The following is a 57,671-nucleotide window of genomic DNA, read 5'->3' as shown; positions in this document are numbered from 1 at the left end:
CCCGTATAGCTATACTGCCATCAGCAGCTATTATTGAAGGTGAAACATTTTTAGCACCCGGCATTACCAGGGTTAAAGGGTTTTCGGCATATTCAATTAAGTCATAAGCCAAAGGGTTTACTTCCTGTACATAGCTTTCCAGTTTGTTTTCGGTATCAATCAGTATCACCATGCTTTTAGCTTCATCGCGCTGTTTAAGGCGAAATATCTTTTTTATAGCTTCGGCATTGGTGGCATCGCAGCCTATTCCCCATATGGTATCTGTAGGGTACAATATAATACCGCCTTCCTGTAGTACTTTAAAAGCGTTGGCAACTTCATCTCTAAGCATGGTTCAATGTGTTTTGGTATAGCTGCTGCAATTGCAGGGCCAGTTTATCATCATAAAAATTAGCAGCATATTCAAGTCCTTTGGTTATCATAGCTTGCCTTAATTTATCATCAGCAAAAATAAGATTAACTTTTTCTGCCAGTGCCATTGCATCATCCGGATTGATGTAAATACTATCTGGTCCCCCTGCTTCTTCAAGGCATGAGCCTGTTGCTGCTATAACAGGCGTTCCTGAATTTAGGGCCTCCAATATAGGAATACCAAAGCCTTCATACCGGGAAGGATAAATAAATATGGATGCCAGTTGATAAATAGCCGGCAGTTCATCAAAGGTAACATCTTTTAAAAAGATAACTCTGTTGGTTAAATTGTTGGCAGCTAAATACGCGTTAACCTCCTCAGCGTATTTGGTTGTTTTACCAATTACCACTAAAGGGATATCGTTTTGAATATTTTTTAACGCTTTTGCAATTAATAGTAAGTTCTTTCTTTCCTCTATAGTACCCACGCTAAGCAGGAATTTAGCCGGGAGGTTATATTTTGATTGTACAGTGGTTTTTTGTTCTGGTGTTTGTGTAATACCAAAAGCCAGATCACATCCCTGGTATATTACTTCAATTTTATTTGCATCAATATTTAATAACTCTATCAAGTCGCTTTTTGTTTTTTCACTTATAGCGATGATCTTGTTGGCAACTTTGCAGGCGTGTTTTATTTTGGCCAGGTAAATTTGACAATTAAACCATCCAAACTGTTTTGGAAAACGGATGAAGATGAGATCGTGAATTGTAACAACAGAGGGGATGCCACTTTGCCCGATACCAGAAGGTAGTTCATGGCTAAGGCCATGATATAATTCAATACAATCGCGCTTCAAATCGTTCACAATACCTTTGCTGCGCCATAAGGAGGTGAAGAATTTACTCTTAGGGGTTATTGTGTAAACGTTGCTATGATCGCCCAAAAAGCTAAGCCGGCTGTTTGGTTTGTTTTTGGGTGTATATAAAAAATAGGAGTTCTCGTGATGAGAGCAAGCCATAGCCTTAACAAGCCAACGACTGTAGTTGCCCAAGCCCGTATTATTAAAAAAAGCCCGCTTGGCATCGTATCCTATTTTCATATGTTAAGATATAAGATATGGGATGGGAGATATAAGATTAATTAACTATAAAGATATAGTCTCAAATCTCGTATCTCCCATCTCAAATCTAACTTAAACCGCTACGTTATTTTCACGCAGCGCATCGTTCAGCGATGTTTTTTTATCGGTTGATTCCTTGCGGGTACCAATAATCAAAGCACATGGAACCTGGTATTCGCCGGCAGCAAATTTTTTGGTATATGATCCCGGTATAACTACAGAGCGTGCCGGTACGCGGCCTTTATACTCAATTGGTGTTGAGTGGGTAACATCAATAATTTTTGTTGATGCGGTTAAAACCACATTTGCGCCTAAAACGGCTTCATGTTCAACATGCACACCTTCTACAACAATAGCCCTTGAGCCAATAAAGCAATTATCTTCAATAATAACTGGGGCAGCCTGCAATGGCTCAAGTACACCGCCGATGCCAACACCACCGCTTAAATGCACATGTTTGCCAATTTGCGCGCATGAACCTACAGTAGCCCAGGTATCAACCATAGTGCCTTCATCAACATAAGCGCCTATGTTTACATATGATGGCATCATGATAACACCTTTAGCAAGGTAAGCGCCATAACGTGCAATACCGTGAGGCACTACGCGAACGCCGTTTGCTTTATAGTCGGTTTTTAGTTTCATTTTATCATGAAAAACAAAAGGGCCAACCTTTATTTCTTCCATACTGCGGGTAGGGAAATATAGTATTACAGCTTTTTTTATCCACTCGTTTACATGCCAGCGTGTTCCAATCGGTTCGGCTACGCGGATTTGGCCTTTGTCTAAACGTTCAATAACCGCTTCAATGGCATTGGTATAGTCATTATAATTTAGCAGATTCCTGTCTTCCCAGGCGTCTTCAATAAGTTTTTTAAGATCTTGCATTGGCGAAATTAACTTTTGGCAAATTAAAGGAATTTTAGGGAGAATTGATTGAATTTAGGTGAATGTGTTTTAGTAAAAGCCCGGCAATTTGGTGTTCGTTAGTTTTCACTGTAACGGCAATCTAAATATGTTATAATTGATTACGGTTACAAACGTGCTGGATTATTGTAATAACGATAACTTCTTTTAATCTGATTATATTGGTTTTTAGTAATATAGGTTATATAATATAAAAAAATATCTTATAATTGTTTTACAGATCATTTAAATTATCACAACCTAATCTCCTCTTTGATTATGAATTCTATGGCCATTTTCTGCATTGTTTTACTGGCGATATCATCCCTGCTGATTTTTGGGATTATATTTTTCAGCATTTTGAAATACATTAAAAAGCGCTATTATCCTACCTGGAAATTTCCAGACTATGTTAGTGTTGGATATGCAGAATACCTTTACCACAAATTTATAAAAAAAGACCTTCAGGACTGGTTAAACCAGCAACGCTAATTTTTAGGATATTGATTAGTTTTGTGCCGTGCTGATTGCGGTTATAACCTATTATAACGTGAACGGGATTAAACAGAGCTAATGGCTAAAAATTGTAATTTTTATAAAGACATATTATTAGGAGTTGCTGTTGGCGATGCGCTTGGGGTTCCTTTTGAGTTTAAATCAAGAGAGGAAGTTATGAAAAAGCCCGCTGCCGACATGGTTGGTTTTGGAACTTACGGCCTGCCGCCCGGCACATGGTCTGATGATAGTTCTCTTGCATTTTGCCTTGCTGAATCTTTAACAATTGGTTATAACCTGCAGGATATAGCAAATAACTTTGTAAAATGGCGCTATGATAATTTCTGGACCGCCCGGGGTGAGGTATTTGATGTTGGTACGGGCACACAACAGGCTATTGAGCGGGTTGCAAAGGGAGTAAGGCCTGATTTGGCTGGTGGGTTTGATTCATGGTCAAATGGGAATGGGGCCCTTATGAGGATTTTGCCTCTACTTTCATATGTTAAAGGTTTGCCTGTAAACCAGCGGTTTGCAATCGCGAAGGACGTTTCATCAATTACTCACGGCCATATTCGCTCTGCAATTGCCTGTTTTTATTATCTTGAATTTGCGCGAAAACTGTTAACCGGTGATGATATTCAAGGTGTTTATCATGAAATAAAAGGAGAGGTGGCAGCATTTCTTGATTCAACAGGAATAAACAAGGATGAGATAAAACTGTTCGATAGTTTATTAGTAGATAATATTTATGATCGTTTACCTGCTGATATAAAAAGTAGCGGTTACGTTCTGCATACACTTGAAGCGAGCATATGGTGCCTGCTCACTACTTCAAACTATAAGGAAGCTGTGTTAAAAGCGGTAAATTTGGGTGAAGATACTGATACTACTGCGGCAGTAACCGGTGGCCTGGCAGGATTGTGTTATGGACATGAAAGTATCCCGGAAAGTTGGATTCTTAAACTTGCCCGCAAAGAAGATATAGAGGATTTAGCTGATAAATTGGCTAAAAGATTTGAGAGTAATTAATTAAACAATGCCCGAAAAAGAAAAATTAAGAATAGATAAGTACCTATGGGCTATAAGGCTTTTTAAAACCCGTACCCTGGCCTCTGATGCCTGTAAAGCCGGGCGTGTAAAACTGGATAGCAAGAATATTAAAGCATCCTACGAAGTGAAAATTGGCGATACTTACCAGGTATCAAAAGGACCGGATCGTAAAATAATCAGAGTAACTGGTCTGCTCGAAAGTAGGGTAGATGCTAAAAAAGCTGTTGACTACTACATGGATATTACCCCTGTTGAGCAAACCCCGGCTTTTAAATCCATGTTCCAGGCCCCTATCCTTAAACGCGATCGTGGTACAGGCCGCCCAACTAAATTAGACAGAAGGGAAATTGATGACCTGAAGGATAATTTTTTTGAGGGTAAAGAGGACGAAGAGGATTAACCTTATTTAATGTCAAAATAAATAAGCGGCGGGGCTGCTATGTCTGTTTAGTTTGGTAATAATAATAAAATCTTAAGTGCCTGCCTGCAATTAAATGCCTGGCTGTTGCATGGGTGTTTTTTTAAATCTCTTATATTTATCAACTGAAAATATTTGAGGTACTAATCCACTCCGGCCATTTACAATTGTTTTAATGAGTAATGAAAATTAAAAAGCATTTTTTTATAGTACTGCTTTTATTAAACATTTGTATCGGCTTTGGCTGCGCATTGCCTGTTGACAGGCAGCCTGTTGCATTAAATGCACAGATAGATCTTCGGCAACAATCTTTAAACAGCGAAATTCCGTTAAATGGCAATTGGGCCTTTTTTTGGCAGCAATTAATTCCCCCGCAAAAAATCAATATTAACAGAGGCATATTGGTGGATTTTCCATTTACCTGGGTGGGGTATAAGTTAAAAGGTAAAACCTTGCCTGCTTTTGGCTATGCAACTTACCACCTTACCGTGCTATTGCCTAAAACCAACAAGCCACTAAGCCTTGCCATGCCCGATGTTTACTCGGCGTACCGTTTGTATATAAATAATAGGCTGGCTGCTGTAAATGGAGAAGTGAGCACAAGTGAGCATGGTTTTATCCCCCATTGGGAGTTTCATGCAGTTGAATTACCAGCCCATACTGATACTATTAAAATTACCTTACAGATATCCAATTTTGCGCACAGTAAAGGGGGGATAAGTAAACAAATATTTATTGGGTATAAAGATATCATTGAATTAAAACGACTGCGCATTACAAGCATTGACATGGTGCTTACCGGTTGCCTGCTCATGGGCGGTTTTTTCTTTCTCGGTCTGTATCTTTTTGGAAGCAGGGACAAAGCAATTATGCTTTTTTCGTTATACTGTATCATTTATAGTTATCGGATCATAGGCACTGATAATTATGAACTAAATACACTTTTGCCCAACATCAGCTGGTATGTAACCACCCGATTAGAGTATATAAGTTTATTTGCGGGCATAGGCATATTTGGCTTATATACTTTAGCCTTATATCCCGCAAATGTTAACAAGCGCATTGTTAATAGCATTATTGTAGTATGTTTCTCTTTTGCCGCCGCTTCACTCTTTTTGCCTCCCATATATTTTACCAAATTGGTAAATCCTTTTTTAATGGTGACGCTTTTTTGCCTGGTGTATGTGCCTTATGTGTACCTGGATGCCTGGCGTAATAAACAGCCCGGCTCGTTGTATGCATTGATAAGTACTGTTGCCCTCATGTCGGTTTTTGCTATTTCATTGTTTCATTACTGGGGAATGATACCGCCTTTGCAGTTGTTGAGTTTCTGCGGATATGTTAGCTTTTTCTTTTTACAATCGCTGGTATTATCGCACCGGGTTTCTTTTGTATTGAAAAAGGCGCATGAACAGGCAGAGCAGGGGCTTATAGCCAAAAGTGAATTTTTGAGTACCATGAGCCACGAAATTCGGACGCCGCTTAATGCTGTTATAGGGATGAGTCATTTATTGTTGAAAAACACTCCCCGTAAAGACCAGGAAGAGCATTTAAATGTGATGCTTTTTTCTGCAAATAATTTACTGTCAATTGTAAACGATGTACTTGATTATAATAAAATTGATGCCGGTAAAGTATCATTTGAACATATTGAGATGGATGTGGCTGCTATAGCCAGGAATGTAGTTACCGGCTTGCAGTTTGCCGCCCAGGATAAGGGTATATACCTGAAATTGCACATAGATGAAGCGTTAAAATACAAACTTTTGGGCGACCCAACAAGGCTTACACAGGTGTTAACTAACCTGGTACACAATGCCATAAAATTTACATCAAATGGTGGTGTGCTGGTAGGTGTTGATGTTATAGAGGAAACTCCTGTTAGTATAATGCTGAGAATGGAGGTGAAAGACACCGGCATTGGTATTCCCAAAGCCAAACAGAAACTGATATTTGAAAGATTTACGCAGGCAGATTCATCGGTATCCAGGAGTTTTGGAGGTACAGGTTTGGGACTGGCCATCACTAAAAGGATTCTTGAACTTCAAAACTCATCACTTAGACTGGTAAGTGATGAAGGGGAGGGCGCTATATTTTATTTTGAACAAACGTTTGAAAAAAGCACCAATACGCTTAATGAGGTAAGCGCTGATGTTCGTCCGCAAGAAGCTGATAACCTGCTTAGTGGCATAGCCATTTTATTGGTTGATGATAATCCTATTAATTTATTGGTTGCTCAAACCTACTTAAAGCGTTGGGGGGCAGTTATTGATGTTGCTGCAAACGGGCAGGAAGCATTGGATACGCTTGATGCAGGCCGGCATAAGCTGATACTAATGGATTTACATATGCCGGTGATGGATGGTTATGAAGCCACCAGTAAAATGCGTGCCATTGGCATTACCATACCTATTATAGCCTTCACTGCCCATCTTCCAACGGAGATAGAAGAGGAGATAAGGCAAACCGGGTTTAATGATGTGATGGTGAAACCCTTTTTACCCGATGAGTTGTACCGCAAGGTATTGCATTACGTATTTAAATACCAGCATGGCAATTAAATGGCTAACCTTTGTTAAGGTTAGTAAATGTTTTTATTTTCGGCAATTTCCCAAAGTTTAAAAGCTGGAAGGGCCTCATCACGCAATAGCTGTACAAAGGGAATCTTACGCTTAGCCATAGGGCTTTCCAGCTCATCATAAATGGCATGGTCATCAAAGCCAATGGTGGCTGCATCTGCTTTGGTATTGGCATAGTAAACTTTATCAATACGCGCCCAGTAAATAGCGCCCAGGCACATAGGGCAGGGTTCGCAGCTGGTATAAATTTCGCAGCCCGACAAGTTATAGGTACCAAGCTCCTGGCAAGCCAGGCGAATCACCGAAATTTCGGCATGTGCAGTTGGGTCATTGGTAGGCACTACACGGTTAGCGCTACGAGCCAGTATCATACCATCTTTTACAATAACGGCACCAAAGGGGCCCCCCATGCCTTGATTTACATTGTATTCTGATAGCTCGATAGCTATCCGCATAAATTTTTCGTGCGCCTTGTTTTCCATATAGTACTAAATTAAAAAACCTCAACCGAAGTTGAGGTTTTTTTCTGTCTGAATCAGAATTTTAAAATTAGCAAAATTTCAATCTGCATATCCACACATTTGAAATCTGCACATCTGCAATATTATTTTTTCTCTTTAGTGTAAGCTTCGTTCAGTTTTTTAACTACATCGCTGGTAACATCTAATGATGGATCGCCATATAGTACAACCGGGCTTGCTTTCGAAAATAGTAACACTAATTTATAGCCTTTTTCTTTAGCGTAAGCCTTGGTGAAATCAGCAATCTTATCGTATTGTTTAGAGTTTTCAGTTGCCTGTACATTCTGGAATTCAGCAGTGGCATTTTGCTGGTAGCCTTGTAATTCCTGTTGCTTGCGTTGTAAACGTTGCTCAGTTGCCTGGCGCTGATCTGCTGGTAAAGTAGCTGCACTTTTTTGGTAATCAGCAACTTCACGCTGAAAAGCCTGGCCTTTTGCCTGCAAATCGCTTTGTGAAGCTTTTCCTTTTTCTTCAAGGCGTTTGTTCATATCCTTGGTATACTCATATTTACTTAATAAAGTATCAGAGTTGATATAAACGATGGTTTCTTTACTGTCGCCTACAGCAGAAGTGGCAGCAGCCGGTTTATCGGCAGTTTTATTTTGATTACAGGCGGCTATGCTCCCTGCAATTAATATTCCGAATGTAAATTTTGTTAAAATTGAAGCCGTTGTTTTCATTATGCTCAGTAAAATATTAAAAAAGTTTGACAAAGATAATCTTTCATTGCAAGTATCCTAATTTGATGTGCAGATTTCCGGATGTGCAGTTACAGATTTCAGATGTGCAGATAAAGCGCGCCGATGTGTAGATTATTTTCCTGAATCTATTTAATTAAGAATTTAAAAAAACCGAATGATTTCGTTTCCAACGATAAAAAAGCATCTGCACATCTGAAATCTGTAATCGACACATCATACTTACTCCCTCGCTTTTTATCCACAATTATTCGTTAATGCCAGCTAATTTTCGTACTTTTGAAGGTTGTTGTACTAAATAAATATGAGCGAAGAAAATCAGGACAAATCCAATTATTCAGCAGATAATATACAGGTATTAGAAGGTTTAGAGGCGGTACGTAAGCGTCCGTCCATGTACATTGGTGATACAGGCGTTAAAGGTTTGCACCATTTAGTATATGAGGTAGTTGATAACTCTATTGACGAAGCTCTTGCCGGCCACTGCGACACAATTAAGGTTTTTATATTAAAAGATAACTCGATAAGAGTTGAAGATAATGGTCGTGGTATTCCAACCGCGATGCACACTAAGGAACAAAAATCGGCTTTAGAGGTAGTAATGACCGTACTGCACGCCGGTGGTAAATTTGATAAGGATACTTATAAGGTATCGGGCGGTTTACATGGTGTAGGTGTTAGTTGCGTTAACGCGTTATCTATCCACCTTACAGCATTGGTTTACCGTGAAGGTAAAATTTGGACTCAGGAGTACTCAGAAGGAAAGCCTTTATTTGATGTTAAAACTATTGGCGAAACAGATAAAAGAGGTACTACGATCATTTTTAGACCGGATGCCACCATTTTTACCCTTACCACCGAATATAAATATGATACACTTGCCGGTCGTTTACGCGAGCTTTCATTTTTAAATAAAGGTATCCGCTTAACTTTAACTGATGAGCGTATCCCTAATGAAGATGGTTCTTTCCCAACAGAAGAATTTTACTCACAAGGTGGTTTACGTGAGTTTGTTAAATTTTTGGATGGAACACGTACATCTATCATCCCGGAACCTATATATCTTGATGGTATTAAAAATGGTATCCCGGTAGAGCTTTCCTTTCAGTATAATGATACTTACTCCGAGAATGTTTTTTCGTACGTAAATAACATCAATACCATTGAAGGTGGAACACACGTTGCCGGTTTTCGCCGTGGCTTAACCCGTACTTTAAAGGCTTATGCTGATAAATCGGGCTTGTTGAAAAACTTGAAGATGGAAATTACCGGTGATGACTTCCGCGAGGGGTTAACCGCTGTAATTTCGGTAAAAGTTCAGGAGCCTCAGTTTGAAGGGCAAACTAAAACCAAGTTGGGTAACAACGAGGTTATGGGTGCTGTAGATATGGCTGTAGGTGAAATTTTAGGTAATTTCCTGGAAGAGAATCCGAAAGAAGCCAGGCTGATTGTTAATAAGGTAATACTTGCTGCAACTGCCCGCGCTGCTGCCCGTAAGGCGCGCGAATTGGTTCAGCGTAAAAGTGTAATGACAGGATCAGGCTTACCGGGTAAATTATCCGATTGCGCTAATAATGATCCTTCACTTTGCGAACTCTACCTGGTAGAGGGTGACTCGGCGGGTGGTACCGCCAAACAAGGCCGCGACCGCGAATACCAGGCTATTTTACCTTTACGTGGTAAAATCCTGAACGTAGAGAAGGCCATGGAGCACAAAATTTACGAAAACGAGGAGATAAAGAACATGTTCACTGGTCTGGGCGTAAGCCGAGGTACACCAGAGGATGATAAGGCGCTTAATATCACCAAACTGCGTTACCATAAAATCATCATCATGACGGATGCTGACGTGGATGGATCGCACATTACAACGTTGATCTTAACTTTCTTCTTCCGTTATATGAAGGAATTGGTAGAAGCCGGCTATGTATACATTGCCTCGCCACCACTATACCAGGTTAAAAAAGGTAAAGAGTTTGAATACTGCTGGAATGACGTTCAGCGTGATGCTGCCGTGCAGCGCTTAAAAGGTGCCGGTAAAGAAGATAGTGTTCACATACAACGTTACAAAGGTTTGGGCGAGATGAATGATATCCAACTTTGGGATACCACCATGAACCCTGCCACCCGTACCCTAAAACGTGCTACTATTGAAAACGCTGCCGAGTGTGATCATACCTTCAGTATGCTGATGGGTGATGAAGTTGCCCCTCGCCGCGAGTTTATTGAGCGTAATGCTAAATACGCTAAGATAGATACATAGGAGGCCCCCCGGCCGCCTGAAAGGGGAGTTAATGGGTAGTCTTTACAAATATTCAGCCTCGCTTTTTAAGCGGGGCTTTTTTTTGTGCTTTGAATTTTTCTTTTAGCGCGGGGCTTTTTTAGTTTAATAACCTGCTTGCCATAATCTATCACCGCTTTATATTTCATCAATATATCACCACCCAAAACACCCAATACCTGTGGATGCCCCATCTGGCTATAGGCTATATTGATGGTGGATAAATCTAATACCGCAACTTCAAAGTCATCAACTAACAAACTGCCGATGTTCATACCACTGATGAGCGCGGTAAATGATTGCATGGTATTGGTACCAAGCCCTGTTGATAAGCGGTCACTTTCTAATATAGACGTGGCCTCACTGGCTTCGGCCAGCATAGTTTGGTCAAAGGCAGTTTTTGAGGCGCCGGTGTCCAATACCATAATAAAGGACTTACCAAAAAGGATTACTTCGACCAAGGGGTGAAAGCCGTCGTCATGAAGGTCGATAATCTGGAGGGGGATAGATATGGTCATCTGATAATGATAGTAATTTTATTAAATAATCCGGAAATTGATAGCGCAATAATTAAAATTTATTCAACGGAATAGAAAATTAGTAGCTCAATAATTAAAGCTAATAACTAAAAGTGTAAAAATTATACAATAAATGTAAAGTATATTGAGCAGGCTTGCACATATGCTATATCTATTATATATCTATATTTATTTTTTTAGATCAGATGCTTCTTTATTAGCCTTCAAATTCACTTATAAATCTGTTTACCTAAGATAAATATTATGAAAAGCGAAATTATTAAAGATATTGTAGTTTGGGATATTGTAAACTGGTCAAATGCAATAAAATACTGGGGTGATCATGCTCAGGTTATGAATAAAAATTATGAGTGTTTGGAGTTAGGTTCAAGTAAAGGGGGACTATCTTTATGGCTTGCATTAATTGGTAACAATGTGTTATGTACAGACCTTAACGGCCCTGAAGAAGATGCCTATCGTTTACATGAAAAATATAAATGTACTTCCAGAATTACCTATGCCTCAATGGATGCCACCAATATTCCGTATGAAAATCATTTTGATGTGATCATATTTAAGTCTATAGTAGGAGGCATCAGTAGCGGTAATCAGCAAAACAAAGCAAAAACGCTGAATGAGATCCACAAAGCCCTTAAACCGGGCGGAAAGTTGCTATTTGCTGAAAATTTAGAAGCTACTGCTTTTCATAAAATATTGAGGAGAAATTTTGGCACCAAAGGATGGAACTATTTAAGGATGAATGAAATAAAGCATGTGTTTGCGCCATTCAAAAAAATAAAGTATTCAACAATCGGCTTTTTTGGGTGCTTAGGCAGAAATGAATGGCAGCAAAACTTTTTAGGAAAGATAGATAGTATGTTGAGCTCGTTTATTCCACACAAGAGTAAGTATATATTAATAGGCGTAGCTGAGAAATAATTCCATCGCTGAGCTATTGGTTTTAACAATTTACTACTAAGTAACTCCTGAAATGTTGATTTGCCAACAAATTAACATTTCAGGAGTTACTAATTCGGGAATTAAAAACCAGTTAAAATGGATAACCTATAGCGAGGTTAAATACGCTTCGGCTGAAATTCAGGTCCCAGCGTTGTTGCCCCGAATATACATAGGGCACCCTAAGTGGTACACCAAGATCGGTACGTAGTACTAAAACCGAAAGGTCAAATCGTAAGCCAAACCCAGCATCTACAGCTATATCATTCATAAAGTTTTTGCCAAAGGCTGCTCCCGCCCGCCCGCCCGAGTGCAGTAGCCATATATTACCCGCATCAACAAATAATGCACCACGTACAATGCTGAATAGCTTGGGGCGATATTCCAGGTTGGCTTCTATCTTTATATCGCCGGATTCATCGGGTAAAAAATCACCGGCGCTAACTGTTTTAATTGGATTATACGAGCCAGGGCCAATGGACCGTGCCTGGAAACCACGCAAACTGTTGGGTCCGCCTATAAAAAACTGCTGGCTGTATGGAAGCTGTGTCGAGTTGCCATAAGGCAAACCCACACCAACAATTAAACGACTCGCAAAAGTGCTGTTTGGACTGGTTTTATGGAAAAACCTTATTTCGTTTTCCAGTTTTACATACTGGTTAAAAACGGCGCCAAAAAGCTTACGTACTTTGCCCGCCGTGGTATCGGCACCCGTAATTAAACCATATACATTATTTGATAAGCTAACCTTGCCATTATAATAAAATGTATTGGTGCGGTAGTCGTCTGTAGTGTTGGTAAAAGTATAGCCATAGCTTGGCCCAAGGGTAAACTGCTTATCAATAACGTGTTGCAGGGCCGGGTTTCGGGGTTTACCCGGGTGGTTTTTATTGCTTATGCTATCCAAATAAAGCTGCGATACACTTTGGGGATTCAAAAAGGTCAAATTCAATATATTCAACTCGTGGCTGCGGTGAGCATTTTCTTTCCATTGGTAACCAAACGATGCGTTGAACGAATTTAGCGTATATAGCTTTTGCCGGTTAACCAACGTATACCCCAACGTTAAGTTGGTATGGGGGATATAGGCATTATCGGCTTTTGGATATATAGGGCTAATAAACCTCGGCCATGATAGCGTGGTTGTAATACCGGCCTGGTAAACGTTATAGCCGTTATTGTTACCACCAAGCTGCACATCTGTACTACCAAACAGGGTTACCGTTAAAGCCTCGGCACCTTTAAATGCGTTTCGGTGTTTCCAGTTGAGGTTTACCTGCGTACCGGTATAATTAGCAGATGTTGTACGACCAAGTATTTCCAGCTGTAATGATTTTCTTTGGTAGGGTGTTAAAAAGTAATAGATATCCAGTTTTGGCGAATCTGGCGTTACATCTTCAAATCTGTTTTTTACAAATTTGTAGGGACCCAGGTTAACAAACCTATTTAGCGAGTTATTGTGTGCGGTGCGGTTATATGCATCATTGGGATGCAGTAAAACAGTATTGGCAAAAGCAAAGCTGCTGATGGTTTTTCTTCGCTCAACCATGTTGTACCAACGGTATGGTACAGCTTTATCAAGCATCAGTGAAGTATCCCTCAATGAATAACTGGGATATACATAAATATTCCTGATGGTATAAATTTCCCTGGCTCTTTCTGATATCGAATTTTTAACTGCTACAAAAATGTCAACCTGGTGCCCTGCAACAGTACTATCTACCCGCATGATCAGGTCTTCGGGTGCAAAAAAGTAAAAGCCTTCTTCCTTTAACCGGGCATCAATACGTATTCGTTCGTTTTTTATAATATCCAGATTATAGTTTTCACCGGGCTTTAACAAGGTTTTAGCAAATGTGGCTGCTATAGCAGTATCAATATTTTCGTTACCCTGCGGAAAGGTCACTTTCCTGATCTTATACGCTGGTCCTGCCTGGGCGGTATAAATAGCCTTAGCTGTTTTGCCCTTACTTACGGTATCGCCCGTAACCTGCGCCTGGAAATAACTTACATTCTGTAACCTGTTTTGCAGTATGCTGCTGTTCTTTTCAAGGTTTACAGCGCTCACCAACACAGGTGGCTCACCAAATTTGGTGTTTAGCCAATGGGCCAGGCCTTTTGTTTTTTTGGTTTTTGTAATGTTGTAGATATACAATTTTACGCGCAAACCTAATATTGATCCATTAGGATAGGGTCTTAATAATGCTCCCAGCTCATCGCTCAATGCGTTGGCATCGCTTTTTTTAATATCCTTATCTGCAATTTTTACCTTGCCACCGGTATACAGTTTTTGCCCCGGCGCCAGGTAGCGGGTATTGCTGCAGGCATTTAGCAAAACAGTCAGTATCAATATATATCTTAAATGCTTAATCATTGGCTTAGCTTGTAGGTGTGTTTAATGCTTTTTGTTGAGCCGCCTTATCCGCCTCTTCTTTAGCTTTGTCCTTTTCTTTTTGTTCCTGCCTGTATTTGCGGCGCATTTCTTTTTCTTCTTCGGTGCGTTTGCGGAAGATCTCTTTAAAGCGGTTATAATCAACAGTAAGGGTAAAGCCTAAGCCCGTTTCAACTACCTGGCCCTGTATCACAATAAATTCATCCCGGCGGTAGGCGCGCAGGGTATACCGGCCATCTTTGCTCAGTTTGTAACCTACAGATACGTCACCCGCTATGTTTGTAGCTTTTTGTCCCTGCTGGTTACCTTCCAGGTTAAAGTTATTACCAACACTTACGGTAAGCCTGTCATTCAGGAAGCGTTTGGATAAACCTATGTTAAGATCTGTTCTGTTGGTTGCAGTGCCCGATGAGTAATCTTCGCCGGATGTTAGGCCGAAATTAAGGTCGACCCCTTCAATGAGGTTGCCTGCCAGTTTATTCAACTGGTCTGACAACAGGCTACTCACACTGCTGCGGATAGCGCCTTCAACACCGCCGCCGCCCTGGCTTTGCAGTGGGTTATCGCCAATAAAATGCCCTAATACCAATACCCCAAGCACTTGCTTATTCAGCTCGTTAGGATCCTGCCGTACCTGCCCAAGGCGTGTATTTACCAAATTTACCACATCGGTTGATACCGTATAAGAGCTATCAGGAAGTACAATATCAAAGCTGATATCCGGCGTAAGCAGCTGATTTTTTAAGTTAAGATTAACGTTAAATGGCAGCTTCTGCTTATACATGGTGGAGTTATCTGTACCCGACAACTGGTTTTCAACGAGGTCGATTGGCGGCACGTTGGCCACGTAAGTAGCGGTCAGGTCAATATTAGCACTGGTGGGGTCACCTGTCCAAACAATGGTGCTTCCTTTTTTAAAGTTAAATTTACGTTTTACAGTGGCATAAGCCAGGTTATAGGAACCAGAGTTAACTACATAGGTACCGGTTAGGTTTGTTTTTCCGCTTGGGTCTATACCGCCATTTAAGTTGGCTTCGCCTTTCAGGTGAACCACGTCCCCGTTTCGCTCATCAACCACAATGGTAAAGGCGGCATCTTTATCAATAATTATATTTGCCGATACATCAAGCCCGGTAATATCTGATTTTTTGAGCGAGTCCAACTGCCGGGCCAGCAATATAGAATCCATTTTGGGCGCGTTTTGGTCTATAAATTCAACTACTCCTTTCCTGTCTTCAATACCCGGATCAGAAGTTGGCAGTACAAAGGTCATATCGGTTTTCGGGTTTACAGTAAGGTTGGCATCCACAACAGGTTTAGCCATGTTACCACGGATTTTGATGCGGCTATCTATATACAGCTTACCATAAAACAGCTTGTTATCGGCCTGGGTAGAGTTTACGGCTCTGAAATTATTACTGTTGATATCAAGCCCGAAAGCAAAATCAGAATATGTTTTGGTGTACACGCTGCCGCTGATAATAGCCTTGTTCCCGGTTGAATCAACCAAAGTAAAATCATTAAAACGGATGCCCTCATCATTAAAGGTAATACTCTCCTTAGGCATACTGAAGTAGGAGTTAAGCATAGTTACGTTGAAGCCTACCTTGTTAAAGTTTACATCGCCCCTTATAGATGGTGCAGTAGTAGTGCCCGTTATTTTTAGCTGCCCGGTAATATTACCTGATGCATTGCGCAAACTGCCAAAGCTGAACCCTTCGATGCTTTTCATGCTTAGGCTAACAATATTCAGGTTCATATCAAACCGGCTTTCGGGGGTTGTATAATACATGCCATTCAAGTCAACCTGGTTGCCTTTGCCGGTTATGCTCACATTTGCAGCATAGGCATTATCGGTTTGGTTATTTACTTTTAAGGCGATGTTGCCCAGGGTATCGCCCTTGAAATTAAAATCGTTCACGTTAATTGCAGCTGTAAATGTGGGCGAAGCCTGGAGGTTACCTACTACTGCATCACCATTAATAGTGCCGCCAACCTGCAAACTGTCCTGTTTGGCTATTTTTGCAAGTGCTTCTATTTTAAAGTTGTTGAATTTAATATTAAGCGGACTGTTGAATTCCTGTGTAGTACTGTTAACACTTAGCACCTGGTTATTGTTGGTGATGGTAAAGTTATGCGCAAGAATTCCTTTTGGTCCATATTGGAAAAAATTGTCGCCACTAACTGCCCATGGCAAATAATCAAGCAACAAGCCATCCTGGTTAAAACTAAACTGGTATTCGTTTGGCAATAAGCTAAATGTACCAGCTACCCGATATCGTTCTTTCTTTTTAGCATCGCGTACCTGTAGACTTATTCCCAGTTTGTTGTTTTGGGCGCTGCCCGATATGCTGGTATAAAGCAGATCAACAGATGAGCCAATCTTTACCTCATCAACTGATAAGTTATAATTAAGCGCATTGTTGCCCGTGTTGATATTTAGCGTTGCCCGATTAATGGTATTGGTGCCGTACACAACTTTTGGTATTGAACCATTAACTATTAACTCGCCGGTTGAACTGTTGAAACTGCCCTTAAGTAATACAGGATCCAGCTGTTTTAAATCCGGGGCAAATTGGGTGAGTAAAGGTGTTTTAACTAAATGTGCATCAAACACGAATTGCTGCGGTGAGTATTTGGTTTTAACAGCAGGTACTGTTTTAACCGTCTTTCCATTTTTAGTTTTTACAGCAACCTGTTGCCCGCCGGCAATGGCAGTATTAAAATATTTATTGATCACATCCTGTACCGCATCGCCAATTTGGGTAAGCTTGTATTTCCCGGCAACATGGGCATTCATGATGGGCGTTTTTAAACGCAGCGTGCTGCTATCGGCATTGGCTGTAGAGATCAGGCTTACCGTATCCAGTTTAATGCGCTGGCCCTTGTTTACCACCAAAAGATCAGTTGCTTCAATATTGGCGTTTAGGTAATCAGGGTCGGCAGTAGGCACGTTGGCTACTATCTTGCCATGAAAACGCATGTCGTCCTTTACAAAATTGAGCTTTTGCAAATTAATGCTATCTACAGTTAAAGTACCAGTTACTGACGGATATTTTTTATTTAAATTGGCTTTGGCATCAAGACCGAAATTGATGTTTGGATCCTTCATTCGTGCAACTACCGTATAAGCCCCATTGCTCGAGCTGCCTTTCAAAGCCAGGTTTTGATAGGTATAGCCTTTAACATAAGCCTTAACCAAATTACCGTTGAATGAAATACTTGCCTTTTTAGGATCAAGACCTGTGCCTTTCAAATTAGCGGTCATTGTTATTTTGCCAACCATTTGTGGCTGTTTAGTTAAAGCGCCAACATTAAGTTCATTTACTTTTACGCTTGCGGTATAGGCTGCCCCGGCTTTGTTCGTGCCATTTTTCATGGCGGCTACCAAATCGATAGCGCCATAGCTGGAGCGCAGGCCCATTTTGGTATTAAAGTTGGCCATGCTGCCCTTGAAGTTACCTTTTAGGTTAAGCTTTTCGGGGATGCTCACGTTTGCAGGGATGCTACCCGCCGGAGCAAGTTTGTCAATATCGGTTCGGCTGGTGTTAAAATCGTTTATAGTGACATCGAAGTATGATTTATTTATATCGGGCAGTCCTTTTAATTTAGCAGATGCTTTGATATGAGTGCTGCTTAAACCGGTTATCTCCAGGTTAGGAATCTCCAGATTGTTTACCTGCCCTTTTACTTTACCGTTTATTTTGAATACTGTGTTTGGGGATGATTTAAAGGGCTCCATAGTAGCCATGGTTGGCATTAACAGCAATACGTCCTTCAACCCTAAACGACTGCCATCCAGATCGGCATTGATACCCAGCGAACCAATGTTTTTGGTAATAGCTGCTATCGACGGATACCTTACCTGTACCGATTTTTGCAGGGTGGTTTGTGGTGTTACCAATAGCAGATTATTCATGTAAGCATTGGTAGGCCCGTAAAAGAATGCGGTGTGGAACTTGTTGATTTTCAACCCGCTTTTTTCATTGAACGAGAAGGAGTTGATCTTGCCCGAAATAGTATCCGGATTGTAGGAAATATCCCCGGCCTCGGCATTCAGGTTTCTGATCTCCATGTGCCCAAAATCAATTCCTTTGGTTATTGCTTTTTGGGCATCATTATCAAACTTAATGTTGTCATTACTAAAGCTGATTTTTTCCATTGTTACTGCCCAGCGCGATGATTGCGGTGCTGCCACCAACGTGTCGAGCTTCTTGGCTACCTTAACAATGGCTTTGGTAACGGTTTGTGGCTTAGCTAAACTTATAGCTGCTTTAGTATCATTTAGTTCGATGTTTTTAATCGCAACCTTTTGGTGTTTCAGGTCTATTTTATCCATCTCAACTAAAAACTTATTCAGATCAACGTTAGCGGTCATTTCGCTGCTCCGGTAGTCAACTTTTATTTTCGATAGATCAATCACTCCTAAATTTAAATCAAGATTCATTGGCTGTACGGCTGTATCAACCTTGGCTGCCTGGGCAATTGATGATCCGGCTGGGGTTTGAATAATACGCGCGTTAACACCAGACAGGGTAATTTTGGGTATGGTAAATTTCATTTTATCCATATCAAAATCTTTTATCCGGGTATCAAAATGGCCCAGCAGAAACTTTACATCGTTTCCGGTTGTGAGATCCTTGTATCTAATATTGATCCTGTCAAGGTTGATCTTATCGACAGAGAATTTCATAGTGGAAGTAGTGTCAGTAGGCTTCACCTCTTTTTTTTGCTCACCGGCAAAGGCTTTCATAATATAGTCGAAATTGAAAACGCTATCGGCCCCGCGGCTTACATTGGCTGTAATGCCCTGCAGGTTAATTTCATTTATCTCTACCTTGTGGTGCAATAGTTTAAACAGGCTGATATCAACTTTTAGCTTATCGCCGGCGATAAGGGTGTCTTTCTTCTGATCCTCGAAGTACACATCTTCCAAAACCAATAGTTTAGGTAAGCCAAGGCTTATGTGACCAATTTTAACCTTAGTATGGATTTTTCCCTGTAAAAAAGTTACTGCTTTATCTTTTGCGAAGTTTTGTACAGCAGGAATTTGTATTAAAATTACTACAAGGATAACCAGTAAAACTACACTCACCAGTATCCACAGTATCGTTTTGAGGGTTATGCGTAGAATTTTTTTCAATTGTATTATTTTTTCAAAGGTGAAGATCAACTTGTTTAATATAATCAAATAGTATGCTAAAACATTGACCTGGTTTAAATTTCATTCAAAAATGGAAATTCAAAAAAGAAACTTAATCCTGTCTTTTTGGAAAGGATTGTACGTGGCGGCTATTTGTTTTTGTTAACACCCAACATCGTGAACTTGTTTTTTAATAACTTTGTATTTCTACAGGATTATTGTTGAAACGGATTTACTATGCCAGATTTTTCTCACTTACACGTACATACCCAGTTCTCGTTACTTGATGGTGCTGCCGATATATCAAAACTTTATAAAAAGGCTGCAGCTGATGGAATGAAAGCACTGGCCATAACCGATCACGGCAACATGTTTGGTGTGTTTAAGTTTGTTGCCGAAGCGGGGAAGCACAATGTAAAACCCATTGTAGGCTGCGAATTTTATGTGGTTGAAGACAGGCATAAAAAGCAATTTACCAAGGAGAAAAAGGATATACGCCGCCACCAGCTGATGCTGGCCAAAAACCCCGAAGGTTATAAAAACCTGGTGAAGCTATGCTCATATGGCTATATGGAAGGCCTGTACAGTAAATGGCCGCGTATTGATAAAGAGCTGATATTAAAACACCATAAAGGTATTATCGCGACAACCTGTTGCATAGGCGCATCGGTACCGCAAGCTATATTAAGGGATACCCCGGAGGCGGCAGAGGCTGAGTTTAAATGGTGGCTTGACCTATTTGGCGAAGATTTTTACATCGAACTGCAACGCCACGATATTCCCGATCAAAATATAGTGAACAAAGTGCTGCTTACTTATGCTAAGAAGTATAATGTTAAGGTGATTTGCTCCAACGATTCGCACTATGTAGATCAGCAGGATTCAAACGCGCATGATATTTTGCTTTGCGTAAACACTGGTGACATGCAAAGCACCCCGATAGCTACCGATGAGGAAGGTGGCCGCGGCTATCGTTTTGGTTTCCCCAATGATCAGTTCTACTTTAAAACGCAACAGGAAATGAGCCACCTGTTTAGTGACCTGCCAGAATCATTGGATAATACCAATGAGATTGTGGACAAGGTTGAAGTGCTGAAATTAAAGAGGGATATTCTGTTACCTAATTATGTTATCCCTGATGAATTTAAGATCCACACAACAGGTGATGCCGATACGCTGAACCAGTGGGAATACCTGAAGCACCTAACCTTTATGGGGGCCAAGGAACGGTATATCGATATTTCGCCCGAGGCAGAAGAGCGTATCAACTTTGAGTTGTTCACCATAAAAACAATGGGTTTTGCGGGTTACTTTTTAATTGTGGCCGACTTTATTAGAGCAGGCCGGGATATGGGCGTATTTATTGGCCCTGGCCGTGGTTCGGCCGCCGGATCGGTGGTTGCCTATTGTACCGGGATCACCAATATCGATCCGATGAAGTACAACCTCCTGTTTGAGAGGTTCCTGAATCCCGATCGTAAATCAATGCCCGATATTGATACGGATTTTGATGATGCCGGTCGCCAAAAGGTTATTGATTATGTGGTAGATAAATATGGTAAAAACCAGGTAGCACAGATCATTACCTATGGTTCAATGGCTGCCCGTACCAGTATTCAGGATGTGGGCAGGGTGTTGGATATGCCGCTATCCGAAATGAACCTTATCAAGAAGCTTGTTCCGGATACTTTGGGTATTACGCTTAAAGAAGCAATTGAGCAGGTGCCGGAGTTAAAAGAGATATTGAATGGTAACGACCTTCGTAGCCAGGTATTGCGCGAGGCTTCTAAACTGGAAGGATCTGTACGTAATACCGGTGTGCACGCTGCCGGTATCATTATTGCCCCTTATGATTTAACAGATATTGTTCCGGTAGCAGTAGCCAAGGACTCCGACCTGCTGGTTACCCAGTATGACGGACGTGTAATTGAGGATGCAGGTGTAATTAAGATGGACTTTTTGGGATTAAAAACCCTTACCATTATTAAGGATGCGCTGCGTATGGTTAAACAAAATCATGGCATACATATAGATATTGACTACATCCCGCTTGATGATAAGGAAACCTATGAGCTTTATCAACGGGGAGATACCAACGGTACTTTCCAGTTTGAAAGTGACGGGATGCAAATGTACCTGCGCGAGCTTAAACCCGATAAGTTTGAGGATTTAATTGCCATGAACGCCCTGTATCGTCCGGGCCCGATAGAGTATATTCCCAATTTTATCAGTCGTAAACACGGAAGGGAACCCATAGTGTTTGACCTTCCGGATATGGAAGAATACCTGGGCGAAACTTATGGTATTACCGTGTACCAGGAGCAGGTGATGCTTTTATCGCAAAAATTGGCAGGCTTTAGTAAAGGTGATGCCGACGTTTTGCGTAAAGCGATGGGTAAAAAGCAAATTGAGATCCTGAATAAAATGGAGTCCCAGTTTATGGACGGGGCAATAGCCAAAGGGCATCCTAAGGATAAACTCACCAAAATTTGGACGGATTGGAAAGCATTTGCACAATACGCCTTCAATAAATCGCACTCTACCTGTTATGCCTTTGTGGCATACCAAACTGCTTATTTAAAAGCACATTTCCCATCTGAGTACATGGCCGCGGTTTTAAATAACCAGAATAACATGGAAAAGATCACCTTTTTTATGGAAGAGTGCCGAAGGATGGGTGTACAGGTTTTAGGACCGGATATTAATGAATCGGATATGGCTTTTGCGGTAAACAAAAAAGGCCAGGTGCGTTTCGGCTTAACCGGTGTTAAAGGTGTAGGCGATAAAGCGGTTGAAAGTATTATTGAAGAGCGCGAAGCAAATGGTCCGTTTACGACGCTTTATGATTTTGCCCGCCGTTCAAACACGCGGAGTGTAAACCGTAAATCATATGAAAACCTGGTTTACGGTGGTGCATTTGACGAGTTTGGTTTTAACCGTGCGCAATTTTTTGCTAAAACAGATGTTGGCGTATTAACCGGTGTTGAACGACTGATTAAATACGCCAATGATTACCAGAATGTGCAAAGCAGCTCGCAATCGTCATTGTTTGGAAGTTCGGTGGCGTCATATGTTCCTGAGCCGGCAATGCCTGAGGCTGAGGAATGGCCACTGATAGAGAAATTGAAATACGAGAAAACGGTGATCGGGATATACTTAACCGGGCATCCGCTTGATAATTATAAGGTAGAGCTTGAACGGTTTTGCAACAGTACCATCAGCGATTTGAAATTGATGCAGAAGGCTCGCTCTGGTGAAGGCGGTGAGGATATCATGGGCGCATTTAATGAGCTACGCAAGAGGGGCGAGATCCGTATTGGTGGGCTGGTAGGAAATGTTCAGCACAAAATAACCAAAACCGGTAAGCCATTTGGTACTTTCGTGTTAGAGGATTACAATGAATCATACGAGTTTGCACTGTTTGGTGATGACTATGTGAAGTTTCGTAACCTGATGATGGATGGGTACTTTTTGCATATAAAAGGGAATATTGAAGAGAAATTCCGCCAGAAGGATAACTGGGATCTGCGCATCCTGGTGATGGATCTGCTATCAGAAATGCGTGATAAACTAACCAAATCATTAACCGTATGTATTGATATCACCATGCTCAACAGTAAACTGCTGGATGATATACAGCATATTATTAACGAGAATAACGAGAAGTATCCTGTTAAAAACTGCAAGCTTCGTTTCAAGATCAATAACCGCGAAGAAGCTATGCAAATTGAGCTATCATCCAAAAATTTTAAAGTAAACCCAAGTGATGATTTGATAGCCGGGATAGCAAGTATAACGAATATGCAGCCAGTGTTGGGGTAACATTTACGATAAATAGATTATTGCCGTCCGCTGGCTGTGTCCTCACAGCCAGCTTGCAAAGTGTATGTGAGGTCGCAGCACTATTTACCATTTCCTCATCCTTGTTAAAAACTCACAGTCAGCCCAATGTTAGGTGGATAACTTATATTAATATAATTGTCACATTGTCAGGTGTGGTTTGTGGCAAGCTATTTGAATAGTATATATTTGTAATACAAAATTTAAAAATAAAAATCATGGCTTTAGAAATAACTGATGCAAACTTTGACGAACTTGTCCTGAAATCAGACAAACCCGTACTTATTGACTTTTGGGCAGAATGGTGTGGTCCGTGTAGGATGGTTGGTCCGGTAGTTGAAGATATTGCAAAAGAATACGAAGGCAAAGCTGTTGTTGGTAAAGTAAACGTTGACAACAACCCAGGTATATCAATGAAATTCGGTATCCGTAATATCCCTGCTTTATTATTCTTTAAAAATGGCGAAATTGTGGATAAACAAATTGGTGCAGTTCCAAAATCAGTATTAACTGAAAAATTAGCTAAGCAATTAGCTTAAGTAGTACAGGCATAAATTAAGTTTATCTTCATAGCTTAATCCACCATATTTTACTTTAAAAAGCGTTGCTATTTTGGCAACGCTTTTTTTATGCCCTATATTAGCCTTATGCCCAAATTAAACAATGATCAGCAAATACGGCAACTGGCCAATCTTGAACTGCTGGCCCGCCAGGTGGTTGAAGGTTTTATAACCGGTTTGCACCAAAGTCCGTTCCATGGGTTTTCGGTAGAGTTTGCCGAGCATCGTTTATACAATAACGGCGAATCGGTAAAAAATATAGACTGGAAACTGCTGGCCCGCACTGATAAATTGTTTGTTAAACAATTTGAGGAAGAAACCAACCTGCGCTGCTACCTGCTGCTGGATACTTCATCATCAATGAACTTTCCCGAAAAAGGCATCAATAAGTTGCAATTTTCTATCTATGCCATTGCGTCATTAATGTATTTGTTTAAAAGGCAGCGCGATGCTTTTGGGCTTTGCCTGTTTTCTGATAAAATGGATTGGCTGAGCGCGGCAAAGTCAACCACAACACATCTGTTTCATTTGTACGCCGAGCTTGAAAAGGCATACCACGCACCCAAGCTAAATACAGTTACCAATATTACCCAGGTATTGCATCATGTAGCCAATGAGATCCACCAGCGGTCACTGGTCATCATATTTAGCGATATGCTGGAAAATAGCCTTAACCCTGAAAAGTTGCAGGCATTGTTTGCTGCTGTTCAGCATTTAAAGTTCAGCAAGCACGAGGTGATCATTTTTAATGTGAACGATAAGCATAAGGAGCTTGATTTTAATTTTGATAATCGCCCACACCATTTTGTTGATATAGAAACCGGCGCCGAAATAAAGGTTCAGCCCGGTAAAATACGGGATGCCTACAAAGCATCATTAACAGCGTACCGCCATCAGCTGGAATTGAAATGTGCCCAATATCATATAGATCTGGTAGATGTTGATATTCATGAAGGATACCATACCATGTTGAAAACTTACCTGGTGAAAAGAAATAAAATGATATAAAAAAAGAAAATCTATGAAAGCGGAATGGGAGTGTTAAAGATTAATTTAACTGTAGTCCCTTCGCCTTTTACAGAATGTATTTGCACCTTAATGTTATGAAACGCGGTGATACTTTTAACAATAGCTAAACCCAGGCCGTAGCTTTCTCTTTCATCAGTATCCAATTTTTCAAAGCGGTTAAAAGCATTTTCAATTTGCTTACTATCCATCCCAGTACCCGTATCGGTAATTATAAGGGTGTACATATCTTCTTTTAATTCATCGCCGATGATAATGCTACCTGCGGCATTATTATATTTTATGGCGTTGTTTATCAGGTTAAAAAGCAAAGTATGCATCAGCGGGCGGTTGCCCTGTATGGTATAAATGTATTTAAGATTATTGGTGAATTTTAATCGTTTTTCCTCAATCCGGTCTTCCAGCTCCTCTTGTATTTCCATTATTACGGCAGCTATCATAACCATATCTGTTTTAGCATATTGGTTATTTTCAACCTTTGAAATTAATAACAGGCTGTTAATGATAGATTTGAGCCTGTTGAGCGTTTTAAGGGACGCATGCATTTTATTCTCGCTGCCTTCGCTCAATTCTTCCTGCAATAAAATATTTTCAAGTCTTGAGCTGATAATAGATATTGGTGTGAGCAACTCATGTGATACGTTGGCAATGAATTGTTTTTCGAGGATAAAGAGGTTCGATATTTTTTTCATCAACGAACTTATGCTGTCATCAAGCAGCTCGAAATCCTGGGTAGTAGTTTTTATTTTTTCATAATCAAAGTTCATGGGATCATTTACCTTAATAAGCTTACGATCGATGATCTTATAAAAAGGGGCCAGTAAAAACTTAGTAAAAATCAGGTCGCTTATCAATGTAAGCACCAGTGCAATAACCAAAACTACTATAGTAAACTTTTTGATGATTGATTTTAATTCCTCAACCGATTCAATAGCCACGCCAATCTCCAGCATGTAGGTATGGTTATTAAAATTAAAGCGATGCCATAATATGCGGTAGTCTTGCGTATTGCGGTCAATCTTACGGCTTTCCGTTTTAAAGCGGCCGTTAGGGGCCAAAACAGACTTGTATTCTACCGGCTTAATGGAGATGAACTCTTCTTTTAAAATATTATAGTCGGTGTATGTTTTTTGGGTGGTTAAATAACTATTTATTTCTTTGGACGACAGGCTCCTTAAAATCTCCTGTTCATCCTGTTCCAGGCGCAGTTCAATATGATTATAGGATATTTTTTCTATAGATAGCAGGATAAGCAAACCCGTGAAAAGGATTATAGCAACCTTTGTTAAGGTATTATAAAGAGCCAGTTTTACCTGTAGTTTCATTGATGCTTTTGCTGGGCTTAGATATTGATCCGGTAACCAATACTCCTTACGGTTTCAAACCAATCAATAGGGATATATTGTGAAAGCTTTTTACGCAGGTTTTTTACATGCACATCCACAAAGTTCGAGTCGGAATTAATTTCCAGTACATCGCCCCAAACATGCTCTGTTAAATTGGTGCGTGATATAACCCGGTTTTTATTAAGCACCAGGTAGTTGAAAATTTCAAATTCCTTTTTTGTGAGATTAATCCGCTCCTCATTATACATCACCGTACGGTTCTGGATATTAACTTTCAATCCTTTAATGTTAATATCGTTACTTTCCAACCGGTGCTTGCGGCGGGTAATGGCGTGCATGCGTGCCAAAAGTTCACTTAAAGAAAAAGGTTTTGCCAGGTAATCATCCGCGCCTTGCTCCAGGCCAGAAACCCGGTCATCAACAGCGCCACGGGCGGTGAGTATAATAACGGCGTCCTCGCGTTTATCCAAACCTTTAAGCATCTTTAAGAGATCAAATCCGTCGCCATCGGGCAGGCCGAGGTCAAGCAGAATAAAATCATAGTTATTTATAAAGATCTTTTCCTCTGCCGATCTTTTGGTGCGCGCGTGTTCAACCGTAAAGCCTTCATGGCTTAAAAATTCATCAACCTCAAGTGCTAAACCTTTCTCGTCTTCAACAATTAAAACATTCATAAGCGTGCAATTTACAAAAGGTAAAACTTATAAATAAAGCAATTAGTATAATATTAACTGTAACGTTGGTAACGATGTAAAATACATTGGCAGTGATGAAAGGTGAACCGAGCTGAAAAAAGGGCTTTTTATATAATAGAACAATAGGAACAGGCTGTTATATTTCCTGATGTTGATTCTTTATTCATGGTTTTTATAATAAATATATGTTTTAATTGTTAATCAACTTAACTAAAAGGTTTATAAAATTACCCAAATCAATTTTGGCCAAATACTGTTACCAAATAAATACTATCTTTTTTATATGAGACTTTCCATTCAACGCAAACCCATAAGAGTTAACCCAGACCCCAAACGTGTTATTGCAAGATTCTTTTTCAATGGGAACGATCGTGCTATAGAAGTAATAGAACGCGTGATGGACATCAGCGAGGAAATTGCCTTTGGTATTGTATCTCCGCTGCTACAGGAGTACTCCAAACGCCATCGCAATATAACCAGGGTTTTAAACCGGCATTGCAGTAAATTAAAGCCGCTGTTTGTAGAGCTGAATATTGATTATGATACACTTACAGTTAATCGTAAACTACTTATCGGTTCCTATTTTACTCATGAATATTCTATTGAATCGGCAGCATTCTTCAATCCATCCATTGTTGAAGATCCGGATCAGACCGAATTGGAAGACGGCCAGCGTAGGGTGATCATCAGTTTCAGGGCAGTAGGCGAGGGGCATATTTCATCTATCACGTTTCGCCGTGGATTAATTGATAAATTTAATAATATTACCATTTTACCAGCAGGTAATTACATTGACGAGGCCGAAATTGTACGTAACGCAGTTTACAATAAAAAGCTATTTTTTGATAAGGCTGTTATAACCCAAATAAACATTGATGTATTACATGAGCTGGAAGGCAAGCTGGATCATCATTTTGAATATGCCAACCTGCGCCGCATCATCCTTGATTCGCAAAAACTACAGGAAAGCGATATGAAAAAACTGGAGTACGATAAAGTACTTTGGCTGGCCGACTCGTATTATGAGATTGTTTTTTCACTTGATACCGATATTTCTGATAGGGTAATATTCCCGATATCTGAGTATGAACGTAAAGGCATTGAGGATGCCCGTTTTGTTCAGTTCACTAATGATGATGGCAGCTCTGTTTACTATGCCACCTATACGGCTTATGATGGTTCGCTTATTATGCCAAAGCTATTGCAAACTACCGATTTTTATAATTTCAAAATAATGCCCCTATATGGAGCCGGCGCGCAAAATAAAAACCTTGCGCTGTTCCCCCGTAAAATAAATGGCAAATTTGCAATGATATCCCGCATTGATGGGTGTAACAACTACATCATGTACTCCGATAAGATCAACATATGGGAAAAGCCGATCCTGCTGCAGCAACCCAAATTTACCTGGGAATTTATCCAGATAGGTAATTGTGGGTCGCCTATCGAAACTAAGGATGGCTGGTTGGTAATTACCCATGGCGTAGGCCCTATGCGCCGCTATGTACTGGGGGCAAGTTTATTAAAGCTGGATGATCCGGAGATAGAGGTAGGGCGGTTAAGTGAACCACTCCTGATCCCCAATAGCGATGAACGCGAGGGTTATGTACCTAATGTGTTATATTCCTGTGGCGCTATTGTTCACAACGGTATGCTGGTTATTCCATACGGGGTATCAGATTCATCAACCGCTTTTGCCGAGGTATGCCTGGACGACTTATTAACCAAGTTAAAGGAAGATAAAAGCGAAGAAACTGCTTCCTGATAAGTTGTTCTATTGGTCTTTCGCCAATTAACAGCTCAAAATGAATGGTTCATTAAGGCATGATGGCGGGGTATTATTATTCACAGTTTGCTGTTGATTATGTAAAGTTTATTACGTAAATTGATTCATAATATAACGGCTCGTTTAAGATAGGACAGGTGACCTAAATAATAAGCGTGTCAATCAAACCTCTACTCCTGATTTTCAACCCTAATTTGAAGAAAACGTGCAACATAATCTAAAAAGGCAAGTTATTTAACGCTCTGTTGTAAAATAAGCATTTGGCATATCCATTGATATAATAACTAATACAACAGGGCAAACATATTTTATTAGTCATGTGAGTGTTATAGTTTATTATATGGTAAAAAATTTATAAAACAATGGATCATTTCAGAGAAATAAAAAACAGTTTAACCTGGCACAACGAGGGCAAATTTGAGGTTGAGCTGATTAATGGCATCATCACCAAACTTAATTTTTGCGAGCCCGGGAAAGGTCCCGATGATGTGGGCAAGTGCCTTACTTCCACCAACTATAAGTATTTGCAGTCGGTTTATTCATGTCTTGGCGACTTGTTTGTATTTATTGAGGAAGAAAACAAGAGATTGGGTTACAGTTATGCCCAAGCAAGCGAAGTATTGCAACGCCAGCCAGAACAAACTACCGAAAACGCTTACCCTTTACTTGGTGAAACCAAAATTCGGCCGTTAAGTGATTATAATCATCAGCCGGAATCAACAGAATCTTCAGGAGAAAGCGGGGAGTTAATAAGGGACGTGGGATAGTAAGCTTAATCCATGTAGCTTAATGTGAGGCCTTTAAAGTATTGTGCTTTAAAGCATAATACTCCTATGCCCATAACTTTGCCATTCATTATGCAAGCCTCCAGCTTTGGCTTTTGGGAGTTTGTTTTATACCCAAAATTTTCTGGTACAAATTCAAATAATCGCCCACCATCTTATCGCATGAAAATTGGGAGTTTGCCCAATTATAACAGTCAATACGATTTATCTCGACTAGCCTGCTTACTGCTTCAACCGCCTCATCAACTGTATTTACTAAAAAGCCTGTTTGCGCATTTTTAATTAGCTCCGGCATTGCGCCCTTATTAAATGCAATTACCGGGGTACCGCAAAGCATGGCCTCGGCTACGCTCATTCCGAATGGCTCATTAAAGCCAATGGGGTGTAACAGGGCGGCAGCATTGCCTAAAAGAGCTTTGCGCTTAGCTGGTCCGGCATGGCCAATGTATTCCACTTCATCTGATAAAAAAGGTTCAACTTTTTCCCGGTAATAGTTCTCATCCTGTATGATGCCGGCAATAAGCAGTTTGAGTTTGCTTTTTTTTGCAATGCTGATTGCTTCGGCAGTCCCCTTATCTGGATGGATGCGGCCAAAGTAAAGCAGGTAATCACCAGGCTTTTCAAAAAATTCAAAATCCCGGGTATCCAGGCCGTTGTAAACGGTGGCCAAATAACTCAACTCCGGGCTGCGGTCGGCATTGCTGATGGATACATAGTGACCTATAGGATTGTACTTTTTGTAAACCGGGATTATCCGGGGCGATGAAAAGCCGTGTATCGTAGTGATCACGGGGGTTTTTATTAAGCCCGAATAGGTAAGGGGCAAGAAATCAAAATTGTTATGAATAATATCAAATTCGGCAGCCTTTTCCATCAGGTTACTAATGTGCAGGCATTCCAATACCTTAGCGTCCTGGCTTCTATCTTCCTCATAACCGGTTGTACAAACCGACTCCAGCCTGCCGGCAGTTATGGAGTCGCCGGTGGCAAAAAGAGTTACCTCTATGCCCAGCTTTATCAAACCTTCGGCAATATTTGATGCAATTTGCTCCCAGGGTCCATAATGCCGGGGTGGTGTACGCCAGGCTACCGGGGCTAAAACGGCTACCTTCATTTAGCAGATCTCCATTTTTTGCCCGTATTTGTTGTATTCGTATTCCAGCTCAAAGGCTTTCAATACAGTTAAATGCGAAATCAGGTAAGCCAGTGTACTTTCGGCGCCCTGGTTACGGTTAATGCCATTTGGTAATAAACCATCGCAACAGCCCTTGGTTTCATGATCATACAATGGAGCCCGCAGCGTGTTTTCGCCCAGGAACCACTTATAGCTCAGGAACATTTTCTCTATATATTGCGGTACCCTGAATATCTGGTAAGCCTGGAAATGCATCAGCACCATAGCCATAGTTTCAATAGCCTGCTGATCAAAAGTAGGGAAGGTGCCACCACGGTAATACCAGCCATCATTACCAACCGGGCTTAAATATCCGTTGGATAGTGTCAGTTTATCCAAAAATGCCATAGTTGCAAGGGCTATTCTTTTCGCGTCCTCGTTGCCTGTAATTTCGCACGAGTGCAGCAATGCCAGTGGAAGAATGGCATTATCATAGGTCATTTTCTCTTCAAACCATTGCCAGTCTTCAGATTGTGTATTTTCAAAGGCATCGATTAAAGGTTGGGTGAGATCGGCAAGTATTTTCACCATGCCTTCATCAGAAGGATAAACCTGCAGGTACAAGCTGATACCAATTATGGTATTTGCCATCCCCCTTAAATGTTTTAAGGCTGCAAAATGCGGTATTGATTTATGAAAGATCTCTAAAGCAAATTCACGATATGAGTTGCTCGCCGCGCAACCTATTAAATGGCCCAATGACCAAATAGTACGGCCAAAGGAATCCTCAGAGCCAACCTCATCCAGGTAACGCCTGTCAAAACTCAGAAAATTTCGAAAGTTTCCATCATCTGTTTGCATATAGTGGATATAACTAAGGTATATAGGCAGCAGTTCAAATGCTTCATTGCTTTTATTGCGTTGGTAAGCCATGAGCGCCATGATAAGGGCCCGCGCATTGTCGTCAAGGCAATAACCCTCTTTTAAATTGGGTATACCATATTTGGCATGTTGTACTATACCTGTATCATCTGTTAGGCGCAGCACATGGGTTAAACTAAACGTAGGTAATATCTCGGGGTCAACAATGCTGTTCTTTAAAATCTTGTCGCTGAAATCATATTTTGAGATTGATTCCTGTGCCACTTTAATAAATTCGGCACCAATTACAGGCCAGCGCAAATGCAGGCCATATTGATAGGCATTTTCTTTTAATTCGTTTAAAATACGGTCCTGATCCAATAATTCAATTATTGTATCGGCCAAGGCCTCGGAGTTTTTGAAATCGAAAAGCCTTCCACGGTTATCTGCCAACAGCTCGGTTGCATGCCAGTAGGGGGTTGATACTACCGCCGCACCTGCTCCAACGGCATATGATAAAGTTCCGCTGGTGATCTGTGCTTCATTCAGGTATGGGGTTACATATATTTCGCAGGCGGTAAGGTAGCTTACCAATTCTTCCTCGGCTACAAATTTATTGATAAATGCCAGGTTTTTTGATACGCCCAACTGCACCGCCAATGATTTCAGGTGATCGCGATATTCCTCGCCCGAATTTTTGATAACCCCCGGGTGTGTGTTTCCTAATACTACGTACATCACATCCGGATGATTTTCAACAATTTTGGGCAGAGCCTTAACAACAGTTTCTAAACCTTTATTGCGGCTAAGCAAGCCAAATGTTAACATCACCCGGTGGTTTTTAAATACCGAAAGATTTTTTATCGGGTTTTCTTCAGGGGCTTCTACATCGGGTACGCCATGCTCAATTATCTGAATCTTTTCGGCTGGTATCTCATATATAGTGGTTAAAAATTCCACCGCCCGCTTGCTCATCACAATAATTTTTGACGATTGCTCAGCAATTTCACGGATGATGATCCGCTGAACATAGCTGGGGTCTTTTAGTATGGTATGTAATATGGAAATCAGGGGCTTCTCCAACCGGTTGATCAATGGCAAGATATAAATACCGCTTTCGCCGCCGTAAATACCAAATTCATGCTCCATAATGCAAACATCGGCGCTGCTGGTATTGATATAGCTGGCTGCCCTGATGTAATCCTTTTGGTGATTTTGGCGTATAACATATTTTACCTCCTCCGGATACTCATATTCCTGTATGTTTTCAGAGTCATTCAGGGCAACAACAAAGCCTCCCTGTAATAATGATTTTCTTTCAGGAAAATTAGCGCTGATAGCATTCATTAAATTGTTATTAAACGTAGCTAAGCCGCATTCGCGTGGGGGGTAAGTTGATATATATGCTATTTTCATAATTAGATGGAAGTGTTAAAAACGGTGGCTGTAATAATTAAACAACAATTTTTTATCTATTGTTTAACTGGTGACTATAAAAAAGTTCATTAGTGCGCTGCATTGTACGAAAAGTAATCCCTGGAACTCATTTTTTATAGTTATATGGATAATTGCATAAACCGTACCATTTTAATTAATACAAAAAATTATAAGGTATTATTTAAGAAAAGTAACTTAAAAGTTACGAAAGGAAGGTGTAGCGTTATTACTACAAGACATGATTTGGCCAGGTAGCCTAATTGCAACACGCGACGATAGGCATGGCTAATATAGAACGGAATGGATTTTGGTAATGGATGAATTACTTACAAATATGCTCGTCCTAATTGTAAAAGTTGCCAAAAAAAATGCATCCGTAGGCAGTTGTACATGTCTGATTATCAAATTCATAATAAATAAAAAAAGTAACCAACGAATTAATTTTTAAAACCAATTGTTCTTTTTAAAGTTAGTTTAAGTATGAAAAAGACAATTTTAAGTTTAAGCCTAATACTGTTTTCCACTTTAGGTTTTAGCCAGATACTCAAGCCGGTAAAGATAGATAGTCTTGTTACCGTTTCATTACCCGCTAACTTTACTAAGAAAGATACCTTAGGTCAGCAAATTTATCAGGGTACAGCCTCTATGGGATATATAGTTGTTATACGTGCGGAAAACGCGGCAAACAACAAACCCTTAAATAAAGAAAAAGACCTTAAAAAGGTATTTCAAAAATTTGCAGATGGGATCCAAAAACAATCACGTAACGGTAGCATCATGAACCCACGCGATACCACTATTGGTAAACTTGAAGCCAGGGTATTTACGCTGAGAGTTGATAACAGCAACTCCACAGGCGAAGCACCGCAATTAAGGCAGTTTATCCTGTTATATACCCAGGAAGCTACCTATACACTGGAGTATTTTTATCCCGAAGCCAGGGCCGAACTTGCTAAGGCCGAGCTAAAAACGTTTACAAGTTCAATAAAACTTGCACCCGATTTAAAACGTAATGATCAGTATATTTCAAATGCCAAGGGTTTATCAACGCCTATAAAAATAGCTTTATATGGGGGTGCTCCACTTATAATTATTATTGTGCTGATGGCTATGCGCAGGAAGAAAAGACTGGAAGCCGAGGCTTAATTATTTAAAAAGAGTTCTGTATAGGCCCTTGTTCCACTTATCGGTATGGATAAGTTGTTTACTATCCAGCCAGGTTAACCAAAACACGGTAACCATTACACCTATAACGGAACCGGCAATAACATCTTCAAAAAAGTGTTGGGTAAGGTACATTCTTGAATAGCCAACCAACATAGCAATTAATAAGGCTGGGACACCCCAGCCTTTATTTTTGCATAAATACGTAATTACCAGCGCGGCCGAAAAAGCGCTTGTTGTATGACCCGAGGGGAAACTGTTGAAACTGAGTATATAAATTCCTTTAACTGTGTGTACATGGCTCCACTGACTTTCAAAATAAAGCATTGGCCTGGGGGCGTCAACAATGTATTTTAATACCTGGGCCACCAACGATGTTACCAGGTAACTTGATGCTAATAAGAGGAATTTGCGGTAGCTGAATAAAAGCATGATCAACGATAGGGTGATCGCTGTAAGGCCATCTCCTAAGTCGGTCATGTAGGGTTCAATATAATCTGCCCAGGGGCTATTCCATCCATTARCTGCAAAGAAAACTTCCTGCCGGGTGTATAATAGTTTGATAACCAAACAAGCGCAAAGAAACAGCAGGTAGAGTATAAAAAACGGCCTGATCCTGTATAAAACATCTTTTATCCCTATCTTCATGGTGCAAAATAAGCATATACTTATTCAATGCAAAAAAATGATTATGTTTGGAATTGGGTTACACTAATTACTTTAATTAAATGTCGAAAAGTATATTTCGTAAAAAATCTGTTGCCAAAATATTACATGATGTTGAATGCGGTTTCAGCGACAGCGAACACCCTGGTACCGCCTCCTCCCAATTAAAAAAAGAACTTAACGTTAAAGATCTAACCCTCATGGGTATAGCCGCCGTAGTTGGCGCTGGTATTTTCAGTACTATAGGCGAGGCCTCTTTTCATGGCGGCCCCGCGGTATCTCTTTTATTTGTAGTAACTGCCATCACCTGCGGGTTTTCGGCCCTATGTTATGCCGAGTTTGCTTCCCGCATACCTGTTGCCGGTAGTGCTTATACTTACGCTTATGCGTCATTTGGTGAATTAATTGCCTGGATAATTGGCTGGGATCTTTTAATGGAATATGCCATTGGTAACATTGCCGTTGCCATATCCTGGAGCGAGTATTTTGTAAACTTGCTGGAGGGTTTCAATATTCACCTGCCCAAATACCTTACCATGGATTATGTGTCGGCCTTAAGAGGTCACGACGCTGTGTTGGCTGCTGGAAGTAATCTGGCTGATATTAGCGATAGGGTAAAAGGCGCCGCCATGGCCTGGGATAATGCGCCCGGTATCGACGGATTTAAACTGATTGCCAATCTGCCTGCGTTAGGAATCGTATTTATTATCACCTACCTGGTTTATATCGGCATCCGCGAAACCAAGAAGGCAACGAATGCTATGGTGATCCTGAAAATTGTGATCGTTATCGCGGTTATCGTTGTGGGCTTTTTTTACGTAACACCGGCTAACTGGCATCCATTTATGCCAAACGGTTTTGGAGGTGTTATGAAAGGAGTATCGGGTGTGTTTTTTGCTTATATAGGTTTTGATGCCATATCAACCACTGCCGAGGAATGTGAACAGCCCCAGCGGGATCTGCCCCGTGGTATGATCTATTCGCTTATTATCTGTACGGTTTTATATATACTGATAGCCCTTGTACTTACCGGTATGGTAAGCTATAAAGAACTGCAGGTTGGCGATCCGCTTGCTTTTGTATTTGCTAAAGTGGGCTTACACAAGGTTAGTTACATTATATCTATAAGTGCCGTAATTGCCACCGCAAGCGTTTTGTTGATATTTCAGTTGGGCCAGCCACGTATCTGGATGAGTATGAGTAGGGATGGCTTGCTTCCCAAGGCATTTTCACGTATTCACCCTAAGTTTCAAACACCGGCTTTTGCAACTGTTGTAACCGGTTTCGTAGTTGCTGTACCAGCGCTGTTTATGAACCTTACCGAAGTTACCGATTTAACCAGTATAGGTACCCTTTTTGCATTTGTATTGGTTTGCGGTGGGGTATTGCTATTGCCACGCGAAGCCGCGGTTAAAGGCAAATTCCATTTACCGTATGTTAACAGCAAGTTTATAGTTCCGTTGATAACCATTATCATATTTGGTTCGCTTTTTTACTTAAAACCCGCTCCACAGGTAGAAATGATGCAGTTTAAAAAGTTAAGGGAAAAACCGGCAATTATCGAGAGCCTGGATGCTGCCGATAAATCTGCTTTGTTTGTTACCTGCAATATGCTTTATGGGAAACAAAGTATTGACGGTAAGGCTGACGAAACAAAGTATTTTAAAAATCTGGAAGAAGATAAATTTAACACTGCCTTAAGGATTACCCCTATCAGCGAGGCTAAAAAGTATCATTTAGGATTAGATGGATTTTTATATAATTTCCCTAACTACCTGTTCTTTATACTCATTATTATAATTAGTGTTTATAGCTTCTTAAAAAACTTCTCGCTGATACCCGTTTTAGGGCTTATGAGCTGTTTTTACCTGATGACCGAACTTGGTTATACCAATTGGTTACGGTTCCTGGTATGGCTGGTAATAGGCCTGGTAATATATTTCAGCTACAGCTACAGGAACAGTGTATTAGGCAGGGAGGTTGAAACAGCATAGATAATTAGATAACCATGTGGACCTGCCCCATTTGCAACCGGGAATTTACTGCCATCAACCAGGTGCACTCCTGCAGGGAGCGTAACCTGAGCGATTTTTTACAGGGTAAATCAGCGCACACGGTTGAACTGTTTGATCATTTGATAAATGAATACCTGCAAATGGCCCCCATTAAGGTTTACCCAACCAAAAGTATGATCGCTTTGGGGCTACGCACAAATTTTGCTTATGTAACTCAGTTAGGTAAAAATTTTATTGATGTAGTATTCCCCTTTAAAGAAATCTATGCAGATAATCTGTGCTTCACTAAAATAAAAACGGTTCCCGGAACTAATGATCATAACCATTACTTCAGAATGTATTTTAAAGAAGATATTAATGAAGAGGTGAGGGGATATATGAGGAAGGCTTTGGAGGGATAATCTTACTCTCCCAAAGCTACTGTAACCTGAAATATTCGATTAGTCGCAATTCCAACGTATGAATACATCTTTTTAATAAGAGAAAATTGTCATTTCGACGAACAGGGGGTGGCACGAGCATTGGGGTGAGGAGAAATCTTATATAAGCGACAAGCGAATATGCAGGTTGTATAAGATTTCTCCTCACCCCTTTCCTTTTTCCCCACGCCTGTTCGTCGAAATGACAACATCTTTTAATACAAAATAAGGGGGGGGATAAAAAGATGTGCCTACATAGTAGCTCTAAAGGAGATGTGTTCCCACAAAGCCTATAAAACAAAAAGACCTCAGATAATCTAAGGTCTTTTTGTTTTATAGGGGTTTATGTGCGGCTAATTCACTCTGTGTATTTCAATAGCCTCAGGTATTGACAACATTAGTGGAACTTTTTCAACCGTTACAAAGCTAAGGTCGAGGCCAAAACCGCGTTCTTCTGATAAACTAACCTTTTTGAGGTATACATAAAAATCCATGATAAAACGCTCATATAACGATAGGCTATGCGAGCGGGAAAATACCTTTTCAATCACCACAAACCTAAAGTCGCCCACTATTTTGTGTTTATTTAGTGATTTATAGTGACTGGTAATATCTACCTCGCCTTTTTTCACCAAGTCTTCAACCACTTTCCTAAACAACAGGTTTATCTGCTGCTCAACCCGGAAACCTAATTTAAAGTCGATACGGATAAGTTTGTTTGGCACCAAAAAGTCAACTTCGTACTCACGTTTGTAGGGCTCATCAACCACATCAACGTGAACCAGCCAGTATACATCTGCACGCTTAGGCTGTTTTTGTAGTATGGAGTAAACAATTTTTGATTCAATTTCCGAATTGAAATTCGCACTGGTTAAATAAACCAGTTGCGATGCGTATTTAGGTACGCTTTCGTCTGCACTTAGTTCATTAATAATGTTGTAATAATCATCAATACCTACAAACTTAACGTAACGGTTCCTGATTTTGCGGGCAGTATGCCATGTCCACATCACTGTAAATAATACAAACCCTATTGATAAAGTGAACCAGCCACCATGTAAAAACTTAACCAGGTTACCGGTAAGAAACGTACCCTCAATAACCAGGTAAACCGCTAAAAACGTATTGATGATATAGGAAGGTACTTTTTTGCGTTTCAGGAATTTAGATACCAGTATGGTGGTCATGAGCATGGCTACCGTGATACTTAAACCGTAAGCCGCCTCCATTTTATCTGAGTGACGAAATATCAGTACCACACCCAAACATCCGGCCCAAAGCAGCCAGTTAACACTGGGTACATACAATTGCCCCTTTTGCTCTGATGGATAATTGATACGTACTTTTGGCCAAAGGTTAAGCCTTACAGCCTCGGCAATAAGCGTAAACGATCCCGAAATTAAGGCTTGGCTGGCAATAATAGCCGCAACGGTAGCTATACCAATACCGAATATCAGGAACCACTCGGGCATAATTTTATAAAAGGGGTTATTGGTATTCAGGTCCATTACGGTGCCATTTCTTTGCAGTAACCAAACTGCCTGACCCAGGTAGTTAAGAATTAAACAGGCTTTAACATATATCCAGCTTATACGGATGTTTTGTTTACCGCAGTGCCCCAGATCTGAGTATAAAGCCTCGGCTCCTGTAGTACACAAAAATACCGCTCCTAAAATGATAAAGGCGTTATGACTGCCGGCAGAACTTAACAGCTCATAAGCATAATATGGATTTAACGCCCTGACAATACCCGGTGAGTGAACAATATAACTGATCCCTAAAACCCCCATCATGGTAAACCAGATGAACATAATAGGTCCAAAAGCCTTACCAACCAGTGATGTACCAAATTGCTGTATAATAAACAGCCCGGTAATAATGGCCATTACAATTTTTACAGTAGGTAATTGTGGGTAGTAAGTTTGTAAACCCTCAATTGCCGATGATATGGTAATAGGAGGGGTAATGATGCCATCGGCAAGCAAGGCGCAACCACCAACAACGGCAGGTACAATAAGCCATTTTGCTTTACGGCGAACGAGTGAGAATAGAGAGAAGATACCACCCTCACCCTTATTATCGGCACGTAGCGTAATCACCACGTATTTCAGCGTGGTTTGCAGCGTTAACGTCCAGAAAATGAGTGAGACTCCTCCAAGTATTAATGTTTCGGAAATTTGGTTTGTACCAACAATGGCTTTGAATACGTATAATGGGGAGGTACCAATATCACCGTAAATTATTCCTAAACTGATGAGAAGGCCAGCGGCCGACAGTTTTTGCAGATCTTTATGGTTCGACACTATTTTGATTTTGTGAAGTCGCAAAAATATTAATTTTTTCCATTAAACTTAAATTATCATTAAACGTATAAGTAAATTACGAGTCAAAACCGTAAAAACAGCCCTTATTGTTAAATTTTGTTAAAAAGTTTTACAAAAACGTCATTTTTCTACGTCGTGAGGGCATTATTTATACTTTTGTAGGGAAACTTAATAATGAGGCGAAAAACTACTTACTCTTTTATTTACACATATGCATGGCTTGTATTAGTTGCGATGGCAATTTTTATGAATTTTGCGTTTGCAGCAAGAGTTACGCCCGATAAACTAACTGGCGCTAAACAGACCAAAGGCGATACTACCTATCATGTAACTAAAGCAAAAGGCGGTAAGCCCTCCTATTTAAAAAATGGGCTTCACCTGGCGCTGCCACCTTTAAAACCAGCTGTAACATCAAGTGCAAAAGTAAGTGTATCGCGCCCCGATGATAAGTTGCTTAATGACGTACAGTTGTACCCTAACCCGGTAACCGATCAGATTAACCTGAAATATTCGGTTAGTCGCAACTCCAACGTAACGGTTAAAATAATGGATGTGCTGGGGAATGATATAACCACCGTATTTAACCAACGGGTTGAGGTTGGTGATCACAATATCAGCTACTCCATAAACAACAAACTTAGTCGCGGCTTTTATTTTGTACGCGTAGTAGCCGGTACCGAATCGGTTATTAAAAGGATCTCTGTATTATAACATCCGCCTTTAAGTGCCTATAGGGCTTATAAAAAAATTACGCTCCATTTTTATCAAAGGCCGGGTATTTCACCCCAACATCTACACTTTAAAGCTTACGTCTATGCCAAACCCATCTATTTTTTTAGCTTTGGCGTTTATAGCATTCCCTTATGAAGATAATTGCCATTGGCCGCAACTATGCCGAACATGCCAAAGAATTAAATAACCCGGTGCCAACTGTTCCGGTTATTTTTATGAAACCGGATACTGCCATTTTAAAAGATAACAAACCTTTTTATCACCCCGATTTTTCGGAAGATATCCACCACGAGATTGAGATAGTTCTTAAAGTGAGTAAGGAAGGCAAACATATTGGTGAAAAATTTGCCGGCAGTTATTATGAAGAAATTGGGTTGGGTATTGATTTTACCGCCCGTGATATCCAAAACCGCCATAAAGAAAAAGGGTTACCCTGGGAACTGGCTAAGGCGTTTGATGGTTCGGCACCGATAAGTGCTTTTGTGCCAAAAACAAAGTTTGCCAATATTTATGATATCAACTTTAAGCTGGATGTGGGCGGCGAAACCCGCCAGGAAGGTAATACAGGCAATTTGCTTTTCTCTTTTGAAAGCATCATTGCCTTTGTATCCCAATATGTTACGCTTAAAAAAGGCGATCTGATATTTACGGGCACTCCTGCAGGTGTATCAAAGGTAAAAGTAGGCGATAGGCTGGAAGGCTATCTGGAAGGTGAGAAAATGCTTGACTTTTACGTAAAATAAGCATGATTAAAAAAAGAATTATTGTTATCTGCGCGCTGTGCACCGGTTTTTATTTGAATTTGCAGGCGCAAACTACCACCATACAAAGCAGGCCCTATCCTCAAAATTATTTCCGCTACCCGCTCGATCTTCGGCCGCCTACAACGGCAGGGTCATTTGGCGAGTTAAGGCCTGCACATTTTCACTCCGGACTTGATTTTAAAACCAACCAGCGTACAGGTTACCCGGTGTATGCCGTAAATGACGGCTATATTTCAAGGGTACGGGTACAGTTTGGAGGCTTTGGGCGAGCTATTTACATCACCCACCCCAATGGTTATACTACGGTATATGGTCACTTGCAAAGCTTTACCCCGGCGGTTGCCGCGTTGGTAAAAGCTTACCAATATGAGCATCAAACCTTTGAGGCCGACTTTAAATTATTACCCACGCAGGTACCCGTTTGTAAGGATGAAGTAGTGGCCATATCGGGCAATGCGGGGGCATCGGCCGGGCCGCATGTGCATTTCGAGATCAGGGATACACAAACCGAAGAAACTATCAACCCTCAGCTTTTTGGCTTAACTATCCCGGATAAGATTCCGCCCAGTATTAGTTCCATCGGAATTTATCACCTTAATGGCAACCCGTTTAGTGAAAAAACGCAGCGTGAGTTTATGGCAGTTGGCGGTGCCGCGGGTAATTATCATTTAGTAAAACCACAGGTGTTACATTTAAGTGGTAATATCGGTTTTGGTATTAATGCCACTGATATGAACAGTACATCGGTAAATCACAATGGTATCTACTCCGTTGAGCTGAAACTTGATGGCCAAACGGTATATACTTTTGCAGTTGAACGTTTCGCGTTTGATCAAACACATGCCATTAACGCCTATATTGATTATCCGGCTTTTACTTCATCGCACCGGTGGATGCAGAAATGCTTTATTATGCCGGGCAGCCATATTTCGCTTTATCCGCAATCTATTAACAGGGGCATCATTACCTTTAATGATAATGCGATGCATGATGTTGAATATGTTGTAAAAGATGTAGCCGGCAATACTTCATCATTAAAATTAAAGGTACAGGCAAGTCCTTTTATAGCAACTGCCAATAAAATAGAAGGCACTTTGTTTCACTACGATAAAAAAAGCGAATTCAGTAGCGATAAGGTGAAGGTTACCGTGATGCCCGGGAATTTGTATGACGATCTGGATTTTATCTACTCTAATTCAGCAAAACCGATTGGCGCGTACTCTTCTGTACATCATATTCATAACCACTTAACACCTGTTCATGACAATTATGAGCTGTGGATAAAACCCGAGGTTGACCTTGGTAAATATGCTGATAAAGCAGTTATTGTAAGCACCGCGGGCTTTTGCCAGGGTGGTTATTACCAGGATGGCTGGGTAAAATCGCAATTGAGCACCTTTGGCGATTTTTATATTAAAGTGGATACCGTTCCACCGGTGATCCATCCGTTAAATATCAAAAACGGAAGTAATATGAAAATGGCCCACAGTATTAATTTCAGGATGAGCGATAACCTCTCCGGCATAAAAAGTTACATCGGAACCATTGATAATAAATGGGTTTTAATGGAACTGGATTATAAAACTAAAATTCTAAGTTATACCTTTAACGGCGATATTACGCCGGGCAAGCACACTTTTAAGCTTACCCTTGCAGATAACAAGAACAATTTTGCAGATTTTACCGCAGATTTTTACCGATAATACTCAAAACTATGTCAACATTAAAAGAAGGCGATAAAGCCCCGGGTTTTACAGCAAAAGACCAGAACGGAAACACCGTTTCGCTGTCTGATTATAAAGGCAAAAACGTAATACTTTACTTTTATCCTAAAGATGATACCCCAGGCTGTACAGCGGAGTCATGTGATTTTAGGGATAATTACCAATCATTGCTAAGCAAAGGTTACGAGGTGATTGGTGTAAGTACCGATGATGAAAAATCACACAAAAAGTTCGAAACCAAATATAGCCTGCCCTTTACCCTCATAGCTGATAATGAAAAGGAAATTGTTGAAGCTTATGGTGTTTGGGTAGAAAAAAACATGTACGGTAAACAATATATGGGCACCGCCCGCACTACCTTTATTATTAATGGCGATGGAATCATTGTGCATTTAATTAGTAAGGTTGATACCAAAAACTCCTCACAACAAGTGCTTGAGTTAGTAAAATAAGTGTTAAAAGAACAATAAATATTTTTTACTTTAGCCGATCAGTTTCCTAAATTTATAATGAAATCAACTATTAAAGACTTAGAAAAAATCGCGTCACAAATCAGGCGCGACATTGTACGTATGGTACATGGTTGTCAATCTGGCCACCCGGGTGGTTCATTAGGTTGTACCGAGTATTTTACCGCCCTGTATTTTGAGGCGATGAACCACGATCCTGAATTTAACATGGATGGCATTGGTGAAGATCTTTTCTTTTTATCAAACGGTCACATTTCGCCGGTGTTTTACAGCACTTTGGCCCATGCCGGCTATTATGATAAAGCAGAACTGGCTACCTTCCGTAAGCTTAATTCGCGCTTACAGGGTCACCCTACAACACATGAGCACTTACCGGGTGTACGTATTGCTTCAGGATCATTAGGCCAGGGATTATCTGTGGCTATTGGCGCTGCTTTGGCTAAAAAGCTTAATGGTGATAAAAGCCTGGTTTACACGCTGCATGGTGATGGCGAGCTACAGGAAGGACAAATTTGGGAAGCAGCCATGTTTGCGCCGCACAACCAGGTAGATAACCTGATCTCAACTATTGATGTAAACGGACAACAGATTGATGGGCCAACTAAACTTGTTTTATCACTTGGCGATTTACACGCCAAATGGGAAGCTTTTGGCTGGGATGTTTTGGAAATGAAAGGTAACGATATGGCCGATGTAGTTAAAACGCTAAAACTGGCTAAAAGCCGCAGCGGACAGGGTAAACCTATCATGATATTAATGCATACCGAAATGGGTTATGGCGTTGACTTTATGGTTGGCAGTCACAAATGGCATGGCGTTGCTCCAAATGATGAGCAATTGAAATTGGCCTTGGCTCAACTGGAAGAAACCCTGGGCGACTATTAAGCCCCCGGCCCCCTAGGGGGAGCGAAAATAAATAACTATCATTAACTACAATTAATCAAAGTAGCCCTCTCTTTTGGAGGGGGTTGAGTGAGGCCTCTCATGAAAAAATATACTTACACAGATAAAAAAGATACCCGCTCGGGCTTTGGCGCCGGGTTGCTGGAAGCCGGCAGAAAAAACGACCAGGTTGTGGCTCTTTGCGCCGACCTTATTGGCTCGTTAAAAATGAATGATTTTATTAAGGAATTTCCTGATCGTTTTGTACAGGTAGGTATTGCCGAAGCAAATATGATGTGCATTGCTGCAGGTATGACCATTGGCGGTAAAATACCTTTTACAGGTACCTTTGCTAACTTTTCAACCGGCAGGGTTTACGATCAGATCCGTCAGTCGATAGCTTACTCTAACAAAAATGTTAAAGTTTGCGCATCACATGCCGGCTTAACTTTAGGCGAGGATGGAGCAACACACCAGATATTAGAAGATATCGGCCTGATGAAAATGCTGCCTGGGATGACTGTTATCAACACTTGCGATTACAATCAAACCAAGGCCGCCACTATGGCCATTGCCGAATATGAAGGTCCGGTTTACCTTCGTTTTGGTCGCCCGGTGGTACCTATTTTTACAGATCCAGATCAAAAGTTTGAGATTGGAAAAGCATGGATGGTAAATGAAGGTGCCGATGTTAGTATATTTGCAACCGGTCACCTGGTATGGCAGGCTATTTTAGCAGGTGAAATACTTGCAGAGCAAGGCATTGATGCCGAGATTATTAATATTCATACCATTAAGCCTTTGGATGCAGAAGCTGTATTAAAATCAGTAGCAAAAACAGGTTGTGTGGTTACTGCCGAAGAGCATAACCGTTTAGGTGGATTGGGCGATAGTATAGCACAGGTTTTAGCTACACATACCCCGGCCCCGCAGGAATACATTGCTGTAAATGACAGCTTTGGTGAAAGCGGAACGCCCGAGCAGCTCATGACCAAATACGGCCTTGATGCAGAGCATATTGTGCTTGCCGTGAAAAAGGTTATCGAAAGAAAAAACAAAAATGCTTAATTAGCATTTAACTATAAAAATTATAAAATGTCGGTGCAGGTTGAAGATATAGAGATTTTAAGCAAGTTCCAGGACGAAAAAACGCGTAACGAAGCATTTAACCTGTTGCTTAAAAAGTACCAGCAAAAAATTTACTGGCACGTTCGCCGTATGGTTATTGACCATGATGATGCGGATGATCTTGTACAGGATGTTTTTATTAAAGTTTGGAAAAATCTGTTGGGTTTTAGAAACGATGCGCAACTTTATACCTGGATGTACCGCATAGCATCCAACGAATGCATTACTTTTTTGAATAAGAAAAAGCAAAAAAATAATGTTTCGTTGGATGATGTTGCCTATGAACTGGCTGATACACTGGCCGATTCGAGCTATTTTAACGGCGACGCGGCACAACGCAAATTGCAGGAAGCACTGTTAACGCTGCCCGAGAAACAGAAACTCGTGTTCAATATGAAATATTATGAGGATATGAAGTATGAAGAGATTTCGGCAGTGTTGGGTACAAGTGTAGGTGCTTTAAAGGCATCTTTTCACCTGGCTGTTAAAAAAATAGAGGCATATTTAATCTCTAAAGATTAATTCAGAATTAATTCAGATTTACGTTAAACCTTTTAGCACTTTGTTCATCTATAGTTATGTATGAAAAGCGATATGGACAATAGGGAATGGCTGGATGATTATACGTCACTTAAACAGATCAACGCAAATGATCCGTTTACTGTGCCGGCTGGCTATTTTGATGAATTAGCGCAGCACATAACATCACGCATCAGGTTGGAGGAGTTAAAAAGCTCATCTGCAGGGTTTACCGTGCCTGAAAATTACTTTGAACAATTAAGCAGCAATATACAAAGCCGTGTAAATGTTGAATCGGCTTTGGGTACCGGGAACTCCGGTTTTACTACTCCTCCCAATTTTTTTGAGGAGCAGGCAAGCAATATCCAAAGCAGAATTGCCATTGAGCAATACGTGAATAATGAAGCTGAAGGCTTTGATGTTCCTGAAAATTATTTTGAGGAACTGGACAATAACATCCAAAGCAGGATTGCTATTGATGAGCATTTGAATAATCGGGATGAAGTTTTTGCGGTTCCTGAAAATTACTTTGAAGAGTTGAGCAACAACATCCAAAGCAGGATTGCTGTGGGGGAGCTTTTGGAACATGAGTCAGAAAGCTTTACCGTGCCGGCAAATTATTTTGAGCAGCTTAACCAGAATATTTTAAATAAAACTGTTAACCAGCCAGAGGAAGTTGCCCAGGTGATTAACCTGCAGGTTGCGGTTCAAAAGCGGGGCATTGTTCGTAAAATGTTTGCTTCGGCTACCTTTAGGTATGCTACCGCGGCATGTTTTGCTTTGATCCTTGGCATTGGTGTGGTTTTGAAAAGCCCGACGCCTACAGATCATAATCACTCTTTTTTACATGAGGAGTTATCTACAGTGCCTGTGGCCGAAATAAAAAGTTACCTGCAGTTGCATATGGATGCGAGCGATACCCGTACACTGATGGATGGCTCACAAAAAATTAACAGCCAGAATTTGGATGAGGATTTGTCAGATTATATAGATACTAATTAATTAAGGAGCTTTAATGAGTAAGTTGATCAGGCATATTTTTATTTTATTATTTATTATAGCTGCAGGCTTTGAATCCTATGGGCAGGCCAATAGCCTGGTTCCGGCTAAGCCTAATGTTACGCGTACAAAAAAATCAGGCATGGGTGCCAAGCTTGAGGCTGCACGCAATAATTTTATCAGCAAACAGCTTGATCTCAGCGATCATGAATCAACTAAATTTTGGCCCTTATACCGTCAATACCAACAGGAATTAACTGCAGTACGCATTTTAAAGCGCTTAAATAATTCCAGCGCATCTTCCAATGGCACAGAGCAAATTGATAAGGAAATTTACTATGAAAGCCAACTTGTGGCTATACGTAAACGCTACCGCGATTCTTTTTCAAAAATACTCCCCCCCGAAAAAGTAAGCAAATTGTATAAAAGCGAGCAAGAGTTTAATGACGAGCTTATTAAACAACTCAGCGAGCGCAGCGAACGGGCCGGGAATTAATTAACCAAACGCCGGTATTTTATTTTCTTTTAGTTTAGCAGATGCTTTTGATAGCGCAACTAACAAAAGTTCAAGGTTAACCGGTTTTGATATATAATCATCCATCCCGCAGCTTAAGCACTCTTCCTTATCTTCCAACATGGCGTTAGCTGTCATAGCGATAATTATCGGTTGTGTCATGGCAATGCTCCTGATAGATTGTGTAGTTTCAAGACCATCCATTTCTGGCATTTGTATATCCATAAGGATAACATTAAATTCATGAAGTTCAAGCAGGACAAGTGCTTCAATGCCATTCAATGCCACCATAGGGTCATAGCCCAATTTGTTTAGTATCCTTACAATCAGCTTTTGATTTATCAGGTTATCCTCGGCAACAAGTATACTTAGTGGGTTTTCGAGAGCAAATTCGGTGTGTAGTACGCTTGGTTTAAATTTTTCCGTTTGCCGTATCCCAGTTTCCTGCTGCAATGCCATTTGAATTACCCTGCATAAGGCTTGTTGTTTCACTGGTTTAGTTAGTATAGAAGCAAACAGATTTGGAAACTTTTTACCGGTTTCATCGCCAATAGAGCTTAGCAGGATAACCGGAAGCAAGGGACTCCTCTTGTTTATAAGCTGAGTAAGTTGTATCCCATCCATTTCGGGCATCTGCATATCAGTTAAAACCAGGTCAAAGCCTCTTTCTTCAAGTAATAGCAAAGCTTCTGCGGCGGTGGAGGCCATAACTGGAACTAACTTCCACTGCTCCAGTTGCATCTGTAAAATTTTACGGTTGGTAAGGTTATCATCCACTACCAGGATATGTTTACCCTCTTGCCCTGTCATCATATAAGGAGCCTGCAGGCGCACAGTTTTCTTACTGGCTTTTACTTGCATAGTAAAATAAAAAGAGGTGCCTTCATTAATTTTACTAATAATTGAAATTTCACCTCCCATCAGTTCAACCAACCTGGCGCTGATAACCAGGCCCAGGCCAGAGCCGCCATATTTACGCGTTGTTGATGAATCAACCTGGGAAAAAGCATGAAAAAGCCCCGATAATTTATCCTCAGGAATACCTATACCCGTATCCCTTATTTCAAACGCAAGTTCAATCAGTTCACCATGCTGGTGGGTTTTATTTAATGTAATCCCCAGGAATACCTCTCCCTGCGTGGTAAACTTAACGGCATTACCAATAAGGTTAATCAATACCTGTTTCATACGCATGCCATCTGCCAGCAATTGCTGCGGAATGTCACCACCAATCTGGTATACCAGATCAAGGCCAATACGGGCCGCTTTACCAGAAAACATATCCATCACTTCTTCAATACATTGTCGCAGGTCAAAATCATGCGGATCAAGTTCAAGTTTTCCTGATTCTATTTTTGAAAAATCAAGAATATCATTGATCACATTTAGCAGGGTTTCGCCACTGCTGCGAATAATTTCTACATATTCTGCCTGTTCGGTATTCAAGGGGGTTTCATGCAGTAATGAAGCCATACCCAATACGCCGTTCATGGGGGTCCTAATCTCGTGGCTCATTGTAGCCAGGAATACACTCTTAGCTTTGTTGGCTTTTTCTGCTTCTTCGCGGGCTGCATGTTCTTGTTCCTGCTGCATATTCAAATCTTCATTGAGTACCCGTAACTCTTCTGATTGAACTTGTAGTTCTTCTGATTGTGCCTGGAGTTCCTCAGACTGTACCTGCATTTCTTCATTCAGCTCCTGTAGCTGATCAGATTGAATTTGCAATTGTTCTGTCCGCTGGTTAAGGTTGCTGATATAATCCCGAAGGGTTGTTTTCAGTAGCCCAAAATCCTGGTAAAGCTTTTCAATTTCAATGCTATTTGGCAGAAATTTATTTTCGACCTCCAAATGCCGGATATCCCGAAAATCAGAATAAATAAATGCAGCCATCCGTTTATTCAATTCTTTAATGTCTGTAGTTAAATATTTTGATAATACCCAGCTTAATATCACAATTAACACTAATGAAAAGGCGGTTATGAAAATGATTATCGTGTTAAATTTTATATTTAAACGGCGAATCTCATAATTGGCAGAATTGTTCATCCGGGCATATTGGTGGTCAAACTTGTCAACCTCTTCCAGGGTTTGCGGAACGATACCTGCATTTTTTTGCACCCCAAGGGTTTCTGCTAAAGAAACGAACTGAGAAAAACAGTTTTGGTAATTGGTTAGTGCCCGGTAGCTATTGGTATTTCTTGGAATGTTTTGCAGGGTATGATTTACCTGTGAAAAAAGCAGTTTTGCAAACTCCATCCTGCCGCGCAGCATATAATCCTTTTCATGGCGCCTCATTTGTAAAATATCAATTTTAGATACCGAAGTGGAATCTTCTATGAAATGAGCATATTGACGCATCTTACCTTCCAGTCCCTCATCCAAAAAACCTTTTTTATAATAAAGCGTTTTGAGTATTCTTCCTAATAATAATGTTTTCCGGCTTATTTTGCTAAGACTATCAAGCGAGGCACCTACCTTGAGACGGCTTTGAACTGCACTATGTTTTACGCCGGCCAATTCTAAATTGATTCCGCTTTGCAATGCCAAAAAACGGTCGATATCTTGTTGCCTTCCTGTATGATAAAATGACGGATCATGAAACCCGGACAGCATAAATTTTTGTAAATAGCCGGCACTTTCCAGATATTTAACCTGGATGGTGTTAATTCGACCGGAAAAAATAGTGATCTGTTTTTTTTGATGATCAATCATCAGGTAGGCCAAAATCCAGATGAGGATTACCAGCATAAAGGAAAAGAAGCTTAAAACGAGCCTCGCCCTAAAGGATCTAAGCAATGAAATATCTTTAAAATGCACGCCTCATCTTACGTAAAGAGTAACAGCCTGGTTGTTAACCCTGTATTAAGGTTTAGGTAAGTTTATTGCCGGACACCTATTTTTTTGATTTGCTAAATGGTAAATTAAATGGTGTAGTATTAATCAGAATGCTGATTTTTGCGGTGTTATTTAAATTGAAAGTTCTTCAAATCACTTACTAATTAAACATGCCCACTCTTCGCCAGCTTTTTTTAGCTAATAATGCACAAACCACTAATTTTCCTTTGTTGCTTGAGTTTGAACGTGCAGAGGGAATTTATATGTATGATGCGGCAGGCAAAGCTTTTATTGACCTTATCTCGGGCATAGGCGTAAGCAGCCTTGGTCATGGTAATCCACATGTTATCGAAGCTATTAAACAGCAGGTTGATAAATACATGCACCTGATGGTTTATGGCGAATTTGTGCAAACACCGCAGGTACGCTTTGCAGAGAAACTGGTATCACTACTTCCCGAAAATCTGCAATCGGTATACTTTACTAACTCGGGCGCTGAGGCGGTTGAGGGCGCTTTAAAACTGGCCAAGCGTTTTACCGGCAGGCAACAAATAGTGGCCTGTCATAACTCTTATCATGGCAGTTCGCACGGGGCATTAAGTGTAATGGGGAATGAGGAATTTAAGCAGGCTTACAGGCCTTTATTACCGGGTGTAAATTTTATCCGGTTTAATGTAACTGATGATCTGCCGCTGATAACCGGGGAAACCGCCTGTGTTATTGTTGAAACTATACAGGGGGAGGCCGGCGTCAGAGTGCCTGATTTAGCCTATATGCAGGCTTTACGCAAGCGTTGTGATGAAACAGGTGCATTGCTTATTTTAGATGAGATACAGGCCGCGTTTGGTCGCACAGGTAAGCTTTTTGCTTTTGAACATTTTGGCATTGTACCCGATATATTGTTATTGGCAAAAGCATTAGGCGGAGGGATGCCTGTTGGCGCTTTTATATCATCAAACAATATCATGGGCTTCTTAAAAGAAAACCCTATCCTGGGGCATATCACTACTTTTGGTGGCCACCCGGTTTGTTGCGCTGCAGGATTGGCAGCTTTAGAAGTATTGATTAATGATGACCTGGTATCAGGCGTAGCGGAAAAGGAAACACAGTTTCGGAAATTGCTGGTTCACCCCGCTATAAAAGAAGTAAGAGGAAAAGGGCTGATGCTGGCCATTGAACTTGAAAACTTTGATCTGAATAAAAAGATAATTGATCGCTGTATTGAGCATGGAGTAATAACCGACTGGTTTTTACATTGCAGCAATTCTATGCGCCTTGCGCCTCCTCTTATTATCAACCCCGCCGAAATTGAAAAATCATGCGCGGTGATCATTGAAGCTATAAATTATTACACAAACTAATTTGATGAAAAAATGCCAGGCGTTCTGTTTATTTCAAATAGAACGCCTGGCATTTAAGGCCTTTTCACTTAGAGATTTACTGTGCGTACACGTTTTTTTCCTCTTGTATTAAAAATACGTTGTCATTTCGAACGAGGTACGAGGAGAAATCTTGTACGATATGCAAAGTCAGCTATGCAGGATGTAGAAGATTTCTCTTTCGCTCCTCCGCTCATTCCTCCCCATACTCTATCGAAATGACATTTTTTTATTAGAAGATGTGTACACAAATAGATAGGTGAAGCTCTTATAATTTATCCATTTCCCGCTTTACAAACTCCGCCAGTTCTTTCACGTAAGCAGCGCTAAAGTCAAACTTGATGCCAGCGGTTTCGTAAATTTCTTTGATCGTTTTTGTATAGCCAAGCTTAAGGGCATCCAGGTATTGCTGCAAACCTTTTTCAGGATTTTCTTTATAATTCTTCCATACTGCAATGGCGCCTAACTGGGCCATGCCATACTCTATATAATAAAATGGCACCTCGAAGATGTGCAGCTGTTTTTGCCAAAGATTAGCTTCGGCATCAGGATGCTCGCTCCAATCTACAAAGCCTGAGCCAAATGGCTCATAAATCTCTATCCAGGCAGTTTTACGGTCGGCATCGGTATGACCGGGGTTGGTATATATCCAATGTTGAAACTGATCAACTACGGCTACCCATGGCAGGGTTTTAAGTACATCAATTAATTGATCACGTTTGGCGCGTTTAAGGTCTTCCTCGTTATCAAAAAACACATCCCAGTTATCCATCGATATCAACTCCATTGACATAGAAGCCAGTTCGGCCACTTCAGATGGGCAATGTTTAAAATCGTTCAGCTCAAGGTCGGCAGTTAAAAAAGTATGTACAGCGTGGCCACCTTCATGTACCATGGTTGTTAAATCGCGGAAGGTATTGGCCGAGTTCATGAATATGAAAGGCGCGCCGGTTTCTGATAGCGGGTAGTTATAACCACCGGGTGCTTTACCTTTGCGGCTTTCCACATCAAACAGGTTATTATCTTTCATGATCTCCAGCCGCTCGCCCAGGTAACGGTTGATATTGCTAAAGCACTGAATAGATTTTTCTATCAGCTCGTTACCATCATTAAACGGTTTTAAAGCCGGTTTGCCAGATATATCAACATCCATGTCCCAGGGTTTTAAAGCTGGCAAGGCAAGGGCATCCTTACGTTTTTCGGCCTGTTCGCGCAGGATGGGTACAATTTCTTTTTCGATAGCTTCATGGAAGGCGTAGCAATCCTGAGGCGTATAATCAAACCTGCCAAGCGCCTGGAACATGTAATCCCTGAAATTCTCAAATCCGGCATTCAAGGCAACTTTATGGCGTAAAGTACGCAGGTGATCAAAAAGAGTATCTAAAGTGTCTTTTTCCTGTAAACGGCGGGCAGTTATTTTTTCCCATACTTCCTGGCGTTTTGCACGGTCGGTACCTTTTAAAAATACTGATGCCTGCTCCAAAGTAAATTCCTTGTCATCAATATGCACCGACATGGCGCCGGTTATTGACTGGTATTTTTGCTGCTCTACCTGGATCTCGGTTTGCACCGGGATATTTTCTTCACGGAAAAGTTCTAATGCCTTTTTTACAGCGCGCAAAAAGATGAAGTATTTTTCCTTATCAAGCTGGTCAACATATGCGCTGGCTACCAGTTTTTTGTTCAAATCGTTGCTATATGGAGCAATTTTAGGCTCAATCTCGGTAGCAAAATACTGGAAGTTTTGTAATAATTCTTCACTGGTCGTGTCGCATGTCATGCGGATGTAGCGCCAGGCAAAGTCTTCCTCTAAAGCGGCTTCCAGCTCGCTTTTATCGTGCAGCCATTTTTCCAGTTCGTGTACCGAATTGATGGGGCGTGCAAGCAATTCTTTATAAATAGGTTCCAGGATTTCCCATTTAATATCGAGCGTTGCCGGGATATATGTTCTTGTTTTTTTGTGGATCATTGCTTTGAAGTTCAAATTATAGATGTGCAAATATGCAGATTAGTACCGAAGTTTTTTTGGTCAGAAAGTCAAAAGTATCTGGTCCTAAATTTAAGCCAATCGCATATCTTATATCAGAAATCAAAAATGTAAAATCCGGGAGTTGAAAAGCAAAATCTCGGATTTTACCGACCCTGTAACTTTCCGTTTTTATGCTGTGGCTTTATACAAAGTTTGGGATAACTCTTTTAATCCATCCTCATAACTTGTAGGCTTAAAATTAAATGCCTTTTCAAATTTGCTGCTATCAAAAATATAGTCGTGATTATATTGGTAATACATTTCAACGGTTCCCATTACTACTTTTTGAAACAGGCCAATAAGCCATAGCATGAATTTGCTGATACGCATAAATTTAGGTTTAACCTGGTAAACCCGGGCTGCAATATCTATAAACTGTTTGCCTGTAATAGCCGGGGCGGTTGGCAGGTGCCATACCTGGTTATCACTATCTGGGTTTTGCCCAAGCAGGAACATGGCTTTGCCTGCATCGGGAATGTAGATAAAATTGTGTTTCTTTTCCGGGTCGCCTATCCATTGGGCTGTTTGCTTTGCCGCATATTTGGTAAGTACCATCATATCAACAAAACTGTTTAAGGAGTCGGTGCCATAAAAATCGGGCGCACGGGCAATACTAGCGCGGATGTTGCCGGCTTTTACTTCATCCATCAGCATGGTGGCGATCCCTGCGCGGGTTTCTCCTTTTGCGCTGTTGGGGTGATAAGGAGTATTCTCTTTCATTGGCCCGTTAACCAGGCCATACATGTAAACATTATCAAAAAATATCAATCGCGCGCCTGTTGCTTTGGTAGCATTTATTACGTTTTGCATCACGACCGGCCATTGTGCTTTCCAGATATCTTTATCGTAAACCAGGCCGGCAACAAGGTAAATTACGGTTGATCCTTGGGCTACAGCTAAAACTTCATCGTAATTCAGCAGATCTGCTTTTTGCCAAGTTATGTTTTTGCCCGTAATTTTTACAGGTTTGCGGCTAACCAAACGGATAGTTTCGTTTGTGTTCATCAATTCGCGGGTGAGGGCATTTGCCACGGCGCCACCGGCTCCTAATATAGTGTGCATAATCTTTTTCGTTTTTGTTACAACAAATGTAGGGCATCGTTGAAAGTCAAAACGTTAACAAAAGATAAGAAAAATGGATTTAAGAATCGGCTGGTTCAATTTGGGATTGAAATGCCCGGTTTGGGGTTTAGAATTTGTTTTTTAGCAGTTAGGATTCAGGGTTCGGCTTTCAGCTTTACGCCTTTAGCTTATCAGGCGCTTATCTTCATAATCCTTCTCCTGATCCGCGACAGTGAAACAGGGGTGATGCCTAAAAAATTGGCAATGTAATGCTGTGGGATGCGCTGCAATACTTCGCCGCCTGTTTCTAACAACTTGTTATAACGTTCTTCGGGAGTCTGGGTTAAAAAGGACGTTACCCGGTCTTCGTAGCAAATAAGATAATGCTCGGCTACCAATCTGCCAAAGCGCTCCATTTTATGGCCGATGAGTTCATGGGCGTAAGCCTGCTGCATGCCTTTATAGTTAAGGGCAACTATCTGCGTATCCTCCAATGCCTGGATGTAATTTAAACCAGGGGCGCAGGTTAAAAAACTTTTATATGAGCTAAGTAATTCGTTCTCAAAACTAAAGTAGCCGGTTATCTCTTCACCATCCTTCACATTAAAATAGCGTACAGAGCCTTTTACAATCAGCCCTATCTGGGTGCAAACTTTGCCTGGTTCGGCAAAGTTTTTCTTTTTTTTAAGGTGGCAAACTTCCAATAAAGGCAACAAGATTTGCCATTCCGCATCATTCATCGGAACATATATTTCTACATGCTCTCTGAATTTATTGATGGCGGTTAGTGTGTCCATATCCGGTCTAAAAGAAATAATACAGCAAACACTACGCTGGCGATTCCATTTGTGGTCATGAAGGCGAAGTTTACGCGGCTTAAATCGTTAGGCTTAACCAGCAGGTGTTGATAAATAAGCATCGCACAGAAAAAGGCGATTCCTACATAATAAAGGATACCAACATGGGTGAAAAATACGGGCATTACAGTAAATAACGCCGACAGCACATGTAAAAAGGTTGATAACCTTAACGCGTTCACCTTACCCAAATATGCAGGGATTGAATGTAAATTTTGGCTACGGTCGAAATCCTCATCCTGCAGGGCGTAAATAATATCAAACCCGCTCACCCAGCATAAAACAGAAAGGGAGAAAAATACAGGCGTTAAGGCAAATTCCCCGGTAACCACAAGGTATGCGCCAATAGGGGCCAGGGATAAACCTAAACCTAAAACCAAATGGCATAATGCGGTGAAGCGTTTGGTTGCACTATAACCCATTACCACAAATAAGGCAATTGGCGAGAGGTAAAAGCATAAAGAGTTAATGAAAAACGTAGCTGCAATAAATAGCCCGCAGTTAATTAAGGTAAAAGTTAAAGCTGCGGGTGCGCTGATCCTGCCAGATGGGATATCGCGTTGTTTGGTACGCGGGTTTTGGGCGTCAATGTCCCTATCCAGGTAACGGTTAAATGCCATGGCCGAGTTGCGGGCAAAGATCATGCATAACACCATTAAAACCAGCTTGCGCCAGTCAAACGTGTGGTTAGTAGTGGTAACTGCCAAAAAGAAGCCGATGAATGCAAACGGCATGGCAAATATGGTATGCGTAAAGGTTACTAATGAAAGGTATTTTTTCATGTTATATTAAATAGTCCCTTTTGATAAGGGCAGTTGTGTTCTACATTTGGCTGTCGAGGGATCCCCAGCATTTTTATTTGTACTATAGGTTCCCCTCTCGAGAGGGGTAAGGGGTGTGTTCTACAACATGCCTCTCGATAGTTCTTAATACATTAACAATGTCTTTCCTTACTTCCATTTCGCTAAAACGGATCACTGTTAAATTATATTTTGTAAGTTCCAGATCTCTTAGCCGGTCTGCTTCTACTTTTTCTTCGTGATTATGATAATGCCCATCTATCTCAATTACCAAATTTAACTCGCTGCAGTAAAAATCTACAATATAATTTAACAGTGGTTTTTGCCGGTGGAAATCATATTCAAAGTACTGTTTTGTTTTCAATTCATTCCAAAGTAGTACTTCGCCCAGAGTACTGTCGTTTCTTAGCTTGCGGGCTAAGTCTTTTAGTTTGGGATTGTATGGTATTATTTTACGCGGCATAAATATGCTTTACTTTTATTTTATGTCGAATGCTTTTATGGTTTAATGAACTTTTGCCATTTCAAGTCCTATCCCATATTTTTATTGCGCATAACACACCCCTACCATCACACGTTCCACCGCGCCCCCTCTCAAGAGGGGAATTGTTAATTACAATACCATCATATTAATCTCTTGGTTCATAATGTGGTATCACAAAACTTCTATTTATATTATCTATAAAACCTAAAATTTCATCACGGCCTACCTGTAATTCGGCAGATGTTACAAAGTATTGTGGAAACTCCTCAAAGGTCTCCGTTAAAGTTTTTTTGAACTTGGCTATATTTTGGTCGGTTTTTACACTTGATTGTTTATCGGCCTTGGTGAATACCAGTACAAACGACAAGCCTTTTTCGCCCAGCCAGTTACAAAATTCAATATCTATCTTTTGCGGTTCAAGGCGGCTATCAATCAGCACCATTACACATTGCAGGCTTTCGCGTTTATCAAGGTAATTATGGATAAATTTGTTCCAGTTGGCCTTATTTGTTTTGGATGCCCGGGCATAACCATAACCAGGTAAATCAACAATATACCAGCTTTCGTTAACAAAAAAATGGTTGATAAGCTGGGTTTTACCGGGTGTTTGTGACGTTTTTGCTAATCCCTTTTTTTGCGTTAGCATATTGATAAGGGACGATTTGCCCACATTTGAGCGCCCGATAAACGCGTACTCCGCCTTAACAGGCGGCGGAAGTTTGGAAATCTGGGTATTGCTGCAAATAAATTCGGCCGTTTTAACAATCATGCTGCAAAGGTAATATTTTTTACTGGTGCGCTGATGACCGATAAATGTGATCAGCTTTGAACCATATATTTGCTACTGCTTGTTTTACAATAGATAAACAAATATAAATGCAATTATAGTTAAATTTGATGTTTAAACATGTAATATAATGAACGAATATAAAATACCCGCCCAAACCCGCATAGGTCATGTACATTTAAAGGTTAGTGACTTGCAAAAATCACTTGATTTTTATTGCGGTTTACTGGGCTTTGAT

General features: G+C 40.7%; 45 protein-coding genes (2 of these 45 only partly in view). 24 read left to right on the top strand and 21 right to left on the bottom strand.

Annotated elements, in window-relative coordinates; translation table 11 throughout:
- The 3 genes from AC1D0K_RS10090 to AC1D0K_RS10080 form a co-directional block, all read right to left on the bottom strand.
- Positions 1-331, bottom strand: partial view of an L-threonylcarbamoyladenylate synthase gene (locus AC1D0K_RS10090; RefSeq protein WP_477396640.1) — the 5' portion only. The gene continues 236 nt to the left of window position 1, outside the view; only the first 331 of its 567 coding nucleotides appear in the window; its start codon is at positions 329-331; its stop codon lies off the left edge, out of view.
- Positions 324-1,451: a glycosyltransferase family 4 protein gene (locus AC1D0K_RS10085; RefSeq protein ID WP_477442636.1), complete on the bottom strand. Its 1,128-nt coding sequence runs from the start codon at positions 1,449-1,451 to the stop codon at positions 324-326. The genes AC1D0K_RS10090 and AC1D0K_RS10085 overlap by 8 nt, the downstream gene beginning before the upstream one ends.
- 93 nt (positions 1,452-1,544) lie before the next feature.
- Positions 1,545-2,360, bottom strand: coding sequence for a 2,3,4,5-tetrahydropyridine-2,6-dicarboxylate N-succinyltransferase (locus AC1D0K_RS10080; protein ID WP_477396645.1), 816 nt, complete (start codon positions 2,358-2,360; stop codon positions 1,545-1,547).
- Positions 2,361-2,951: 591 nt separating this feature from the next.
- Here AC1D0K_RS10080 and AC1D0K_RS10075 point away from each other — a divergent pair.
- The 3 genes from AC1D0K_RS10075 to AC1D0K_RS10065 all read left to right on the top strand — a co-directional run bounded on the left by AC1D0K_RS10075 (position 2,952) and on the right by AC1D0K_RS10065 (position 6,902).
- Positions 2,952-3,902, top strand: a complete 951-nt coding sequence (locus AC1D0K_RS10075) for an ADP-ribosylglycohydrolase family protein (protein ID WP_477396647.1) — start codon at positions 2,952-2,954, stop codon at positions 3,900-3,902.
- Between the two features lie 7 nt (positions 3,903-3,909).
- The gene (locus AC1D0K_RS10070) at positions 3,910-4,323 is read left to right on the top strand and encodes an RNA-binding S4 domain-containing protein (RefSeq protein WP_295720952.1); all 414 of its coding nucleotides are present in this window, start codon (positions 3,910-3,912) and stop codon (positions 4,321-4,323) included.
- Between the two features lie 200 nt (positions 4,324-4,523).
- A complete protein-coding gene (locus tag AC1D0K_RS10065) occupies positions 4,524-6,902 on the top strand; it encodes an ATP-binding protein (RefSeq protein ID WP_477396650.1) in 2,379 nt (792 codons plus the stop codon).
- A gap of 20 nt (positions 6,903-6,922) precedes the next feature.
- Here AC1D0K_RS10065 and AC1D0K_RS10060 read toward each other — a convergent pair whose 3' ends face one another.
- Positions 6,923-7,402 (bottom strand): nucleoside deaminase, encoded by a 480-nt coding sequence (locus tag AC1D0K_RS10060; protein ID WP_295720950.1) that lies wholly within the window; start codon positions 7,400-7,402, stop codon positions 6,923-6,925.
- Positions 7,403-7,524: 122 nt separating this feature from the next.
- The gene (locus tag AC1D0K_RS10055; protein WP_295720949.1) at positions 7,525-8,121 is read right to left on the bottom strand and encodes an OmpH/Skp family outer membrane protein; all 597 of its coding nucleotides are present in this window, start codon (positions 8,119-8,121) and stop codon (positions 7,525-7,527) included.
- Between the two features lie 322 nt (positions 8,122-8,443).
- On the opposite strand from AC1D0K_RS10055, the gene gyrB reads away from it, so the two are divergent.
- Positions 8,444-10,402, top strand: coding sequence for a DNA topoisomerase (ATP-hydrolyzing) subunit B (gene gyrB / locus AC1D0K_RS10050; protein ID WP_477442640.1), 1,959 nt, complete (start codon positions 8,444-8,446; stop codon positions 10,400-10,402).
- A gap of 65 nt (positions 10,403-10,467) precedes the next feature.
- On the opposite strand, the gene AC1D0K_RS10045 is transcribed toward gyrB, so the two are convergent.
- Positions 10,468-10,938 carry a retropepsin-like aspartic protease gene (locus AC1D0K_RS10045; RefSeq protein WP_477396656.1) on the bottom strand — a complete coding sequence of 157 codons (471 nt, stop codon included), beginning with the start codon at positions 10,936-10,938 and terminating at the stop codon, positions 10,468-10,470.
- Positions 10,939-11,202: 264 nt separating this feature from the next.
- Between AC1D0K_RS10045 and AC1D0K_RS10040 the strand changes: the two genes are divergently transcribed.
- A complete protein-coding gene (locus AC1D0K_RS10040; protein WP_477396658.1) occupies positions 11,203-11,877 on the top strand; it encodes a class I SAM-dependent methyltransferase in 675 nt (224 codons plus the stop codon).
- A 112-nt stretch (positions 11,878-11,989) separates the two neighbouring features.
- Here AC1D0K_RS10040 and tamL read toward each other — a convergent pair whose 3' ends face one another.
- Both tamL and AC1D0K_RS10030 read right to left on the bottom strand, forming a co-directional pair.
- Positions 11,990-14,269, bottom strand: coding sequence for a translocation and assembly module lipoprotein TamL (tamL, locus tag AC1D0K_RS10035; protein WP_477396661.1), 2,280 nt, complete (start codon positions 14,267-14,269; stop codon positions 11,990-11,992).
- A gap of 4 nt (positions 14,270-14,273) precedes the next feature.
- A complete protein-coding gene (locus AC1D0K_RS10030; protein ID WP_477443220.1) occupies positions 14,274-19,430 on the bottom strand; it encodes a translocation/assembly module TamB domain-containing protein in 5,157 nt (1,718 codons plus the stop codon).
- Positions 19,431-19,667: 237 nt separating this feature from the next.
- On the opposite strand from AC1D0K_RS10030, the gene dnaE reads away from it, so the two are divergent.
- The 3 genes from dnaE (at position 19,668) to AC1D0K_RS10015 (ending at position 24,838) form a co-directional block, all read left to right on the top strand.
- Positions 19,668-23,252: a DNA polymerase III subunit alpha gene (gene dnaE / locus AC1D0K_RS10025; RefSeq protein WP_477397191.1), complete on the top strand. Its 3,585-nt coding sequence runs from the start codon at positions 19,668-19,670 to the stop codon at positions 23,250-23,252.
- A gap of 236 nt (positions 23,253-23,488) precedes the next feature.
- Complete coding sequence (trxA, locus tag AC1D0K_RS10020) at positions 23,489-23,809, top strand: thioredoxin (RefSeq protein WP_295720942.1); 321 nt, start codon at positions 23,489-23,491, stop codon at positions 23,807-23,809.
- 108 nt (positions 23,810-23,917) lie between these two features.
- Complete coding sequence (locus tag AC1D0K_RS10015) at positions 23,918-24,838, top strand: DUF58 domain-containing protein (protein ID WP_477397193.1); 921 nt, start codon at positions 23,918-23,920, stop codon at positions 24,836-24,838.
- An 11-nt stretch (positions 24,839-24,849) separates the two neighbouring features.
- Here AC1D0K_RS10015 and AC1D0K_RS10010 read toward each other — a convergent pair whose 3' ends face one another.
- Positions 24,850-26,181, bottom strand: coding sequence for an ATP-binding protein (locus AC1D0K_RS10010; protein WP_295720940.1), 1,332 nt, complete (start codon positions 26,179-26,181; stop codon positions 24,850-24,852).
- Between the two features lie 17 nt (positions 26,182-26,198).
- Entirely contained in the window at positions 26,199-26,876 is a 678-nt protein-coding gene (locus tag AC1D0K_RS10005; protein ID WP_295720939.1) for a response regulator transcription factor, read from the bottom strand.
- A 304-nt stretch (positions 26,877-27,180) separates the two neighbouring features.
- Here AC1D0K_RS10005 and AC1D0K_RS10000 point away from each other — a divergent pair, with 304 nt between their 5' ends.
- Together AC1D0K_RS10000 and AC1D0K_RS09995 are read left to right on the top strand one after the other, a co-directional pair.
- On the top strand, positions 27,181-28,662 hold the full coding sequence (locus tag AC1D0K_RS10000; RefSeq protein WP_477397196.1) for a glycoside hydrolase family 130 protein: 1,482 nt from the start codon (positions 27,181-27,183) through the stop codon (positions 28,660-28,662).
- 383 nt (positions 28,663-29,045) lie between these two features.
- Positions 29,046-29,450 (top strand): hypothetical protein, encoded by a 405-nt coding sequence (locus AC1D0K_RS09995; RefSeq protein ID WP_295720937.1) that lies wholly within the window; start codon positions 29,046-29,048, stop codon positions 29,448-29,450.
- 88 nt (positions 29,451-29,538) lie between these two features.
- Here the strand turns inward: AC1D0K_RS09995 and AC1D0K_RS09990 are convergent, their stop codons facing one another.
- Together AC1D0K_RS09990 and AC1D0K_RS09985 are read right to left on the bottom strand one after the other, a co-directional pair.
- Positions 29,539-30,582 (bottom strand): glycosyltransferase family 4 protein, encoded by a 1,044-nt coding sequence (locus AC1D0K_RS09990; protein ID WP_477397198.1) that lies wholly within the window; start codon positions 30,580-30,582, stop codon positions 29,539-29,541.
- Positions 30,583-32,859 (bottom strand): glycosyltransferase family 4 protein, encoded by a 2,277-nt coding sequence (locus AC1D0K_RS09985; RefSeq protein WP_477397200.1) that lies wholly within the window; start codon positions 32,857-32,859, stop codon positions 30,583-30,585.
- 501 nt (positions 32,860-33,360) lie between these two features.
- Here AC1D0K_RS09985 and AC1D0K_RS09980 point away from each other — a divergent pair.
- On the top strand, positions 33,361-34,026 hold the full coding sequence (locus AC1D0K_RS09980) for a hypothetical protein (protein WP_295720934.1): 666 nt from the start codon (positions 33,361-33,363) through the stop codon (positions 34,024-34,026).
- Here the strand turns inward: AC1D0K_RS09980 and AC1D0K_RS09975 are convergent, their stop codons facing one another.
- Complete coding sequence (locus tag AC1D0K_RS09975; protein WP_477463045.1) at positions 34,027-34,692, bottom strand: phosphatase PAP2 family protein; 666 nt, start codon at positions 34,690-34,692, stop codon at positions 34,027-34,029.
- 80 nt (positions 34,693-34,772) lie between these two features.
- On the opposite strand from AC1D0K_RS09975, the gene AC1D0K_RS09970 reads away from it, so the two are divergent.
- Together AC1D0K_RS09970 and AC1D0K_RS09965 are read left to right on the top strand one after the other, a co-directional pair.
- Complete coding sequence (locus AC1D0K_RS09970) at positions 34,773-36,704, top strand: amino acid permease (protein WP_477397206.1); 1,932 nt, start codon at positions 34,773-34,775, stop codon at positions 36,702-36,704.
- A gap of 14 nt (positions 36,705-36,718) precedes the next feature.
- The gene (locus AC1D0K_RS09965) at positions 36,719-37,126 is read left to right on the top strand and encodes a DUF5655 domain-containing protein (RefSeq protein ID WP_295720931.1); all 408 of its coding nucleotides are present in this window, start codon (positions 36,719-36,721) and stop codon (positions 37,124-37,126) included.
- A gap of 371 nt (positions 37,127-37,497) precedes the next feature.
- On the opposite strand, the gene AC1D0K_RS09960 is transcribed toward AC1D0K_RS09965, so the two are convergent.
- The gene (locus tag AC1D0K_RS09960) at positions 37,498-39,447 is read right to left on the bottom strand and encodes a KUP/HAK/KT family potassium transporter (RefSeq protein ID WP_477397208.1); all 1,950 of its coding nucleotides are present in this window, start codon (positions 39,445-39,447) and stop codon (positions 37,498-37,500) included.
- Between the two features lie 267 nt (positions 39,448-39,714).
- On the opposite strand from AC1D0K_RS09960, the gene AC1D0K_RS09955 reads away from it, so the two are divergent.
- From AC1D0K_RS09955 to AC1D0K_RS09915, 9 genes are all read left to right on the top strand, one after another.
- Positions 39,715-40,179 (top strand): T9SS type A sorting domain-containing protein, encoded by a 465-nt coding sequence (locus AC1D0K_RS09955; protein ID WP_477442784.1) that lies wholly within the window; start codon positions 39,715-39,717, stop codon positions 40,177-40,179.
- 152 nt (positions 40,180-40,331) lie between these two features.
- Entirely contained in the window at positions 40,332-40,943 is a 612-nt protein-coding gene (locus AC1D0K_RS09950; protein WP_477394185.1) for a fumarylacetoacetate hydrolase family protein, read from the top strand.
- Positions 40,944-40,945: 2 nt separating this feature from the next.
- The gene (locus tag AC1D0K_RS09945) at positions 40,946-42,667 is read left to right on the top strand and encodes a M23 family metallopeptidase (protein ID WP_477394183.1); all 1,722 of its coding nucleotides are present in this window, start codon (positions 40,946-40,948) and stop codon (positions 42,665-42,667) included.
- 11 nt (positions 42,668-42,678) lie between these two features.
- A complete protein-coding gene (gene bcp / locus AC1D0K_RS09940) occupies positions 42,679-43,140 on the top strand; it encodes a thioredoxin-dependent thiol peroxidase (RefSeq protein ID WP_295720926.1) in 462 nt (153 codons plus the stop codon).
- 57 nt (positions 43,141-43,197) lie between these two features.
- Positions 43,198-44,043, top strand: a complete 846-nt coding sequence (locus AC1D0K_RS09935) for a transketolase (RefSeq protein ID WP_295720925.1) — start codon at positions 43,198-43,200, stop codon at positions 44,041-44,043.
- Between the two features lie 99 nt (positions 44,044-44,142).
- On the top strand, positions 44,143-45,108 hold the full coding sequence (locus AC1D0K_RS09930; RefSeq protein ID WP_295720924.1) for a transketolase family protein: 966 nt from the start codon (positions 44,143-44,145) through the stop codon (positions 45,106-45,108).
- A gap of 27 nt (positions 45,109-45,135) precedes the next feature.
- Positions 45,136-45,690 carry an RNA polymerase sigma factor gene (locus tag AC1D0K_RS09925; RefSeq protein WP_295720923.1) on the top strand — a complete coding sequence of 185 codons (555 nt, stop codon included), beginning with the start codon at positions 45,136-45,138 and terminating at the stop codon, positions 45,688-45,690.
- Positions 45,691-45,762: 72 nt separating this feature from the next.
- A complete protein-coding gene (locus AC1D0K_RS09920; RefSeq protein WP_477394178.1) occupies positions 45,763-46,689 on the top strand; it encodes a hypothetical protein in 927 nt (308 codons plus the stop codon).
- A gap of 13 nt (positions 46,690-46,702) precedes the next feature.
- Positions 46,703-47,182: a hypothetical protein gene (locus AC1D0K_RS09915; protein WP_295720921.1), complete on the top strand. Its 480-nt coding sequence runs from the start codon at positions 46,703-46,705 to the stop codon at positions 47,180-47,182.
- Here the strand turns inward: AC1D0K_RS09915 and AC1D0K_RS09910 are convergent, their stop codons facing one another.
- Positions 47,183-49,948: a response regulator gene (locus AC1D0K_RS09910; protein ID WP_477394175.1), complete on the bottom strand. Its 2,766-nt coding sequence runs from the start codon at positions 49,946-49,948 to the stop codon at positions 47,183-47,185.
- Between the two features lie 257 nt (positions 49,949-50,205).
- Here AC1D0K_RS09910 and AC1D0K_RS09905 point away from each other — a divergent pair, with 257 nt between their 5' ends.
- A complete protein-coding gene (locus AC1D0K_RS09905) occupies positions 50,206-51,396 on the top strand; it encodes an aspartate aminotransferase family protein (protein ID WP_477394173.1) in 1,191 nt (396 codons plus the stop codon).
- Positions 51,397-51,682: 286 nt separating this feature from the next.
- On the opposite strand, the gene AC1D0K_RS09900 is transcribed toward AC1D0K_RS09905, so the two are convergent.
- The 6 genes from AC1D0K_RS09900 to yihA all read right to left on the bottom strand — a co-directional run bounded on the left by AC1D0K_RS09900 (position 51,683) and on the right by yihA (position 57,415).
- Complete coding sequence (locus AC1D0K_RS09900; protein ID WP_477394171.1) at positions 51,683-53,383, bottom strand: M3 family oligoendopeptidase; 1,701 nt, start codon at positions 53,381-53,383, stop codon at positions 51,683-51,685.
- Between the two features lie 189 nt (positions 53,384-53,572).
- Positions 53,573-54,505, bottom strand: coding sequence for an NAD-dependent epimerase/dehydratase family protein (locus AC1D0K_RS09895; protein WP_477394169.1), 933 nt, complete (start codon positions 54,503-54,505; stop codon positions 53,573-53,575).
- Between the two features lie 191 nt (positions 54,506-54,696).
- Positions 54,697-55,302 carry a Crp/Fnr family transcriptional regulator gene (locus AC1D0K_RS09890; RefSeq protein WP_477394167.1) on the bottom strand — a complete coding sequence of 202 codons (606 nt, stop codon included), beginning with the start codon at positions 55,300-55,302 and terminating at the stop codon, positions 54,697-54,699.
- Positions 55,290-56,144, bottom strand: coding sequence for a UbiA-like polyprenyltransferase (locus AC1D0K_RS09885; protein WP_477394165.1), 855 nt, complete (start codon positions 56,142-56,144; stop codon positions 55,290-55,292). Before AC1D0K_RS09885 ends, AC1D0K_RS09890 begins: the two co-directional genes overlap by 13 nt.
- Positions 56,145-56,226: 82 nt before the next feature.
- On the bottom strand, positions 56,227-56,625 hold the full coding sequence (locus AC1D0K_RS09880; RefSeq protein ID WP_477394163.1) for an endonuclease domain-containing protein: 399 nt from the start codon (positions 56,623-56,625) through the stop codon (positions 56,227-56,229).
- A gap of 166 nt (positions 56,626-56,791) precedes the next feature.
- Entirely contained in the window at positions 56,792-57,415 is a 624-nt protein-coding gene (gene yihA, locus AC1D0K_RS09875; protein WP_477442777.1) for a ribosome biogenesis GTP-binding protein YihA/YsxC, read from the bottom strand.
- Between the two features lie 148 nt (positions 57,416-57,563).
- Here yihA and AC1D0K_RS09870 point away from each other — a divergent pair, with 148 nt between their 5' ends.
- Positions 57,564-57,671: the start of a VOC family protein gene (locus tag AC1D0K_RS09870; RefSeq protein WP_477394159.1), read on the top strand. The gene runs 381 nt beyond the window's last position; the window shows 108 of its 489 coding nt (coding positions 1-108); the start codon lies at positions 57,564-57,566; the stop codon falls past the right edge of the window.

The sequence above is a fragment of the Mucilaginibacter sp. P1_A3 genome (genome assembly GCF_056406855.1).
This window is presented reverse-complemented; position numbering and strand designations above follow the sequence as displayed.

Bases quoted from the DNA above. Each gene is read 5' to 3' on its own strand.
- trxA (WP_295720942.1), top strand. From the start codon at position 23,489: ATGGCTTTAGAAATAACTGATGCAAACTTTGACGAACTTGTCCTGAAA.
- gyrB (WP_477442640.1), top strand. From the start codon at position 8,444: ATGAGCGAAGAAAATCAGGACAAATCCAATTATTCAGCAGATAATATA.
- AC1D0K_RS09890 (WP_477394167.1), bottom strand. From the start codon at position 55,302: ATGGACACACTAACCGCCATCAATAAATTCAGAGAGCATGTAGAAATA.
- AC1D0K_RS09980 (WP_295720934.1), top strand. From the start codon at position 33,361: ATGAAAAAGACAATTTTAAGTTTAAGCCTAATACTGTTTTCCACTTTA.
- AC1D0K_RS10055 (WP_295720949.1), bottom strand. From the start codon at position 8,121: ATGAAAACAACGGCTTCAATTTTAACAAAATTTACATTCGGAATATTA.
- AC1D0K_RS09885 (WP_477394165.1), bottom strand. From the start codon at position 56,144: ATGAAAAAATACCTTTCATTAGTAACCTTTACGCATACCATATTTGCC.
- dnaE (WP_477397191.1), top strand. From the start codon at position 19,668: ATGCCAGATTTTTCTCACTTACACGTACATACCCAGTTCTCGTTACTT.
- AC1D0K_RS10070 (WP_295720952.1), top strand. From the start codon at position 3,910: ATGCCCGAAAAAGAAAAATTAAGAATAGATAAGTACCTATGGGCTATA.
- AC1D0K_RS09990 (WP_477397198.1), bottom strand. From the start codon at position 30,582: ATGAAGGTAGCCGTTTTAGCCCCGGTAGCCTGGCGTACACCACCCCGG.
- AC1D0K_RS09955 (WP_477442784.1), top strand. From the start codon at position 39,715: ATGAATTTTGCGTTTGCAGCAAGAGTTACGCCCGATAAACTAACTGGC.
- AC1D0K_RS09930 (WP_295720924.1), top strand. From the start codon at position 44,143: ATGAAAAAATATACTTACACAGATAAAAAAGATACCCGCTCGGGCTTT.
- tamL (WP_477396661.1), bottom strand. From the start codon at position 14,269: ATGATTAAGCATTTAAGATATATATTGATACTGACTGTTTTGCTAAAT.
- AC1D0K_RS09965 (WP_295720931.1), top strand. From the start codon at position 36,719: ATGTGGACCTGCCCCATTTGCAACCGGGAATTTACTGCCATCAACCAG.
- AC1D0K_RS09935 (WP_295720925.1), top strand. From the start codon at position 43,198: ATGAAATCAACTATTAAAGACTTAGAAAAAATCGCGTCACAAATCAGG.
- AC1D0K_RS10075 (WP_477396647.1), top strand. From the start codon at position 2,952: ATGGCTAAAAATTGTAATTTTTATAAAGACATATTATTAGGAGTTGCT.
- AC1D0K_RS09945 (WP_477394183.1), top strand. From the start codon at position 40,946: ATGATTAAAAAAAGAATTATTGTTATCTGCGCGCTGTGCACCGGTTTT.
- AC1D0K_RS10005 (WP_295720939.1), bottom strand. From the start codon at position 26,876: ATGAATGTTTTAATTGTTGAAGACGAGAAAGGTTTAGCACTTGAGGTT.
- AC1D0K_RS09970 (WP_477397206.1), top strand. From the start codon at position 34,773: ATGTCGAAAAGTATATTTCGTAAAAAATCTGTTGCCAAAATATTACAT.
- AC1D0K_RS09915 (WP_295720921.1), top strand. From the start codon at position 46,703: ATGAGTAAGTTGATCAGGCATATTTTTATTTTATTATTTATTATAGCT.
- AC1D0K_RS10015 (WP_477397193.1), top strand. From the start codon at position 23,918: ATGCCCAAATTAAACAATGATCAGCAAATACGGCAACTGGCCAATCTT.
- AC1D0K_RS10010 (WP_295720940.1), bottom strand. From the start codon at position 26,181: ATGAAACTACAGGTAAAACTGGCTCTTTATAATACCTTAACAAAGGTT.
- AC1D0K_RS09985 (WP_477397200.1), bottom strand. From the start codon at position 32,859: ATGAAAATAGCATATATATCAACTTACCCCCCACGCGAATGCGGCTTA.
- AC1D0K_RS09895 (WP_477394169.1), bottom strand. From the start codon at position 54,505: ATGCACACTATATTAGGAGCCGGTGGCGCCGTGGCAAATGCCCTCACC.
- AC1D0K_RS09905 (WP_477394173.1), top strand. From the start codon at position 50,206: ATGCCCACTCTTCGCCAGCTTTTTTTAGCTAATAATGCACAAACCACT.
- AC1D0K_RS09920 (WP_477394178.1), top strand. From the start codon at position 45,763: ATGGACAATAGGGAATGGCTGGATGATTATACGTCACTTAAACAGATC.
- AC1D0K_RS09995 (WP_295720937.1), top strand. From the start codon at position 29,046: ATGGATCATTTCAGAGAAATAAAAAACAGTTTAACCTGGCACAACGAG.
- AC1D0K_RS10060 (WP_295720950.1), bottom strand. From the start codon at position 7,402: ATGGAAAACAAGGCGCACGAAAAATTTATGCGGATAGCTATCGAGCTA.
- AC1D0K_RS10065 (WP_477396650.1), top strand. From the start codon at position 4,524: ATGAAAATTAAAAAGCATTTTTTTATAGTACTGCTTTTATTAAACATT.
- AC1D0K_RS09950 (WP_477394185.1), top strand. From the start codon at position 40,332: ATGAAGATAATTGCCATTGGCCGCAACTATGCCGAACATGCCAAAGAA.
- AC1D0K_RS09910 (WP_477394175.1), bottom strand. From the start codon at position 49,948: ATGCTGGTAATCCTCATCTGGATTTTGGCCTACCTGATGATTGATCAT.
- AC1D0K_RS09880 (WP_477394163.1), bottom strand. From the start codon at position 56,625: ATGCCGCGTAAAATAATACCATACAATCCCAAACTAAAAGACTTAGCC.
- AC1D0K_RS10045 (WP_477396656.1), bottom strand. From the start codon at position 10,938: ATGACCATATCTATCCCCCTCCAGATTATCGACCTTCATGACGACGGC.
- AC1D0K_RS10085 (WP_477442636.1), bottom strand. From the start codon at position 1,451: ATGAAAATAGGATACGATGCCAAGCGGGCTTTTTTTAATAATACGGGC.
- AC1D0K_RS10040 (WP_477396658.1), top strand. From the start codon at position 11,203: ATGAAAAGCGAAATTATTAAAGATATTGTAGTTTGGGATATTGTAAAC.
- yihA (WP_477442777.1), bottom strand. From the start codon at position 57,415: ATGATTGTTAAAACGGCCGAATTTATTTGCAGCAATACCCAGATTTCC.
- AC1D0K_RS09900 (WP_477394171.1), bottom strand. From the start codon at position 53,383: ATGATCCACAAAAAAACAAGAACATATATCCCGGCAACGCTCGATATT.
- bcp (WP_295720926.1), top strand. From the start codon at position 42,679: ATGTCAACATTAAAAGAAGGCGATAAAGCCCCGGGTTTTACAGCAAAA.
- AC1D0K_RS09925 (WP_295720923.1), top strand. From the start codon at position 45,136: ATGTCGGTGCAGGTTGAAGATATAGAGATTTTAAGCAAGTTCCAGGAC.
- AC1D0K_RS10080 (WP_477396645.1), bottom strand. From the start codon at position 2,360: ATGCAAGATCTTAAAAAACTTATTGAAGACGCCTGGGAAGACAGGAAT.
- AC1D0K_RS10000 (WP_477397196.1), top strand. From the start codon at position 27,181: ATGAGACTTTCCATTCAACGCAAACCCATAAGAGTTAACCCAGACCCC.